Origin of the sequence: Campylobacter concisus, from assembly GCF_902460845.1 — a bacterium.
Classification (GTDB): Bacteria; Campylobacterota; Campylobacteria; order Campylobacterales; family Campylobacteraceae; genus Campylobacter_A; species Campylobacter_A concisus_X.
On record NZ_CABPVS010000006.1, the window covers coordinates 1 to 57,007 of the forward strand.

61 protein-coding genes (1 of these 61 cut by a window edge) are annotated in these 57,007 nt (G+C 38.7%); 21 read left to right on the plus strand and 40 right to left on the minus strand.

The annotated features are described in order from the left end of the window. Positions 1–177: 177 nt before the first annotated feature. The 5 genes from F3H00_RS08360 to mqnE are packed head-to-tail and all read right to left on the minus strand — an operon-like array spanning position 178 to position 4,929. Positions 178–879 carry a pilus assembly FimT family protein gene (locus tag F3H00_RS08360; RefSeq protein ID WP_148800167.1) on the minus strand — a complete coding sequence of 234 codons (702 nt, stop codon included), beginning with the start codon at positions 877–879 and terminating at the stop codon, positions 178–180. Beyond that, complete coding sequence (locus tag F3H00_RS08365; protein ID WP_148800170.1) at positions 880–2,097, minus strand: glycosyltransferase family protein; 1,218 nt, start codon at positions 2,095–2,097, stop codon at positions 880–882. 9 nt (positions 2,098–2,106) lie between these two features. Further along, positions 2,107–2,547, minus strand: coding sequence for a phosphoribosyltransferase (locus tag F3H00_RS08370; RefSeq protein ID WP_054196841.1), 441 nt, complete (start codon positions 2,545–2,547; stop codon positions 2,107–2,109). A gap of 12 nt (positions 2,548–2,559) precedes the next feature. Continuing rightward, on the minus strand, positions 2,560–3,852 hold the full coding sequence (locus F3H00_RS08375) for an NCS2 family permease (protein ID WP_148800173.1): 1,293 nt from the start codon (positions 3,850–3,852) through the stop codon (positions 2,560–2,562). Between the two features lie 12 nt (positions 3,853–3,864). Further along, positions 3,865–4,929 carry an aminofutalosine synthase MqnE gene (mqnE, locus tag F3H00_RS08380; RefSeq protein ID WP_148800176.1) on the minus strand — a complete coding sequence of 355 codons (1,065 nt, stop codon included), beginning with the start codon at positions 4,927–4,929 and terminating at the stop codon, positions 3,865–3,867. 110 nt (positions 4,930–5,039) lie between these two features. On the opposite strand from mqnE, the gene F3H00_RS08385 reads away from it, so the two are divergent. The 6 genes from F3H00_RS08385 to F3H00_RS08405 all read left to right on the plus strand — a co-directional run bounded on the left by F3H00_RS08385 (position 5,040) and on the right by F3H00_RS08405 (position 11,350). After that, positions 5,040–7,535 (plus strand): HD domain-containing protein, encoded by a 2,496-nt coding sequence (locus F3H00_RS08385; protein ID WP_149703811.1) that lies wholly within the window; start codon positions 5,040–5,042, stop codon positions 7,533–7,535. Between the two features lie 3 nt (positions 7,536–7,538). Beyond that, entirely contained in the window at positions 7,539–9,350 is a 1,812-nt protein-coding gene (glmS, locus tag F3H00_RS08390) for a glutamine--fructose-6-phosphate transaminase (isomerizing) (protein ID WP_148800182.1), read from the plus strand. A 147-nt stretch (positions 9,351–9,497) separates the two neighbouring features. After that, positions 9,498–9,677 carry a hypothetical protein gene (locus F3H00_RS10625; protein ID WP_223155272.1) on the plus strand — a complete coding sequence of 60 codons (180 nt, stop codon included), beginning with the start codon at positions 9,498–9,500 and terminating at the stop codon, positions 9,675–9,677. A 60-nt stretch (positions 9,678–9,737) separates the two neighbouring features. Then, on the plus strand, positions 9,738–10,286 hold the full coding sequence (locus F3H00_RS10630; RefSeq protein WP_508610268.1) for a CsgG/HfaB family protein: 549 nt from the start codon (positions 9,738–9,740) through the stop codon (positions 10,284–10,286). A gap of 1 nt (position 10,287) precedes the next feature. Beyond that, on the plus strand, positions 10,288–10,701 hold the full coding sequence (locus F3H00_RS08400) for a gamma-glutamyl phosphate reductase (protein ID WP_148800188.1): 414 nt from the start codon (positions 10,288–10,290) through the stop codon (positions 10,699–10,701). A gap of 451 nt (positions 10,702–11,152) precedes the next feature. Beyond that, positions 11,153–11,350, plus strand: a complete 198-nt coding sequence (locus F3H00_RS08405; RefSeq protein ID WP_148800189.1) for a hypothetical protein — start codon at positions 11,153–11,155, stop codon at positions 11,348–11,350. A gap of 373 nt (positions 11,351–11,723) precedes the next feature. On the opposite strand, the gene F3H00_RS08410 is transcribed toward F3H00_RS08405, so the two are convergent. Together F3H00_RS08410 and F3H00_RS08415 are read right to left on the minus strand one after the other, a co-directional pair. Next, positions 11,724–12,218: a type 1 glutamine amidotransferase family protein gene (locus F3H00_RS08410; protein ID WP_148800192.1), complete on the minus strand. Its 495-nt coding sequence runs from the start codon at positions 12,216–12,218 to the stop codon at positions 11,724–11,726. Positions 12,219–12,229: 11 nt separating this feature from the next. Beyond that, complete coding sequence (locus F3H00_RS08415; protein ID WP_054196847.1) at positions 12,230–13,429, minus strand: 2,3,4,5-tetrahydropyridine-2,6-carboxylate N-succinyltransferase; 1,200 nt, start codon at positions 13,427–13,429, stop codon at positions 12,230–12,232. A gap of 154 nt (positions 13,430–13,583) precedes the next feature. Here F3H00_RS08415 and F3H00_RS08420 point away from each other — a divergent pair, with 154 nt between their 5' ends. Then, positions 13,584–14,186 (plus strand): YagU family protein, encoded by a 603-nt coding sequence (locus F3H00_RS08420; protein ID WP_148800195.1) that lies wholly within the window; start codon positions 13,584–13,586, stop codon positions 14,184–14,186. 84 nt (positions 14,187–14,270) lie between these two features. Here the strand turns inward: F3H00_RS08420 and F3H00_RS08425 are convergent, their stop codons facing one another. The 6 genes from F3H00_RS08425 to thiC form a co-directional block, all read right to left on the minus strand. Continuing rightward, positions 14,271–14,723, minus strand: a complete 453-nt coding sequence (locus tag F3H00_RS08425) for a hypothetical protein (protein ID WP_148800197.1) — start codon at positions 14,721–14,723, stop codon at positions 14,271–14,273. A gap of 172 nt (positions 14,724–14,895) precedes the next feature. Further along, positions 14,896–15,585: a cytochrome-c oxidase gene (locus F3H00_RS08430; RefSeq protein ID WP_148800199.1), complete on the minus strand. Its 690-nt coding sequence runs from the start codon at positions 15,583–15,585 to the stop codon at positions 14,896–14,898. A 104-nt stretch (positions 15,586–15,689) separates the two neighbouring features. Then, positions 15,690–17,027, minus strand: coding sequence for a PFL family protein (locus F3H00_RS08435; RefSeq protein WP_148800200.1), 1,338 nt, complete (start codon positions 17,025–17,027; stop codon positions 15,690–15,692). Positions 17,028–17,036: 9 nt separating this feature from the next. Further along, complete coding sequence (locus F3H00_RS08440; protein WP_021091480.1) at positions 17,037–17,303, minus strand: ACT domain-containing protein; 267 nt, start codon at positions 17,301–17,303, stop codon at positions 17,037–17,039. Positions 17,304–17,429: 126 nt separating this feature from the next. Beyond that, complete coding sequence (locus F3H00_RS08445; protein ID WP_148800203.1) at positions 17,430–18,530, minus strand: Mrp/NBP35 family ATP-binding protein; 1,101 nt, start codon at positions 18,528–18,530, stop codon at positions 17,430–17,432. Beyond that, positions 18,520–19,821 (minus strand): phosphomethylpyrimidine synthase ThiC, encoded by a 1,302-nt coding sequence (gene thiC / locus F3H00_RS08450; protein WP_148800205.1) that lies wholly within the window; start codon positions 19,819–19,821, stop codon positions 18,520–18,522. The genes F3H00_RS08445 and thiC overlap by 11 nt, the downstream gene beginning before the upstream one ends. Before the next feature lie 147 nt (positions 19,822–19,968). Here thiC and F3H00_RS08455 point away from each other — a divergent pair, with 147 nt between their 5' ends. Genes F3H00_RS08455 through F3H00_RS08470 form a run of 4 tightly spaced genes read left to right on the plus strand, consistent with a single transcriptional unit; the run spans position 19,969 to position 23,609 of the window. Next, positions 19,969–21,087, plus strand: coding sequence for a bifunctional 2-C-methyl-D-erythritol 4-phosphate cytidylyltransferase/2-C-methyl-D-erythritol 2,4-cyclodiphosphate synthase (locus F3H00_RS08455; protein WP_148800208.1), 1,119 nt, complete (start codon positions 19,969–19,971; stop codon positions 21,085–21,087). Then, on the plus strand, positions 21,084–21,974 hold the full coding sequence (locus F3H00_RS08460) for a response regulator (RefSeq protein ID WP_072594670.1): 891 nt from the start codon (positions 21,084–21,086) through the stop codon (positions 21,972–21,974). The genes F3H00_RS08455 and F3H00_RS08460 overlap by 4 nt, the downstream gene beginning before the upstream one ends. Beyond that, entirely contained in the window at positions 21,952–23,133 is a 1,182-nt protein-coding gene (locus F3H00_RS08465; protein ID WP_103640387.1) for a sulfate adenylyltransferase, read from the plus strand. The genes F3H00_RS08460 and F3H00_RS08465 overlap by 23 nt, the downstream gene beginning before the upstream one ends. 8 nt (positions 23,134–23,141) lie before the next feature. Beyond that, positions 23,142–23,609 carry a phosphatidylglycerophosphatase A family protein gene (locus tag F3H00_RS08470; RefSeq protein WP_148800211.1) on the plus strand — a complete coding sequence of 156 codons (468 nt, stop codon included), beginning with the start codon at positions 23,142–23,144 and terminating at the stop codon, positions 23,607–23,609. A 53-nt stretch (positions 23,610–23,662) separates the two neighbouring features. Here the strand turns inward: F3H00_RS08470 and F3H00_RS08475 are convergent, their stop codons facing one another. From F3H00_RS08475 to F3H00_RS08485, 3 genes are read right to left on the minus strand one after another with little or no spacing between them, the layout of a single operon-like run. Continuing rightward, positions 23,663–24,124 carry a response regulator gene (locus tag F3H00_RS08475; RefSeq protein ID WP_084109308.1) on the minus strand — a complete coding sequence of 154 codons (462 nt, stop codon included), beginning with the start codon at positions 24,122–24,124 and terminating at the stop codon, positions 23,663–23,665. 50 nt (positions 24,125–24,174) lie between these two features. Then, entirely contained in the window at positions 24,175–25,128 is a 954-nt protein-coding gene (hemH, locus tag F3H00_RS08480) for a ferrochelatase (protein ID WP_148800213.1), read from the minus strand. After that, a complete protein-coding gene (locus tag F3H00_RS08485) occupies positions 25,128–25,997 on the minus strand; it encodes a Gfo/Idh/MocA family protein (protein ID WP_148800216.1) in 870 nt (289 codons plus the stop codon). Before F3H00_RS08485 ends, hemH begins: the two co-directional genes overlap by 1 nt. A 167-nt stretch (positions 25,998–26,164) precedes the next feature. On the opposite strand from F3H00_RS08485, the gene alaS reads away from it, so the two are divergent. The 7 genes from alaS to F3H00_RS10640 all read left to right on the plus strand — a co-directional run bounded on the left by alaS (position 26,165) and on the right by F3H00_RS10640 (position 33,148). Beyond that, positions 26,165–28,723 (plus strand): alanine--tRNA ligase, encoded by a 2,559-nt coding sequence (gene alaS / locus F3H00_RS08490; RefSeq protein WP_148800218.1) that lies wholly within the window; start codon positions 26,165–26,167, stop codon positions 28,721–28,723. After that, positions 28,720–29,220: a 3-isopropylmalate dehydratase gene (locus F3H00_RS08495; protein WP_148800220.1), complete on the plus strand. Its 501-nt coding sequence runs from the start codon at positions 28,720–28,722 to the stop codon at positions 29,218–29,220. Before alaS ends, F3H00_RS08495 begins: the two co-directional genes overlap by 4 nt. Further along, positions 29,217–29,759, plus strand: coding sequence for a septum formation inhibitor Maf (maf, locus tag F3H00_RS08500; RefSeq protein ID WP_149703812.1), 543 nt, complete (start codon positions 29,217–29,219; stop codon positions 29,757–29,759). Before F3H00_RS08495 ends, maf begins: the two co-directional genes overlap by 4 nt. After that, positions 29,756–31,684: a transglycosylase domain-containing protein gene (locus F3H00_RS08505; protein WP_148800224.1), complete on the plus strand. Its 1,929-nt coding sequence runs from the start codon at positions 29,756–29,758 to the stop codon at positions 31,682–31,684. Before maf ends, F3H00_RS08505 begins: the two co-directional genes overlap by 4 nt. 9 nt (positions 31,685–31,693) lie before the next feature. Then, complete coding sequence (locus F3H00_RS08510) at positions 31,694–31,981, plus strand: ComEA family DNA-binding protein (RefSeq protein ID WP_148800226.1); 288 nt, start codon at positions 31,694–31,696, stop codon at positions 31,979–31,981. 155 nt (positions 31,982–32,136) lie between these two features. After that, positions 32,137–32,574 (plus strand): sulfatase-like hydrolase/transferase, encoded by a 438-nt coding sequence (locus F3H00_RS10635; protein ID WP_223155688.1) that lies wholly within the window; start codon positions 32,137–32,139, stop codon positions 32,572–32,574. Further along, the gene (locus F3H00_RS10640; RefSeq protein ID WP_223155274.1) at positions 32,516–33,148 is read left to right on the plus strand and encodes a phosphoethanolamine transferase; all 633 of its coding nucleotides are present in this window, start codon (positions 32,516–32,518) and stop codon (positions 33,146–33,148) included. The genes F3H00_RS10635 and F3H00_RS10640 overlap by 59 nt, the downstream gene beginning before the upstream one ends. A 41-nt stretch (positions 33,149–33,189) precedes the next feature. Here F3H00_RS10640 and glyS read toward each other — a convergent pair whose 3' ends face one another. The 12 genes from glyS to F3H00_RS08575 all read right to left on the minus strand — a co-directional run bounded on the left by glyS (position 33,190) and on the right by F3H00_RS08575 (position 43,218). Beyond that, positions 33,190–35,208 carry a glycine--tRNA ligase subunit beta gene (glyS, locus tag F3H00_RS08520; RefSeq protein ID WP_148800228.1) on the minus strand — a complete coding sequence of 673 codons (2,019 nt, stop codon included), beginning with the start codon at positions 35,206–35,208 and terminating at the stop codon, positions 33,190–33,192. Between the two features lie 152 nt (positions 35,209–35,360). Next, complete coding sequence (locus tag F3H00_RS08525; protein WP_149703813.1) at positions 35,361–36,764, minus strand: endonuclease/exonuclease/phosphatase family protein; 1,404 nt, start codon at positions 36,762–36,764, stop codon at positions 35,361–35,363. Further along, complete coding sequence (locus F3H00_RS08530) at positions 36,761–37,240, minus strand: tRNA (cytidine(34)-2'-O)-methyltransferase (protein WP_085658320.1); 480 nt, start codon at positions 37,238–37,240, stop codon at positions 36,761–36,763. Before F3H00_RS08530 ends, F3H00_RS08525 begins: the two co-directional genes overlap by 4 nt. 73 nt (positions 37,241–37,313) lie before the next feature. After that, positions 37,314–38,501: a tRNA nucleotidyltransferase/poly(A) polymerase-related protein gene (locus tag F3H00_RS08535; RefSeq protein ID WP_148800232.1), complete on the minus strand. Its 1,188-nt coding sequence runs from the start codon at positions 38,499–38,501 to the stop codon at positions 37,314–37,316. Next, on the minus strand, positions 38,461–38,877 hold the full coding sequence (locus F3H00_RS08540; RefSeq protein WP_148800233.1) for a CiaD-like domain-containing protein: 417 nt from the start codon (positions 38,875–38,877) through the stop codon (positions 38,461–38,463). Before F3H00_RS08540 ends, F3H00_RS08535 begins: the two co-directional genes overlap by 41 nt. Further along, positions 38,874–39,119, minus strand: coding sequence for a hypothetical protein (locus F3H00_RS08545; protein WP_148800235.1), 246 nt, complete (start codon positions 39,117–39,119; stop codon positions 38,874–38,876). The genes F3H00_RS08540 and F3H00_RS08545 overlap by 4 nt, the downstream gene beginning before the upstream one ends. Beyond that, on the minus strand, positions 39,116–40,183 hold the full coding sequence (leuB, locus tag F3H00_RS08550; RefSeq protein WP_148800237.1) for a 3-isopropylmalate dehydrogenase: 1,068 nt from the start codon (positions 40,181–40,183) through the stop codon (positions 39,116–39,118). The genes F3H00_RS08545 and leuB overlap by 4 nt, the downstream gene beginning before the upstream one ends. Before the next feature lie 3 nt (positions 40,184–40,186). Beyond that, positions 40,187–40,666, minus strand: a complete 480-nt coding sequence (locus F3H00_RS08555) for a 3-isopropylmalate dehydratase small subunit (protein ID WP_148800239.1) — start codon at positions 40,664–40,666, stop codon at positions 40,187–40,189. 123 nt (positions 40,667–40,789) lie between these two features. Further along, positions 40,790–40,972 carry a YgaP family membrane protein gene (locus tag F3H00_RS08560; RefSeq protein ID WP_072594653.1) on the minus strand — a complete coding sequence of 61 codons (183 nt, stop codon included), beginning with the start codon at positions 40,970–40,972 and terminating at the stop codon, positions 40,790–40,792. A gap of 7 nt (positions 40,973–40,979) precedes the next feature. Next, on the minus strand, positions 40,980–41,141 hold the full coding sequence (locus F3H00_RS08565; RefSeq protein WP_021091464.1) for a YgaP family membrane protein: 162 nt from the start codon (positions 41,139–41,141) through the stop codon (positions 40,980–40,982). Between the two features lie 10 nt (positions 41,142–41,151). Beyond that, positions 41,152–42,489: an NAD(P)/FAD-dependent oxidoreductase gene (locus F3H00_RS08570; RefSeq protein WP_148800241.1), complete on the minus strand. Its 1,338-nt coding sequence runs from the start codon at positions 42,487–42,489 to the stop codon at positions 41,152–41,154. Positions 42,490–42,573: 84 nt separating this feature from the next. Then, complete coding sequence (locus F3H00_RS08575) at positions 42,574–43,218, minus strand: Crp/Fnr family transcriptional regulator (protein WP_148800243.1); 645 nt, start codon at positions 43,216–43,218, stop codon at positions 42,574–42,576. Between the two features lie 83 nt (positions 43,219–43,301). Here F3H00_RS08575 and F3H00_RS08580 point away from each other — a divergent pair, with 83 nt between their 5' ends. Further along, complete coding sequence (locus tag F3H00_RS08580) at positions 43,302–44,261, plus strand: SLAC1 anion channel family protein (RefSeq protein ID WP_148800245.1); 960 nt, start codon at positions 43,302–43,304, stop codon at positions 44,259–44,261. 20 nt (positions 44,262–44,281) lie between these two features. Here the strand turns inward: F3H00_RS08580 and F3H00_RS08585 are convergent, their stop codons facing one another. The 7 genes from F3H00_RS08585 to F3H00_RS08615 all read right to left on the minus strand — a co-directional run bounded on the left by F3H00_RS08585 (position 44,282) and on the right by F3H00_RS08615 (position 49,500). Then, entirely contained in the window at positions 44,282–45,133 is an 852-nt protein-coding gene (locus F3H00_RS08585) for a hypothetical protein (protein WP_148800247.1), read from the minus strand. A 182-nt stretch (positions 45,134–45,315) separates the two neighbouring features. Beyond that, positions 45,316–46,212 carry a DUF4299 family protein gene (locus F3H00_RS08590; protein ID WP_148800249.1) on the minus strand — a complete coding sequence of 299 codons (897 nt, stop codon included), beginning with the start codon at positions 46,210–46,212 and terminating at the stop codon, positions 45,316–45,318. Positions 46,213–46,231: 19 nt separating this feature from the next. After that, on the minus strand, positions 46,232–46,591 hold the full coding sequence (locus F3H00_RS08595) for a DsrE/DsrF/TusD sulfur relay family protein (protein WP_072594648.1): 360 nt from the start codon (positions 46,589–46,591) through the stop codon (positions 46,232–46,234). A 74-nt stretch (positions 46,592–46,665) separates the two neighbouring features. Then, positions 46,666–47,265: a LysE family translocator gene (locus F3H00_RS08600; RefSeq protein WP_148800264.1), complete on the minus strand. Its 600-nt coding sequence runs from the start codon at positions 47,263–47,265 to the stop codon at positions 46,666–46,668. 108 nt (positions 47,266–47,373) lie between these two features. After that, a complete protein-coding gene (locus tag F3H00_RS08605; protein WP_148800266.1) occupies positions 47,374–48,420 on the minus strand; it encodes a type II asparaginase in 1,047 nt (348 codons plus the stop codon). Between the two features lie 85 nt (positions 48,421–48,505). Continuing rightward, positions 48,506–48,841, minus strand: coding sequence for a branched-chain amino acid transporter permease (locus F3H00_RS08610; RefSeq protein WP_148800268.1), 336 nt, complete (start codon positions 48,839–48,841; stop codon positions 48,506–48,508). Continuing rightward, a complete protein-coding gene (locus tag F3H00_RS08615; protein ID WP_148800270.1) occupies positions 48,838–49,500 on the minus strand; it encodes an AzlC family ABC transporter permease in 663 nt (220 codons plus the stop codon). Before F3H00_RS08615 ends, F3H00_RS08610 begins: the two co-directional genes overlap by 4 nt. Positions 49,501–49,603: 103 nt before the next feature. On the opposite strand from F3H00_RS08615, the gene F3H00_RS08620 reads away from it, so the two are divergent. Continuing rightward, the gene (locus tag F3H00_RS08620) at positions 49,604–50,047 is read left to right on the plus strand and encodes a tetratricopeptide repeat protein (RefSeq protein WP_148800272.1); all 444 of its coding nucleotides are present in this window, start codon (positions 49,604–49,606) and stop codon (positions 50,045–50,047) included. Positions 50,048–50,246: 199 nt separating this feature from the next. Here the strand turns inward: F3H00_RS08620 and flgG are convergent, their stop codons facing one another. Then, entirely contained in the window at positions 50,247–51,035 is a 789-nt protein-coding gene (flgG, locus tag F3H00_RS08630; RefSeq protein WP_021091447.1) for a flagellar basal-body rod protein FlgG, read from the minus strand. Between the two features lie 15 nt (positions 51,036–51,050). Beyond that, on the minus strand, positions 51,051–51,860 hold the full coding sequence (locus F3H00_RS08635; RefSeq protein ID WP_148800274.1) for a flagellar hook-basal body protein: 810 nt from the start codon (positions 51,858–51,860) through the stop codon (positions 51,051–51,053). A 148-nt stretch (positions 51,861–52,008) separates the two neighbouring features. Between F3H00_RS08635 and rpoD the strand changes: the two genes are divergently transcribed. Beyond that, positions 52,009–53,865 (plus strand): RNA polymerase sigma factor RpoD, encoded by a 1,857-nt coding sequence (rpoD, locus tag F3H00_RS08640; protein WP_085658291.1) that lies wholly within the window; start codon positions 52,009–52,011, stop codon positions 53,863–53,865. A 236-nt stretch (positions 53,866–54,101) separates the two neighbouring features. On the opposite strand, the gene F3H00_RS08645 is transcribed toward rpoD, so the two are convergent. The 3 genes from F3H00_RS08645 to F3H00_RS08655 form a co-directional block, all read right to left on the minus strand. Next, the gene (locus F3H00_RS08645; protein ID WP_180379444.1) at positions 54,102–54,857 is read right to left on the minus strand and encodes a flagellin; all 756 of its coding nucleotides are present in this window, start codon (positions 54,855–54,857) and stop codon (positions 54,102–54,104) included. 84 nt (positions 54,858–54,941) lie between these two features. Further along, the gene (hisD, locus tag F3H00_RS08650; RefSeq protein WP_148800278.1) at positions 54,942–56,234 is read right to left on the minus strand and encodes a histidinol dehydrogenase; all 1,293 of its coding nucleotides are present in this window, start codon (positions 56,232–56,234) and stop codon (positions 54,942–54,944) included. Further along, positions 56,231–57,007 carry the 3' portion of a pyridoxal-phosphate dependent enzyme gene (locus tag F3H00_RS08655; RefSeq protein WP_148800280.1) on the minus strand. The gene runs 75 nt beyond the window's last position, so the window shows 777 of its 852 coding nt (coding positions 76–852); its start codon lies off the right edge, out of view — the gene reads right to left on this strand; it ends in the stop codon at positions 56,231–56,233. Before F3H00_RS08655 ends, hisD begins: the two co-directional genes overlap by 4 nt.

Consider the following 57,007-nt stretch of genomic DNA (forward strand, 5'->3'; position numbering starts at 1 on the left):
ACGATAAAAAGAAAAGGCTTTATTAACCAATGAAGTTAAAGGTGGTTTCTCGTTTCGTGAGCTGGAATTATATACGAGCAATACTTAAAGATAGTTGAAATAATTAGGGGATTTTAGAAAAAATTGTTAGGCGCTTAAAAATTTTAAAGTATGTATTTTTGTTATAGGTTTAAGGGGTTAGTTTATATATGCGTATCCACTTCTTTTTTCTATATTTATAGAGGCTACATTGTTATTTTTATCTGTTAAAATTATCTTGCAATCACCTTTCAATAGTCTTGAATAAGGTCTTTTTGCTCCTTTACTGCCAGTAACACTTACTACTCTCATAGGCCTACCTAATTCATCAAAATCAATGGTTTGCGTCTTGCCTTTTCTACAACTACCAACAAATTTAACCGATTTTATGCCATATTTTTTCTCAATATTTAAATCTGTATTAATCTTATTGCAATAAGATTGTGGAATGCCTCTCCAGCCCGCACTTAAGAATTTGTTTGATTTTTGTGTATCGATAGCAACCTCTTCTTTGGAATTTAAGTTACCACTAAATTTATTACCACTACCTCTTTTATCATAAAAAATACTATATTTCCAAGATTTAACCCCAGGCTCATCTACAGAGCACTCTTGCAAACTAGTGTCATTAATAGCTATCCCCCATCTCATTTTAAACCAAAATTTTTCATTTTCTGAATGTACAAATTTATCATCTTGTATGGCAAGGTGTTGGGCGTACCTTATATGCGTTAGCATCTGTGTAGCTGCCTCTCTGGCTCCGTTTATTTCTAGCCTTGGTATGATCATTGCCGCAAGTATGCCAACGGCAATGATTACAAAAATAAGCTCTATAACAGTAAAACCCTTGTTTTTATGCATCTACCTGCCTCTTACATCAAAATTTGCGATTACTTTTCCCATTTTTTCTATGCAAAATTTTGATTTTCCATCTAGATCGGCGCTTACTAATAAATTTTTAGACTCATCTCTTACGTCTATACCATAAAATTTAAGTCTTAATGCAAGCTTTTTATTATCGGTGTATAAATCCTTAATTTCCGCTTCTTTTAATTTAGCAGCAAGCTCTTTTACAATATCAAATTTATAGACAAAATGCTTCGTTGGATTATCTAAAAATAGGTAAAAAATTTGATTAAATACGATCATCGACCAGTTTAGGGCTAGAAAAAGCATCACTAAGGTCGTGCAAATTTTATAGCCTTTTCTAAATTTTGGCAATCTTACGCGATATGAATTAAAAAATACCCTTACCATAAGTGGCATTGCGATCACGCAAAATGGCAAAAACTGCTCAAGCTCCAGCCTTTGGCGCACTGAGACTATCATACAAAAGCAAAATGAGCAAATAGCGATAAACCATAAAAGATCCTTCTTTTCCTTAACCCAAATTCTATAAATCGTATAGACAAAAAAGATAAAAATAAATGGCGAAAAAACAGCGGCAAAGATACCAAAAGTATCGATAAAGTGCCCACTTGGCCTACCATTTGTATCAAAACCAAAAAAGTAAAGCGTGAGTAAAAATAAAATAGCACTTAGCCAAGCAAGCGGAGGCCTTCTTTTATAAAGTGAAAATATAAAAAATCCTGCGTAAAATATCAAAAAATCGCCATCTATAAAAAAAGAAAGACAAAAAAATGCTACAAATAAAATTTTATTTTTAACATGAAAAAAGTAGATACATAGGAGCGCCAGCATAATGCAAAGCCCAGCATTATTGACAATAAGAGCTGAAGCTATCGTGCCAGGAAGTAAGATAAAAAGCAATACCGCAATAAGTCTGTCAAACTCTAATTTAATGTAAAATTTGCTTACCTTATACATTAAAACGACGCTTATGACATGAAACGCGATCATCACAGATCTTAGAGCAATATCTGTTTGACCAAAAATTTGAATGCTTAAGTTTAAAACATGACTAAGAAAATTTTGTTTGTTAAAAAAAATTTCAGCTTCACTGTAACTTATGCTAAGAGAATTTGCCGTATAAAGTAAAAATATACAATCGATCAAACATATTAAAAATACGCTAAAAGCGACGTGATGTCCAACAAATTCCCTAAATTTATCTAGCAAAAATTTTCCTTAAATATGTATATCCCAAAAAAACTCAATCCAATCGTGAGCCTCTTTTACCTTAAATTCTGGCAAAAGCAGAGCTTTCTCTTTATAAAAGACGGTCGCTATTTTGATATCTAAATTTGGATAACGCTTAAGCAGTTCTCTTTTTATCTCGACCATACTCTCGCCACTGTCGATGATGTCATCGACGAGCAAAATTTTAGTGTATTTGCTAAGATCTGGTACGTTAAAGATGTTAATCGTATCAAGCTTGTTTGTATCTTCATAATGGATAGAATTTAAGGTGAATAAATTTCTATTATTAAGCGCAACAGCTAGCGAGTGGCCAAGCGTTAAACCGCCTCTTGCCACAGCTAGTATCACCTCTGGATCAAACTCATCTTTTATCTGTTTTGCCATCTTTTTAGTATCAACAGCAAATTCATCATAACTATAAAATATCATCTTTCTTCCTTATCAATGCACTAAAAATACGATAAAACTAATGAGCGCTAGCACGACTACGCCTAAATTTATATCGCTAAAATCTCTCTTTATGAGCTTAACTATGACGTATGACATAAAGCCAAATGCAAGGCCGTTTGTGATCGAATAAGTAAGCGGGATGAGCACAACTATGAAAAATGTCGCAACAGCAATGGCTGGATCTTTAAAATTTATACTAGCAAGCTCAGCAAACATAAGCACGCCAACCATCACAAGGATCGGATAGATGGCATTGCCAGGAATCGCTTTAAAAAGTGGCAACATAAATAATGTAAGTATAAATAAAAGTCCGCAAAATACAGCCGTTAGACCAGTTCTACCGCCCTCTTCTACACCGCTAGCACTCTCTACAAACGATGTGGTCGTACTTACGCCTACAAGTGAGCCAGCTGCCGTAGCAATAGCGTCAGCTTCAAGAGTTTTTTCAAGTTTTATGACGCCATCTTTTTTGTTTTCATCAAAAATTCCAGCCCTCGTGCCTACACCAGCTAGTGTGCCTATCGAGTCAAAAAGATCGGTCACAAAAAATGTGATAACAACTGGCAGCAAGGCTAGGCTAAGCGCGCCTTTTATATCAAGCTCTAAAAATATCGGAGAGATAGAGGCTGGAGTTGAGAAAATTTCTGTTGGATGAGGAGCGATACCAAGTATCCAAGCTATCACTGAAGTAGCAAGCACAGCTAGGATAAACGCGCCCTTTATCTTCCACGCCCAAAAGCAAATAACTAAAAATAGTCCTAAAACACCAAGAAGCACGTTTGGATCTTTGAAATTTCCTATACCAACCAAAACTGCGTCGCTATTTACGATAAAGCCCATTTGCTGAAACGCCACAAAGCTGATAAATGTGCCTATGCCAGCACTTATCGCTCTTCGTAGGTCAAGTGGGATGGATCTAATTATCCACATCCTAAAATTTGTAAAAGATAAGACGACAAATATCACGCCACTTAAGAAAACAACGCCAAGAGCAGTTTGCCAAGGCACTTTCATACCGATGCAAAGACCAAATGTAAAATAAGCGTTAAGCCCCATACCAACGCTCATCGCAACTGGTGTATTCGCCCAAAGACCATTTAATATCGTAGAAAAGATGGTAATTAGCGCAGTTGCAGTGATGAGTGCCTCATAAGGCATGCCAGTTTTGCTCATAATGATCGCATTTACCGGCACGATATACATCATTGCCAAAAATGTCGTAAGTCCCGCTCCAAATTCCTGCTTCACACTCGTTTTGTTTTGTGCTAAGTCAAAAAATTTCACCCCAAGCTCCTTTTAGTAAATTTTAAGTTCGTTATATAAGCTATCACGCTCAACCGGCGTAAAACCAGATGTTTTAATAAGATCACAAAATATCTTTAGTGTAACGCCGTTTGCGCTATTTGCGCCGGCTGCACTTTGGATGCTCTCTTTTTCTATCGTGCCATCAAGATCATCAGCACCAAATTCCTGAGCTATCATCGCTAAATTTAGTGTCGAAGTAGCCCAGTAAGCTTTGATATGTGGGACATTATCAAGCACAAGACGTGAGATCGCCAGAGTCTTTAAAATTTCAGCTGATCCTAGAAATTTCACATCTTTTAAGTAGTTGTTTTCTCTTTGATAAACTAGCGGTATAAATGCGTTAAAACCGCCAGTTTCATCTTGCAAGTCCCTAATCCTTAGCATGTGATCGATCCTATTTTCACGGCTTTCTATGTGACCAAAAAGCATTGTTGCGTTGCTTTGTTTGCCGTGATCATGCCACATTTTGTGGATTTTGAGCCAGTTTTCGCTACTTACTTTGCCTTTGCAAATTTTAGCCCTGACCTCTTCGTCAAAAATTTCAGCCCCACCGCCTGGCATGCTATCGACGCCGTATTCGAGCATCTTCTCTATCACTTCTTCATAGCTTAAGCCGTAATGTCTTGATAAAAAGTCGATTTCAGCTGCCGTCATCGCCTTTACGTGAAGCTCTGGATGAGCTGCCTTTATCTTTTTAAAAATTTCTAAATACCACTGCCAGCCACTTTTTGCGTTGTGAGCTGATACGATGTGTATCTCTTTTACGCCGTGGCTTACGCTCTCATCAACGATCTTTAAAATTTCTTCGTGGCTCATTAAGTATGGATTTGGATTTTTTCTGTGAGCTGAAAATGCGCAAAATTTACAGATATCAGCGCAGATATTTGTTGGATTGATATGGCGATTTACATTAAAAAAGACCTTGTTGCCATGCAGTTTTCTGCGCTTTTTATCGGCAAATTTAGCCAATGTAAAAAGATCAAGCTCATAAAGCGAAAAAGCCTCTTGTTTGCTTAATCTCTCGCCACTTTCTAGTTTTTGTAATAGATTCATTATCTTTATCGTCCTAAAGCTGAACTTAAGGCTTCATTATAGGCAAATAAAGCTTTGTTTTTGCAAAAATTATGTAACATTTGCCAAGATATTTTTAACAATGGAAACATTAAATGCTGGCTGATAAAAGTACCAAAAATAGCGATAATTATTTAAAAATCAAAGAGAAATTTCTTGATTTTAAGGCAAATTTACCAAAACATTTTCAAAAAAATCAGGGTAGAAATTTTGCAAATTTTTTAGCCAAAGAATATGATGATTTTATAAAATCTTATTTAAATGAAACTATGCGAGATTTTTTTGATGATTTTGTGCCGCAAAATGACAGCTTTGCTTTTAGTGTTTTAGCTACTGGAAAATACGCCCAAACTCTACTTAGCGCAAATAGCGAGCTTGAAATTTTACTAGTTTATAAAAATTTAAAAGGCTACAACATAAAGAATTTCTTAAAAGAATTTAGCGAAATTTTAAGTGGTTCTGGAATAAATTTTTATATAAAAAGCGTTGAAATAGATGAAATTTTTACAAATTACAAAGATGATCTCAAATTTAAAAGCGAAACATCACAAGTCCGATATATCTGTGGTTCAAAAAGCCTCTACCGTCTAGTAAAAAGCGAGATCGTAAAATTAAAAGAATTTGATAAAAAAGCCTTTTTAAACTACCATTTAAAGGCGTTTTTGCCGTTTTCTAGCATCAGCTACTTAGCCCAAGAGCCAAATTTAAAAAGTGGCTTTGGCGGGATAGATGAAATTTATCACCTAAACTGCATACTAAACTGCCTAGATAGCGACATTTCAGTTAGATCACAAGCCCTAAAAGTGATGAATGAAAAAGAGATCGCTAGCTTTAACCTAAATGTGGACTTTTTACTAAGCCTACTAACCACTTTAAATTTAACTCAAAATTCTGATACTTTTAGCGCTTCAAGCGTTGAAATCACGACAAATTTCATGCAAACAAAGTCTAAAAAGCTTCAAGATAATGAAAGCGTTATCAGCCAAAAAATGCTAAGCTCGATGAATAATGTCGCTATTTATTCGAGGTTTATCGTCGCTTCTCTTTGTAGGCCATTTTTTAAAAGCGAGCTAAATTTTGATCAGAGAAAATTTGCAAGGCTAAAAAATGGCTTTTACGAAATAAATGGCGTTATTTACGTGCCACTTCATAAAAAGCCAGCTCTCATCGAGGATCTCATAAATGAGCTTTTGGAACTAAAAGATGTGGATTATAAATTTGATATAAGCGCGATCTTTTACATCAAGCGAGCCATTATTACAAAAAGCGGCTTAGAGCGTGCTATAAGCGAGTTTAAAAAGATATTTTTAAGAAAAAATTCCTATGCCATTTTAAAATCATTGCTCGATGCGCAAATGATACAAATTTTAATAAAGCCAATGGAGCACATCAGCCAGCTAGCTCAGTACGACGGCTATCACGAATTTACAGTCGATGAGCATAGCATCTTAAGTGTAAAATTTCTTGAAAATATAAAAGATAAATTTATAAAAAATCTCTATGCCGAGCTTTGCTTAGATGGTAAAACAATGCTAAAGATCGTGACTTTAATGCACGACGTTGGCAAAGGGCTTGGTAAAGACCACGCAAATATCGGCGCAAATATCTTTAGAGCCTACGCGAACAAGCTAAATTTAAGCCAAAAAGCTATCAATATCGGCGTCATATTGATAAAATACCACACCCTAATGAGCAACGTCTCAAACAGAGAGGACATCTACTCACAGCGCGTCATCTTTACCTTTATCTCAAAGCTTGGCGACAAGCAGGTTTTAAAACTGCTTTACATCCTTAGCTACTGCGTGATAAATGCAACAAATGAGAGACTTTATAACGCCTACACAGCTAAACTTTTAAGAGAGCTTTATGAAATTTCTCTTAGTGCATTTAGCGATGAAAATTTATTAGATGAAGCGACAAGGCGCGTAAAAAAAGAGCAGTCTATAAAACGAAATAGCGAGTTTTTGGCGCTTGAACTAAGCTTGCAAGAGAAAATTTTTAAAATCACATCAAATCTTGTCTTTATAAAATATAATGCGAGTGAGATCATAAATTTAAGCAAGGTTGCAGATAGCTTAAATGCGACAGAAATTTTTATAAATAACTCTAAAAATTTAAGCATTCAGATTTATACAAAAAAGAGCCTAAATTTAAGCGCCCTGCTCTATGAATTTGCCAAATTTGACCTAGCATACATGGAAATTTTTGAGCTATTTGAGAAGAAATTTTACATCAGGCTTGACTTTAACCAAAATGTAAAAAATCATGAGCTTGAAAACACTAAAATTTTAGCCCTAAAATCTCTAAATAGCGAGGTTTTAAAAGAGCCTTTGAAACCAAACATTAACAAAGATGAGATAAACTTCGAGTTAAATCACTCAAAAGATTACGCCAAACTTAGCATCAACGCAAAAGATCAGCGTGGGCTAATGGCTTATGTGATGAGTGTTTTTGACAGGCTTCATTTTCAAGTCACGAGTGCTAGAATCCAAACGGTCAAAAATAGAACAAGAAATCTCTTTTTGATCGAGAAAAACGAGCGACTTGAGAGCAAAGGCGAAGAGATATTAAATTTATTAATAAGTGAGTAAAAAATGTGTGGAATCGTAGGATACATCGGAGATAAAGAGAAAAAAGAGGTCATTTTAAGCGGTCTAAAAGAGCTTGAGTACCGCGGATATGACAGCGCTGGTATGGCTGTGATGAGTGATGACAAGATTGATTTTTTTAAAGCGGTCGGCAAGCTTGAAAATTTAGCTCTAAAGACAAAAGACTTTACATCAGAGGGCTTTGGTGTGGCGATAGGTCACACACGCTGGGCGACGCATGGCAAACCAACTGAGATAAACGCTCACCCGCACCTTGGCGAGCACTCGTTTGTCGTTCATAACGGCATCATCGAAAACTACAAAGAGCTTAAAGATGAGCTTGAAGCAAAGGGCGTGAAATTTGTCAGCCAAACTGATACTGAGGTGATCGTGCACCTTTTTGAAGAAATTTTAAAAGAGAAAAAAGACCCATTTAAAGCTTATGAGGCGACTATCGCAAAGCTAAGAGGCGCTTATGCGACGCTACTTATCACCAAAACTGCGCCTGATAAGATATTTTTCGCAAAAGATGCCGCTCCTATGGCGATAGGAAAGAGTAATGAAAAAGAGCTATATTTTGCTTCATCAGATGCTCCACTTATCGGCAATGCAACAGAGGTGGCATATCTTGATGACAACAATTACGGCTACGTGAGCTTAGACGAGATTGCTGTTTTTAAACACGGCAAAAAGGCGAGCATAACGTTTAATGCTTTACCAAAAGATAAGAGCTATGCCCAAAAAGAGGGATATACATTTTTCATGGAGAAAGAAATTTACGAGCAAGGTGCAGTCGTATCTGAAACCATCATGGGTAGGGTTAAAAACCACAAAGTCACCCTTGAAAATTTAGACGATGAATATCTAAAAAGTATCGATGATGTCGTGCTTTGTGCGTGCGGTACGAGCTACCATGCGGCACTTGTTGCAAGCTATCTTTTTGAAAGACTTGCTAAAGTTAGAACAAAGGTCGAAGTAGCAAGTGAATTTAGATACAGAAAGCCTTATCTAAACAAAAACTCGCTCTTCATCGTCATCTCACAAAGTGGCGAGACAGCCGACACTCTTGAGGCACTTAGGATCGCAAAAGAGGCTGGGCTAAAAACGCTTGCGATTTGTAACGTCGATAACTCATCTATCGTTAGACTAGCTGATAATACGCTTCTAACTCGTGCTGGTATCGAAAAAGGTGTTGCAAGCACAAAGGCCTTTGCAACGCAGATCATCGTGCTTTGGATGCTTGTGCTTCAAATGGCGGCAGCTAAAAATTCTATTGGCAAAAAAGAGCTTGATCACGAAATCAAAACGCTTCTTCACATTCCACAAATTTTAAATATCAATAACTCTCTTCAAGAGAAGCTTCACCGCCTAAGCAAGCATTATTTACATGGTCATGGCTTCTTCTTTATTGGTAGAGATATCTTCTATCCGCTAGCACTTGAAGGTGCGTTAAAACTTAAAGAAATTTCATATCTTCACGCCGAGGGCTATCCATCAGGCGAGATGAAGCACGGCCCTATCGCGCTTGCAGATGAGAAGCTATTTACGATAGCTTTAATGCCTCAAAATTTACTTTATGAAAAGACAAAGAGTAATGTAGAAGAGCTTGCCGCAAGAGATGCCTACATCCTGGCGATAAGCCCACTTGAGTTTGAGCTAAGCGATGACTACGTAAAAACAAGCGTTCAAGATCACTATATGAGCGAATTTTTCGAGATGATGCTAGTGCTTCAGCTACTTGCACTTGAAATTTCTGTTAGACTTGGCAACAATGTCGATATGCCAAGAAATCTTGCAAAAAGCGTAACTGTCGAATAACTCGTGTGGCTGGCATCTTGCTGGCTACTTAAATTTTTATAAAAGTAGTTTTGCATTATGCTACTAAACATAAATCTTATATTAATATTTTTATAATATTTGCTTATATATAATATTAAAAAACCAACTTAAATATTAAGGATAAAAATGAAGTTAAGTTCATCTTTACTAAGCGTGGGTCTTGGAGTTTTACTTTTAAGCGGTTGTGCAACTGGCAATAGCAACGGTGTAACTGGCAGTGCTGCTGGAAGCAATAACAATAATGCTAACACAAAAATAGAAAAATGTAGTAGCACCCTTGGAACACTTGCGTTTTATGAAGACTAAAATTCTGATTGGTATTCATATTTAACACACAACTACAAGCTCACATCAACTATTCCGGTTTTGCGTCTTCTTGCGCAACAAACTGGTTGTTTTGTTATAGTTGAACGTGGCGCTATGATGGATAATATGATGCAAGAGCGTGCACTTGATAGATCAGGCGAACTACGTAGCAGTTCTGGTTTTGGCAAAGGTAAAATGGTAGCAGCTGATTATACTATTCGCCCTGAAATTTTCTTTAGTAACGAAGATACGGGCGGTGCAGGTGCTCTTGTTGAAGCACTTTTTGGTAGTGTAGCAGGTGCTATAGCTGGTGGTTTTTCAACAAAAGAGACACAAACCACATTGGTTCTTATAGAAAATCGTTCAGGTGTTCAATTAGCAGCAGCCATTGGCTCAGCTTCTAGCACTGATTTCTTTGGTATGGGCGGTAGCGCTGGTGCTTCTCTTGGCGCTGGACTTGGCGTATATTCAAGAACACCTGAGGGAAAAACACTTGTAAATGCTTTCCTTGATTCGATGAATCAATTAGTTATTGCCCTAAAAGATTACAAAGCACAAAATGTAAAAGGCGGTCTTGGCAAAGGCGGAAGCCTAAAAGTAGGAGATTAATATGAAATTTATAGCCATTTTATTTTGTTCATTGACTTTTTTGTTTGCTATGAGTTATGAAAAAAAAGTTGAAGCTAGGCTTTGTGGTCTTATAAATCAAAGAGAAATGGCTAAAATTTATGGCGACATAAGAAGTATTGATAGCTTTGATAAAAAAATAGAAAGCTATAAATTTCGCAACGGAATAGAAAAATTTGACGAGGATAGTTGCCGTGCAAATGGCTACTATCCTGTTGATCCAAACTATGCACCATATCCTCCTAGCTACCGTCCATACTATCAAAATGGATATGATAGATTTCAGCGTGGTTACCGCGGAGGCTACTATAACGATGACGACTATGATGATGGTTTTGAGCGTGGATATAGACGTGGTTATAAGGATGCTAGAAGAGACTATAGGCTAGGTAGATAACTTATCTCTAGCCTTAACCTTGGCTTAATTCTAGTAAAAACGATTTTTACAAATAACAAATCAAAAGCAATATATATATCAAATTTTACTGCTATAAATAAGTTCCATACGTTGAGCAAAAAATATAAAATACTACTTTACTTTTAGAAAATAATGCAAAACTAGTTGGCATGACAGCATCCTAATTACACAAAATTTTCTTTCTATAAAAGAATAATAGATATCCTTACAAATAAGCTAGAGCAAGATCACGAAAATAAAACAAAGTGAAATCTGCAAAAACGATCTTTTAAAGGCACAAATCAGTGCTCTAGAAGATTAGATCATCTACTCATCGGAAAGGCTCAATAGTATAAGTATTCACTCACCTATAAAAAAGATGTTAGACAAAAATTTTGACTGACTAGCTGATACTCATGCGACTAGACACAGTAGTAATCTAGTCTCGCTAATGCTTGAAGTAAATTTAAACAAAGACTATATAAACCTCGAGCGGCTACATGGCTGGCACAATACCTTGTTTGAATATATCCAAAGCAAAACTTGCAAGATAAAAAGAGCTAATTTTAGAGATAATGACATACAGATTATCTCGGACTTGCCAAAAAAGACACAAATCCACTATAAAGCCTTACCAGTAGAGGCATAGAAGATGAGATGAGAACTTTTAAAATTTTATTAATAAAAGCCTTGAAAACGCATATCTAAAAAGTTTTATTGCACATCTTTAGTTTTTTTATCCATCCTTATGATGACAGTAATGGACGCATAACAATGGCTTTGGCACACTACTTTTTAAGAGAAGATGGCGTTAAGCCATTTTCTATCTCTAGCATTATTTAAGCAAATAGAAAAAATTATTATGAAATTTTAGAGCAGATAACAAAGCTTGGAAATAATTTAAATTTTGATTTCACAGAGTGGATAATGTAGCACACCTACAAGTGGTAAATAGCGCTATAAACAAGCTATAAGCTTACTAAAAATATAAAATTTCTATCGTAATTTAAGAGTCAAAGCCATTAAAATTTATCTTTACCTAGTATCGTTGCCAGCTGCTCTTTGATTCTATCATCAAATTCACTAACGCTTATGACACCCCTACTTTCGCACATCTTAGCGTCATTAACATCACAGTAGTCACTTAGAGCGTTTTTGTATCCGCCCCTTATGCAAGCCTCTCTGTCTTCTAAAAATCCAGCCCCACCAAGGATAAGCACTCCAAGATCAAAACCTATCTTAAATTTCGCACTCGCTGAGCTTTTAACCCAGCTTAAAAATATCTCATCGTATCTTAATCCAAGTGCTCCAACGCCATCTGGCACGACTAAGACATCCACGCCATAAAGGCTTTCAGCATAAATTTCAGGATGAAGCCTGACGCCAAATTCATCGACTATCTCAGGTTTTATGGCGTAGGTTTTGATATTAAAATCCTCAAATTTATGTAAAAAATCATAAATTTTGGCAAAGCTTAGTAGATTTAGCTTGTCAAACATCAAAATGCCAACTTTCATGCTAGCTCCTTTTAATGAAGTGCCTCATTTAGCTTGATCGCCCTTTTGCTCGCACTTGCAGTGATCTGGCCTGTTTGGCTGTTTTGTCTAAAATGAAGTCCATTTAGCCCACCAAGCTCAAGCGCTTTGTAAATTTCAGCTTCAAATTTAAACTCTGGATTTAGTTTAGCTAACTTTTCGCGCTCGCTAGCTGATATATAGACCTTTGTGCCCTCAAGCACCGCTATGCCAGCATCCACGATGCAGTTATCGCCAAGAGGCACACCTGTAACTGAGTTTGCGCCAAGCAAGCAGTGTTTGCCGATGCTTACAGGGTTGCCGTTTGTGCCACTTAGCACGCCAAGTATGCTAGCTCCGCCACCTACGTCACTACCCTCGCCAACTACGACAGAGCTGCTGACTCTGCCTTCAACCATCACGCCACCAGTTGTACCTGCGTTAAAGTTGATATAGGCAGCACCTGGCATAACGACTGTGCCAGGATACACGGCAGCACCCATGCGAACCTTAGCTGAGTCTAAAATTCTCGTATTATCCGCTGGAATGATGTGGCTTAAAAATCTTGGGAATTTATCGACGCTAACGATCGCTGGATATTCGCCAAACATCTTTAGAGAAATTTCATTTTCTCTTAGCCATTCAAGCTCAATTGGCGTATTTTGGCTAGTCCATGCAACATTTGGCAACACACCAAAAGCTCCATCAAGTACGATCGTTCTAGGTGCGACTTTGCCAAGCGATATCAAGTAAAGCTTGAGATATACGGCCTCCACGCTAAGTGGTTTTGCATCATCAAACAAAAACACAAGCTTAAATTTATTCTCATTTAGTTCAAGATCATCATCAAATGCCATTTTTACGGCATGTAAATTTTGTACATTTTTATGAGAGCTTATCTCTTTTTCAAAGACGCTAAAGAGCTTGCTGGCTTTTTTCACTACTTTTGGCGTAAGATCAGCTACAAATTCAGAGCCGTTAAAATCAACCTTAACATCACATTTTTGCAAAGCATAGATATAAGCAGCAGCGCTTAAAAAGCTCTCTTTGTAATTTACAACAGCGAATGTCGCTTGTAAAATTTTATCTGTATTTTTTTGTCCACGATCGATCCTAGCGATACCAAAAGCAAGTGGATCTTTGTAGCCATCTTTTTTTCTAAATTCTTCAAAAAATTCCTTAAATTCATTTGCATCTTTAAACTCTTTAGACATCTATTCTCCTTTAAATCTTTTCTTAGTTTAGCCAAAAATGGCTAAAAATTTTATGATTTTAAGTCCATTAAAATTTTAAATATTTTTAATAATGATTAATCTTATCATAAAGTAAATTGCAATAAGATTTTGCAAATTTAAAGAAGGAGTTTAAATGTCAAATTTAGCAACAAAACCTAGATTTGCTCTAGCTGCATTGATCGGCCTTGTCGCTGGCGTTGTCTCAGCTTTTGTCAAATGGGGAGCGGAATTCCCACTTCCTCCAAGAAGTCCGATGGATATGTTTAACGCTGCTTGCGGACCAGAGAGTGTCATTAGAGTAGCCGATGCGATCGATTGCTCTAGAAATTTCTTAAATCCGCCTTATGTATTTTTAAGAGATTATTTGGGTGTAGCCGATCCAAATGCCGCCATTTACGAGTTTGCAGGGCATGCATTTAACTACGTAATGATGACGCATATATTATTTTCGATCGTTTTTGCGGTTGCTTATTGTGTTTTGGCTGAGAAATTTCCAAAGATTACAATATGGCAAGGCTTACTAGTTGGCATTATCGTAAATATCGCTGTTCACGTGATTACATTGCCTATTTTGGGGCTTACTCCACCACTTTGGACACTCCCTTGGTACGAGCATGTATCTGAATTTGTCGGCCACATGATATGGTTCTGGTCGATAGAGATCATCCGTCACGACCTAAGAGCTAGGATCACAAAAGAAAAAGATCCAAGTGATTATTGCTGCTGCAACGCATAAATGCAAATTTTTGCTGTTTTGGGCTAAAAACCTAAAACAGCAACTAAATTTATCTCACCATTTAAAAGCAAAATTTATCCGCGATTAGCACTCTTGGCTAAGCTCTAAATTTTCTAAACAAAGCGGCCTTTCACCCTCAAAGATCACCCCTATACCGTAAGGCTCGCAGATACCAAGCTCACCCTCAGCAAATCTCATCAGCCACTGCTTATCACGCGCATAAAAGGTGCATTGTGGTGAGCTAAAGGGCAGGTCGCAAACTGGCGCGTCAAGCAAGCTAAGCTCGTCCTCGCTCAAAAAGCGCCCTCGCCTAAGCTCATCTTTTAAAAAGATAAGTGCCTCTTTTACATACCGGTCAATATCACTGGCGATGCGCTCTGCTAGTAAAGTAGTCTCATCATCCATGTCTGCCCCATCTGTGCTAACAAGGCAAAACGCTACCTGATCAAAAATTTCGCTTTTTAGCCACGTCTGGGCATACCATATAAAGCCATCATCTGTTGCAACTTTTTCAAGTTCGCCAAATTTTAAAGTCATTTTTTATTCTCATTTTTGTGGTTTTGCTACTCTTACGAAAAAGAGCGAAATTTAAGCAGATTTGTAGTGAGCTAAAATTTATCATCTAAAATAGAGATAGCTTGTAAATTTGCCCTTTTAACATAAATTAAAAGCTAAATTTACAAGCAAATTTTCAAATTTATATCGCTATTTAGAAGCAAAATTTCTCATCAGTGCCATTTTGCTTGCGCATAGCTTTAAAGTTAGCAAGATTGTCTTTATCTAAAAAGTAATCTTTCTCTTTTTTATTGCGCGCTTCTAGCTTTTCTATGCCTTTTGCAAGGGCTGCTTTTCTATCTTCGTGAGGCGAGCTAAATTCTGGCGAGAACATCGCTTCATAGGCATTTTTCTTAGTCCATTCAAGCGCTTTATCAGCGATCTCTTGTTGCTTTTTGATATCGCAAAATGCATAAGGATTGACCACGTCGCCAACAAGCTTCATAAACGCCCCTATCGCGGCCACCACGTCAGTAAATTTCTCGCCCTCCATGTCTATAACGCCTCTTAGCAAGATCGCGCGATTTTTTGCCGCATAAAACCAAAATACCGCATCATCGCGAAGTCCAAGATCGTATGCGCGAGCTGAAAGAACAAAAAGAGTTATCGGAGAGACCATTTGTGGGGTGTCTTGCACGATCTTTTCAGCCTTTTTAAAGTCCTCTTCTTTGCCACTTTTTAAAAGCTCATCTATCTTGTCATAGACCTTGACGTACTCCACCTTGCCAGCATTTGCTGAGTAGTATGGCGTGACGTAGATGTCGATACTTCTTACTTTGCCATCATTTGCAAAGCCACATACCACTCCAAAAAGTAGTGCCGTAAGCTGCGATAAAATTTTCATTTTAGTTCCTTGGCTTAAAATTTTTATTATTTTAACTAAAAGCAGTTGAAAAGACTAGGATAAATTTAAGAAGAAGTCCGCAAATTTAAAGCGGACTTCGAAGATTAGTTTTTAAAACTATGAATTGGAGCTGGAATTTGTCCGCCACGAGCGATGAAGTCGGCACTTGAGGCTTTGTTTATCTTCATAACAGGTGCTCTTCCTAAAAGGCCGCCAAACTCGATCATATCGCCCTCATGGCCTAGAGGTATGATACGAACGGCCGTTGTTTTTTGATTTATAACGCCGATAGCCGCCTCATCAGCGATCATCGCAGCTATGCTCTCGCTTGGAGTATCCGCAGGTATGGCGATCATATCAAGTCCCACAGAGCATATCGCCGTCATCGCTTCAAGCTTTTCTAAATTTAGCGATCCCGCGCGTACCGCAGCTATCATACCCTCATCCTCAGAAACTGGGATAAACGCACCGCTTAAGCCACCCACTTGATTACACGCCATGACGCCACCTTTTTTTACTGCGTCATTTAGGAGAGCGAGTGCCGCAGTCGTGCCGTGCGTACCAACAACCTCAAGCCCCATCTCTTCAAGCACACGAGCTACCGAGTCGCCCACAGCAGGCGTCGGAGCAAGAGAGAGATCGACTATACCAAATTTAACCCCAAGACGCTCGCTCGCCATTTGACCAACTAACTGACCGATACGAGTAATCTTAAACGCCGTTTTTTTAACGATCTCAGCCACTACGTCAAAACTCTCGCCACGCACCTTTTCAAGTGCCCTTTTTACCACGCCTGGGCCTGAAACGCCAACATTTATCACCACATCAGCCTCGCCCACGCCGTGAAATGCCCCAGCCATGAAAGGATTGTCCTCGACTGCGTTTGCAAAGACGACAAGCTTAGCACAACCCATCCGAGATGCTGCCGCTGTCTCTTTTATAATGCGTCCCATATCACGTACCGCGCTCATATTTATGCCAGTTTTCGTTGAGCCGACATTGACACTTGCACATACTTTTGAAGTCTGGGAAAGTGCTTGCGGGATAGAATTTATCAAAATTTCATCGCCCTTTTGATATCCCTTTTGAACTAAAGCTGAAAAACCACCTATAAAATCAATACCAACCTCAATAGCCGCTCTATCAAGCGTCTTTGCGATCATCACGTAGTCTTTTGCGTCCGTTGCGGCGCCGATTATCGAGATAGGCGTCACGCTCACTCTTTTATTAACGATTGGTATGCCTAGCTCAGCAGAAATTTCGTTACCCACTTTGACTAGGTCTTTGGCTTTAGTGGTGATTTTTGCGTAAATTTTGTCGCAAGCTTTGTTTATATCAGGATCTATGCAGTCAAGCAAACTAATACCCATCGTGATCGTTCTGATGTCAAAATTTTGCTCTTCGATCATTGAGATCGTTTCGGTTACGTTTTTGATGTCCATTGTTTTTCCTTAGATTGTATGCATCGCATCAAAGATAGCAGAACTTTGGATATTTATCTTTACTTTTAGGCTCTCTCCAAGCTCGTTAAGCTCTGCTCTTAAGGCCGTAAAGTCTTTATTTTCATCACTTGAAACCACTGCCATCATCGTAAAAAACTCATCTAAAATAGTCTGTGAGATATCATCTATGTTTAGTCCTAGCTCGCTAAGCTTTGCTGAGACGCCAGCAACGATGCCGACTCTATCTTTTCCGACTACAGTTACGATCGCTTTCATGTTTTCTCCTATTAAATTTAAATGATTGCATTTTGGCTCCAAAATTTAAGCCAAGCATCAAGCAAAGCTAAATTTTGGTAGCCAAATTTAATTAAAATTTGCTCTAAATTTTATCTTTTTTAAATTTTACTTCGAGCAAGCACTCTTGCCGTCATTTACTGGTTGGATTGCTGAGTTATCAGCTCCGCCATCACTATTTATATTTTCTATCATCTCCCAAAGCCTAGCAGCTGCACTCTCGTAGCGTTTTGCAGTGACTGAGTTTGGCTCGTAAAAGCTAACTGGCTTGCCATTATCGCCACCCACGCGAACAGCTGGCTCGATAGGAATTTCAGCTAAAATTTGTGTGTTGTAAGCTTTTGCCACCTCTTCAGTCGTACCTTTACCAAAGATGTCGTACTCTTTGCCATTATCTGGGCAGATGAAACCACTCATATTTTCAATCACGCCAGCGATTGGGATGTGAAGTTTCTCAAACATATCAAGCGCACGCTTGCTATCGTCAAGTGCTACCACTTGTGGTGTTGTGACGCAGACACCTGCCGTTACCGGCACGCTTTGAGCTAGAGTTAGCTGTGCGTCGCCCGTTCCTGGAGGCATGTCGAGAAACAAGACATCAAGCTCACTCCAAAGCACGTCTTTTAGCAGCTGCTCGATCGCTTTCATGATCATTGAGCCACGCCAGATAAGGCTCATGCCCTCCTCCATCAAAACGCCCATACTCATCATCTCAACTCCGTGGCTAAGTATCGGTTTTAGCTTGTTACCAACGACTTGTGGCTGAGTATTTACTTCGCCAAGCATTCTTGGGATATTTGGTCCGTAGATGTCAGCGTCCAAAATTCCCACTTTTTTGCCTAGTTTTGCCATTGAAATGGCTAAATTTAGAGTCGTAGTTGATTTACCAACACCGCCTTTGCCTGAGCTTACCATTACGAAATTTTTAACTTGTGGCGCGATATTTTTGCCACTTTGAGTGTTACTTTTCTCCTCAGGTATCTTTGGCTGGATCAAATTTAGCACGTACTCATTTGAACCCATGACACGTTTGATGTCCATTTTTAGCTCGTTTGCCACTTCTGGGCTTGAACTAACTATCTCGACTTCGATTAAAATTTTATCGCCGATTTCTACATTTTTTACAAAGCCAAAGCTAACTATATCTTTTTCAAAACCAGGATATATAACACCTTTTAGCCTATTTAAGACTTCTTCTTTATTTAACATTTTTCTCCTTTTCTAGATCTTTTGAAATTTTATATGCACAAAATTTTGGTCCGCACATCGAACAAAAATGGGCACTCTTAAACGCCTCTTCTGGCAAGCTCTCATCATGAAGCTCTTTTGCTTTTTTTGGATCAAAGCTTAGCTCAAACTGCTTGTTCCAGTCAAATGCATATCTAGCATCGCTCATCTCGTGATCTTTTTCGATCGCTCCCGCCTTACCAAGTGCGACGTCAGCGGCGTGAGCTGCTATCTTGTGAGCTACAATGCCCTCTCTTACGTCATTTTCATTTGGCAAGCCAAGGTGCTCTTTTTGTGTCACGTAGCAAAGCATGCTAGCGCCGTGATATGCCGCCATTGTGCCGCCGATCGCTGACGTGATATGATCATATCCTGCACCGATGTCTGAGACAAGCGGTCCAAGCACGTAAAATGGGGCGTCATGGCAGAGCTCTTGTTCGATTTTCATATTATACTCAATTTGACTTAATGGCACATGACCAGGGCCCTCTATCATCACCTGCACATCTTTTTGCCACGCACGAAGTGTCAGCTCTCCAAGCACTTTTAGCTCACTAAGCTGTGCCTCATCTGTCGCGTCATAAAGGCAGCCTGGGCGAAGTCCGTCGCCAAGCGAGAGCGAGACATCGTATTTTGCGCAAATTTCTAAAATTTGATCAAAAATCTCATAAAATGGATTTTGCCTATTTAGCTTTGACATGTAGCTAGCGCTCAGGCTGCCACCGCGGCTAACTATGCCCATTTTACGCTTTTTAACAAGGGGCAAAAACTCACGCAAAAAGCCAGCGTGTATCGTAAAGTAACTAACCCCTTGCCTTGCTTGCTTCTCTAGCACGCTTAAAATTAGCTCATTTGTGATATTTGTAACCTCTTTTGCCTCTTTTAAAATTTCATACATCGGCACCGTTCCCACAGGCACGCTTGAATGCTCAATGATAGCGCTTCTAATGGCATCCAAATCGCCGTCCGTGCTTAGATCCATAACCGTATCAGCACCAAATTCTAGGCAAATTTCAAGTTTTCTAAGCTCAGTACAAATGTCGCTGCTTAAGCTTGAGTTGCCGATATTTGCATTGACCTTTGTCTTTAGCTTTCTGCCTATACCCATTGGCTTTAAATTTTTATGATTTATATTTGCTGGGATGATGATGCTACCTTTTGCCACCTCATCCATCACTAAATTTTCACTAAGCCCTTCGATCCTTGCCACATAGCTCATCTCTTGCGTTATCTCGCCGCGCCTAGCATAATACATCTGCGTCTTATCTCTCATATAAGGCCTTTTTTGATTTTTAAAAACCTCATTTTAGTCCTTTTTTGATTTAAACTAACTAAATAAGCTTTTAAAAATTTACTTTTTAAAAAGAAATTTTGAAGTTTTGAGATGTATAATTCTGTAACAATTTTCAAAGGAGTTATCTTGCTTGATATATCACTTATAATGCTTGGAGCAGGAAATTCTAGCCGTTTTGAGCTACCAGTAAAGAAGCAATGGCTTCGAATAGGAAGCGATCCACTTTGGCTATTTGCTACTAAAAATTTGAGTAACTTTTACACATTTAAAGAGATAATTGTCGTTAGTAAAGAGTGTAAATATATGTCAAAATTTGCTCCAAATTATAAATTTGTTGATGGCGGCGAAACTAGACAAGATAGCCTAAAAAACGCGCTTGAATTAGTAAATAGCGAATTTGTCTTAGTTAGTGACATTGCTCGCCCTTGCATTTCAAGCGAGCTTTTTCACAAAATTATAGAGGCAGCGAGCCAGGCTGATTGTGTGGTTCCAGCGCTAAAGATCGCAGACACTGCTTATCTTGGCGAAAATGTGGTTGATAGAGATAAGGTGAAGCTTATCCAAACACCACAACTCTCTCGTACAGCACTTCTTAAAAAAGCCCTCAGCAGCGGCGAAATTTACACAGATGATAGCTCGGCTATGAGAGCCATTGGTGCGAGCGTTTGGCAAATTTTAGGTGATGAGATGGCAAGAAAGATCACTTACAAAGAGGATCTTGCCAAAATTTCTGCTTTAAAAGAGCCCGAAAATGAAATCTTTGTGGGAAACGGCTTTGATGTGCATGAGTTTGGAAAAGGTCGTCCTTTGATTCTTTGTGGCGAGAAAATCGACTATGAGTTTGGACTAAAGGCTCACAGCGACGGCGACGTGGCACTTCATGCGCTAACTGACGCTATCTTGGGAGCTGCTGGGCTTGGCGATATAGGCGAGCTTTTTCCTGATACGGATGCTAAATTTAAAGATATTAGCTCCATTTACTTGCTTGAGGAAGCTTACAAAAGGGTGCAAAGTGTGGGCTTTGTGCTAACAAACGCTGATATTACGATAATGGCGCAAAAACCAAAAATTTCAAAACTAAAGTCAAAAATGGAGGCAAACATCGCAAAAGCTCTAAATTTAAGCCAAAGCCGTATAAATGTAAAAGCAACGACTACTGAAGGGCTTGGCTTTGTTGGCAGATGCGAAGGGATCGCTGTAATGGCAAGCGCTAGCCTTAAATTTTACAACTGGAAGCAAATATGAAAATTTTAATAGTAGAAAATGAAATTTACCTAGCTGGTTCGATGGCCAGTAAGCTAGCTGATTTTGGCTACGACTGCGAGATCGCTAAAAGCGTAAAAGAGGCATTGAAATTTGAAAATTTTGATGTAGTGTTACTTTCTACCACACTTCCGGGCCAGGATTTTTACCCTGTTATCGAAAAATTTAAAAGCTCTATCATCATCTTACTAATCGCCTATATCAATAGTGACACCGTGCTAAAACCGATCCAAGCAGGTGCGGTTGATTACATCCAAAAGCCATTTATGATAGAAGAGCTAGTTAGAAAGATAAAGCATTTTGAGGAATTTAGAAATTTCAAAAACGAGATCAAAAACTATGAAAGCTATGTAAATTACGCTTTAAAAGAGTACGAAATTTCTAGCTTTGAGGCAAAAAAGATAAAATTTCCACTGCTTTTAAAATCAAGCAAAAGCGGATACAGCGATAAATTTATATTTAGCTACGTAAAAGCTTGCAAATTACCATTTTTATTTTTAGGCAAAGCCTGTTTTTCTGAGCTTGAAAAGGCACTAGCCAAAAATGGTGATGAGCTAATCTATATGACAAATTTAGAGGAGCTAAAACAAGAAGAAAAAGAGAAAATTTTAGAAATTTGCAAAAAGAAAAAGGTCGCAATCTCAACTAGCGATTTTGCACAAAAAGCACCATTTGACGAGCTTGAGCTTTCAGGACGCGATAAAAATTTCAATATCGATGAGATCGTTACGATCGATGAATATATAAAGTACATAATCGTTAATTATCAAGATAAATTCCCTGATACAGAACTTAGCAAAAAGCTTGGAATTTCTAGAAAATCACTTTGGGAAAAGAGAAAGAAATATGACGTCAGCAAGAAAAAATAGTGAAATTTCTATAAATACCGAAGTTTTTGGTGCTTTGGAGCTAATAAAAAATAAAATTCTCTCAGATTACGACTCGCTGATGGACGATGAACAGATAAAAGAGGTGAGTAAAAAAGGCTATTTTAATGGCGAGCCGATGCCGTATTCTTTTGGATTTGCTCCATTTGGTGAGCTAAATCAAAATATTACTAGCAAGCTTACTCCTGGGCAAAGGGTAAATCTAAGTCTTGATGGTAAGATCGTTGGACACATCAATGTTGCCAAGGTCTTTAAATTTGACGAGAGCATGAGGGCTAAAAATATATTTTTAGCAAATGAAGCCAGCAATGATAAAGAGCTAAATTTAGGTAAATACGGCATTAGTGGAAAATTTGAGCTTTATGATGAAAGTATGCAAATAAGCAAAAATGCACTAAATGATCTAATAAAAGAAGATGGCGCTAAAAAGATAACGGCTGTCTTTTTAACGGCTGATCCATTTAATAGAGCTCACGAGCGCCTTGTTAGAATGACTATTGACAAGGCTGATTTAGTAATCATTTTTTTAATACGAACACGCGAAGAAAAGCACGTTGATTACGAGATTAGAAAGCAAGTGTTAGACTATTTTATACAAAATTATTTGCCAACAAAAAAGGTCTTTGTCTTTGCTCTAAAAAATACGACTCTTTTTAGCTCACATGCAAACCCAACACTTGAGTGCATCGCTGCTTCAAGATTTGGAGCAAATAAGCTAGTCATTGGACAAAATCACTCAGGAATTGGAATGTTTTTTGATCACAATGAAGCTCATACGATTCTTGACATTTATAAAAACGACCTAAGTTTAGAGGTAATCGTGCTGCCAGAGCTAGTTTATTGCAACAAATGCAAGACACTAGTTAGTACCAAAAGTTGCCCACACGGACAACATCATCAGATCAAATATCATCCAGATGTTATCAAGGAGCTGCTATTTAACGGCATTATGCCACCAGCCATTCTTGTGAGGCCAGAAATTTCTGCACTAGTTTTAAGCAAACTCTTTACAAATCGCTTCAAAGACGTGCAAAAGCTTTGTGATGATCTTTTTGTAAATTCAGGATTACTTGAAAACAAAACTGACCGCGACTTTTACGAAGAGCTTATGAAGCTTTATCAAACATCATCGATGACTTAAGGAAATTTATGCAAAAACTATTTTTAACTTTTTTTGGATTTGGACTTTTGCCAAAAGCACCTGGCACTTGGGGCTCTATAGCTGGCGCTGTGGTAGCTTATTTTGTGCTTTATTTTTTATCATCAACCACGCTTTTTCTATCTAGCATTTTGCTATTTTTGGTAAGCATTAGCGTTATAGATGATTTTGAAAAAAAGATAAATTCTCACGATGAAAGTTTTATCGTTATAGATGAAGTTGCTGGAGTTTGGCTTGCTATTGCCATTAGCGGAGCTACGATCTCTCAGCTAATACTCTCACTTGTACTTTTTAGAGTGCTTGATATTAAAAAGCCTTCGATAATAGGCAGGATCGACCGCAATGTAAAAGGTGGCCTTGGCGTAATGGGCGATGATATGGTAGCTGGCTTTTTTGCTGGAATAATTAGCGCAATAATATACGGGGCTGCCATAAAATTTGGCATAACTTTGCCGTAAAAATATAGATTTTTGGCAAAGTTATATAGGCTTAAATATCTTTTATATAAATTTTAAGCAAGCCCTAGCTCGTTTAAAACAGAACTTAAATTAACCGAGCTACTATTCTTACTATTAAGATTTTTTTGCTTCTCTAGCAGAGCTTGATTAGCAAGTGCTACATTTAGCTCTTTGCGATAATCGCTCAAAATTTTATCCATTATCTTGAGTAGCTCATTTTTTTGATCCTGTGTTTTTGCGGGATCATCTATGCCTAGAAGTTCAGTTAGCTCCTTTTTCTTTTGGGCTATTTTCTCTTCTATCTTGTTAGAATTTAGCTCACTTATAAAACCAACTGCGCCAATTTCAGTAAGCCTTTTTTTAAACTGTTCAATCTTATCTGAAATTTTTGCATCGCTTGCGATCTTATCCATAGCAAGGCTTAAAATTTCATCAAAACTATTTTTTTTATCCTTAGTTTTGCTTGAGCCTGATTGCAATAGATAATCGATTATGTCGTTATTTTGTACCTTCATATATCTCCTTTTTACTGTATTGAGATATATTTTATAAGCAAGATTTATTCCTAAAAGTTAATCTCTTTGGCTGTTTTTGCTTTTTGTAAGATAAAACTAGCAAACTCATCACTAAAATTTGGGCACCAAACAACCTTGTAGAAGCTAAAATTTAGCTCTTTTGCGATCTTTGCATACTCAATAACTAGCTCAAAAATAGTCTCAGAGTTATCAATACAAAAAGAGAGTGGATAGATAAGGGCCTTTTTACTCTTGCACTTTGCCAAAATTTCATTTAGTGAGGGCTCTAGCCATTTTACAGGGCCAAGGCGCGATTGGTAGGCTAAATTTATCTCTTTGAAGCTTAATCCGCTATCTTTTATCATTTTGCTTAGAATTTGCACATGCTCATTTATATGTTTTTCGTAGACATCGCCTTTATCGATAATTTTTTGAGGCAACGAATGAGCCGAAAAGATAAGCTCCACATCGCTTACATCTATATTATTTATAGCTTCATTTATGTGCGAGATTATGATTTTATTATAAATTTCATCATCATAAAATGGCCCGCAAAGCAAAATTTTAGCCTTTATCTCTAGCTCATCTTTTGCTTTTTTAAAATCATCTAAACTCGAAGTTATCGTAGTTTGTGAATGATGAGGATAAAGTGGCAAAAGCACTATCTCATCAAAATTTTCGTATTTTTTAAGCACATCTTTTGCAAATGGTGAAGTATAGTTCATCGCAAAATCAACTGCATCAAACTCATTTTGTAAGCTTGAAATTTTATCGCAAAGCTTAGCTGTAAGCTCGCAAATAGGTGATTTGCCACCTATTTGTTCGTAGTTATGCTTAGCCGTTTTTAGCCTACCTTTTGTGATCATAAAAGCTACAAATTTTCTTAAAAATTTATTCTTTATACCCAAAATATAAGGGTCATTAAACATATTTTTTAAAAAAATTTCTACATCAGCAAGGCTATTTGCCCCACCCATATTTAAAAGCAAAAGTGCCTTTTTCATCAAAACAACTCCTTAATTTTTATCGCATCATCAATGCTTGAAAGCTCGCTACTTTCGCCGCTTTGACAAAGATCATAAAAGGCATCATATTGGGCTTTTATTTCATTGTTTAAAGGATCGGTTTTTAAATTCATCTGACCATTTTCATTTACTCTGTGAAGTTTGTAATCAATAAGATCGCCAAAATAAACACCTTCTTTGGCATTTACTTCTATTTTAAAACGCTCTAAAGAGCCACAAAACGAATCGGTAATGCTCACCAAAATTTGATTTTTCATTTTAATGTTTATTCCAACATTGTCGCATATTTTAGTGTTTGTTTTATTTGCCTGAGTATAAAAGAAGCTGCAAATTTCACTATCTACTAAATTTTTCGCAAGGTCTATATCGCAAAGTGAAAGCTCATTTATAATATTTCCCTCGCAAAGTGGTTTAAAATGCGCAATTGAAATGCTATAAATTTCTTCTTCTTTTAAAAGTGCCTTTTTTAATGAAACGATGGTCGGATTAAAGCGCTCATCAACGCCAGTACAAACTCTTACTTTATTTACCACTGAAGCATATTTTATCTCTTTTAGCTCGCTTACACTTTTAAATATAGGCCTTGAAATCAAGATATTTTGGCAATATTTTGCACACTGACAAAAGGCCTCTACGATCTCATGTTGAGGCAGACAAAGTACGACAGCTTGCGGCTGGGCTACTTCTATAAATTTCTTAAACTCATCAAAAAACGGAGCTCTGCAAGCATCATCTCTATTTTCTTTATCAAAAACTCCACAAACTTCAAATTTGTCAGAACGCCTCAGCTCCATATAGTGCCGCTTGCCAACTAGATTGTATCCAACAATGCCAATTCTGAGTTTCACTAAAGACCTTTTAGTTATAAATTTTTAGGCTATTTTAATTGCAAATCGCTTTTAAACAAATAAATTTATAAAATATATTAAGCAAAAATTAATTTTGTATTTTTTTATAAATTTACAAACGATTTTTAGCTAAAATCGAGCAAAATTTAAAACTAACGAGGATAAAAATGCAAAATTTAGATATAAGAAAGGCATATCTTGATTTTTTTAAATCAAAAGGTCACGAAGTCGTAGCTTCAGCGCCACTCGTGCCAAACGATGCAACACTACTTTTCACAAACGCTGGCATGGTGCCGTTTAAGAGTATTTTCACAGGCGAAGTGCCACGCCCAACGCCACCTATTCGCACTAGCTGTCAGACCTGCATAAGAGCTGGTGGTAAGCACAACGACCTTGATAATGTCGGCTACACAGCGCGCCATCACACATTTTTTGAGATGCTGGGCAACTTTAGCTTTGGCGAATACTTCAAAAAAGAGGCGATCTCTTACGCTTGGGAATTTGTAACAGAAGTACTAAAACTGCCAAAAGATAAGCTTTATGTAACCGTTCACGAAAGCGACGATGAAGCATTTGAAATTTGGAGCACTCACATCGCAAAAGAGAGAATTTACCGCTTTGGCGATCACGATAACTTCTGGCAAATGGGAGATACTGGACCATGTGGCCCTTGCAGTGAAATTTTTTACGATCAAGGTGCTGAGCACTTTAATACGCCTGAGGACTACATGGGCGGCGATGGCGATAGATTTTTAGAGATCTGGAACCTTGTTTTCATGCAGTATGAAAGAAGCGCCGATGGCAAACTAAGCCCACTACCAAAGCCAAGTATTGATACTGGCATGGGACTTGAGCGCGTTACTGCTATCTTGCAAGGTAAATTTAGCAACTACGACAGCACACTTTTTATGCCACTAATTAACGAAGTAGCAAAGCTTTGTGGCAAGCCATACGTCTATGAAAGTGGCGCTAGCTACCGCGTCATAAGCGATCACATCCGCTCAGTCACATTTTTGCTAGCTCAGGGCACGACATTTGATAAAGAAGGCCGTGGCTACGTGCTTCGCCGCATCTTACGCCGTGCGATCCGTCATGGATACTTGCTAGGCATAAAAGAGCCATTTATGTATAAGCTTGTTGATAAAGTTTGCGAGCTTATGGGCGAGCACTACACCTATTTAAATGAGAAAAAAGCGGCTGTAAAAGAGCAGATCAAGCTTGAAGAAGAGAGATTTTTGGCGACAATCGCTAGTGGCTTGGAGCTATTTGAGAGCGAGCTTAAAAATACAAAAGAAATTTTTAGCGGAGAGGCTGCGTTTAAGCTTTATGATACATTTGGCTTTCCGCTTGATCTAACAGCTGATATGCTTAGAGAAAAGGGCCTAAAAGTCGATGAGGCAAGGTTTGATGAGCTTATGAGTGAGCAAAAAGCACGTGCAAAAGCTGCCTGGAAAGGCAGTGGCGACAAGAGCGCGAAGGGCGACTTTAAAGAGCTACTTGAAAAATTTGGCGAGAATAAATTTATAGGCTACGAAGAGCTTAAGAGTAAAAGTAAAATTTTAGCCCTACTTGATGAAGAATTTAAAAATGTAGATAGCCTGGACGCTGGCAAAGAGGGCTGGGTGATGTTTGACGTCACTCCATTTTATGCTCAAAGTGGCGGCCAGTGCGGTGATAGCGGTAAGATAGTAGGCAAAGCAAATGTGCTTGATACGCAAAAATTCCACGGGCTAAATTTATCTTTAGTAAAAACTAATACGGCGCTAAAGGTTGGCGACGAAGTAGAGCTTGAAGTGGGCAGCGACAGGGCAGAGACTGCGCGTCATCACAGCGCTACACACTTGCTTCACGCAGCCCTTAGAAGCGTGCTTGGCACACACATCGCTCAAGCTGGCTCAAACGTCGAGGCAGATAGACTAAGGTTTGACTTCTCACATCCAAAGGCACTTACTAGCGAAGAAATTTCAAAGATCGAAAACCTTGTAAATGAGTGGATCTTAGACGGTGCAAATGCAAAAACGCAGGTTATGAAGCTTGAAGATGCTAAAAATAGCGGAGCTATCGCACTATTTAATGAAAAATACGCTGATGATGTGAGAGTCGTTAGCTTTGGCAATGTCAGCAAAGAGCTTTGTGGTGGTACACACGTTAAAAATATAGATGAGATCGGATCATTTTTCATCACAAAAGAGAGTGGCGTAAGTGCTGGCGTTAGGCGTATAGAGGCTGTTTGCTCAAGGGCTGCGCTAAATTTAGTAAGATCATTTAGAGCTGAGCTTGATGAGCTAAAAGATGAGTTAAAGAGCACTGAGCCACTAAATGCGGTCAAAAAGCTAAAAAATGAACTAAGAGCTTTAAAAGACAAACTAAAAAATGCCAAAAATTCTCATGAGCTAGTCTATTTAGATATAGATAAAACCAAACTTTGCGTCACAAGCGTAGATGGTGGAGATATAAAAACTTTGATAGATGAGTTTAAAAATGAGCATGAAAGTGCTGCTATTTTGCTAATCCAAGCTGATGAGAGTGGCAAAATTTCTCTTGCAGCTGGAGTCAAAAATGCTCCACTAAAAGCTGGTGCTTGGGTAAAATTTGCAGCGCAAATCCTAGGTGGCAATGGCGGTGGCAAAGATGACTTTGCAACAGCCGGTGGCAAAGATGCATCGATGATAGAAGATGCGATAAAAGACTCACTTGAGTACGCAAGGCAAGCCTTAGAAAAATGAGTCATTACGATATAGCTTTTATAAAATTTGACCAAGTAGTACTATTTTTGCATGTATGTTTTGTAGCTCTTTTTGTGGGGCTACAAGCCGGTCTTGTGCTTGTTGGAAGTTACTTTATAAAAAATAAATTTGAAGACAAGGAACGCTATCACATCTTACTTCACATTATAAGACGCTTTGGCATTGCGATTTTCATACTAATCCTTTGCGTGATAGCGACAAGTATATTTATAATTTTTGGATTTTATGATGCAAATTTGACAAATCCTATGGCAAGTGCAATGGTGGCAACAAAATGCGCAATAGAACTATTTTTGCTATTAAATTTAAGTTATATATTTTATAGATACAAAAAGGCCTTAAAAGCACTAAGATCGCATGAAATGATCGAGCTAAACGAGAGTTTGATCGTTATAATTTATTACTTTACGCCACTAAATTTATTAGCTTCTCTAGCAGCTATTTATCTTGGTATAAGCTATAAGGTATTTTTATGATAACACTCGCTTCAAGCTCGCCAACAAGGGCAAATTTATTAAAAGAGGCTGGCATAAATTTCACTCAAATTTCTTTCCAGTTTGACGAGAGTAAGATAGAAAAGAACGTAAAGCCTGAAATTTATGTCCAAAATGTCGTAAAAGCTAAAAAAGAGCAATTTTTAAAAGAAAATATAGGTCTTAAAAATTTGCTCTTTGCAGATAGCTGTGTGGCGTGTGGAGATAAAATTTTAGGTAAAGCAAAGGATGAAAAAGAAGCGATTGCCATGCTAAATTTACAAAGTGGCAACGAATGCAGCGTCTATACGGCAATGATATTTTTAGGCGAATTTGAGCTTATAAACGTAAGTAGGACTACGTATAAATTTAAAAAATTTGACGAGCATGACCTTAATGAATACATAAAAAATAATGAGTGGCAAGGCAAGGCTGGAGCCATGACGATAGAAAATTTTAATAGGAAATATATCATCTCCCAACACGGCGAAACTAGCACCGCCATGGGGCTAAATTTAAAAATATTAAAGGCATTTTTATGAAATATATCTTGGCATTTATCTTTATAGTTGCCATTTCGCTTGGCGGAGCATTTTTATATTTTTATTCACAAGTTAGATTTGATGCTTACGCTATTATTGATTATAAACCAAAGCTTACAACACAAATTTTTGATAGAAACAACGAACTCATTGCAAATATCTTTGAAGAAAATAGAATTTACGTAAAGTATAACGACATCCCGCCGCGTGTCATCGAAGCGCTCGTAGCTATCGAGGACACAAGCTACTTTGAGCATGGTGGCATAAATATAGAAGCCATGGCAAGGGCTGCCATAAAAGATATTAAAGCTAGAAAGCTAGTAGAGGGAGCTTCAACACTAACACAACAGCTCATTAAAAATTTGGCTCTAAGCCGTGAGAAGAAATTTACAAGAAAGATAAAAGAAATTGTGCTTGCCATGAAGCTTGAAAGCGAGCTTAGCAAAGAAAATATCATCGAAAGATACCTAAATCACGTCTATTTTGGACATGGCTACTACGGCATAAAAACAGCAGCTGAGGGATATTTTAGAAAAGAGCTAAATGAGCTAAGCATAAAAGAGGTTGCTATGCTAGTTGGCTTGCCAAAGGCTCCAAGCACTTATGATCCTACAAAGCACCTTGACCTATCACTTAGCCGTGCAAATAGAGTACTTGAGAGAATGTATAGCATCGGCTGGCTAAACGAGGATGAGTACCGCAAGGGCGTGCTTGAAGAGCCAGCAGTCTTTGACGATACACTCACAAGAAATAAAGCTCCTTACGTAGTCGATGAGATAATAAAAGAGGCCTCAAAGAAATTTGACGATATAAAAACTGGTGGTTATAAGATACAAAGCACAGTTGATCTAAATGTTCAAAAGATCGCTCAAGAAGCTCTAGTTTATGGCTACAATGAAATTTTAAAGCGCGATAAAAAAGCAAATGCAGAAATCCTAAATGGAGCTATAGTAGTCACTCATCCACAAAGTGGTCAAATTTTGGCACTAATTGGCGGTATTGACTACACAAAAAGCAGTTATAACCGTGCCACTCAAAGCAAGCGCCAGCCAGGATCTAGCTTTAAGCCATTTATCTATCAAATAGCACTTGATAATGGCTACTCAGTCGTCTCTCAAGTGGCTGATATCGCCAGGACATTTGATATGGGAAATGGCAAAGAGTGGACACCAAAGAATTATAGTGGCGGTTTTCAAGGCTATATCACTATAAAATCAGCCATAACCCAGTCGCGTAACCTCGCAACCATAAATTTGCTAAACGATCTTGGCCTTAGCTCGGTTCGTAAACAGCTTACGGATATGGGCTTTAACGATATCCCAGAAAATTTATCTATCGCACTTGGAAGCTTTGGGATTTCACCGCTTGACTTTGCAAAATTTTACTCGATGTTTCCAAATGAGGGCGAGATGGTTGAGCCAACACTTATTAAGCATATAGAAAATAGCTTTGGGGCCTCGATGGATTATGAACCACAAAGAAAGCAAGTGCTAAAACCAGAACAAGCATTTTTGATGACGACACTTCTTCAAAATGTCGTAAATAACGGTACTGGACGCAACGCTAAAATAAATGGCATCCAAATAGCAGGCAAAACCGGCACAACAAACAATAACATCGATGCTTGGTTTTGTGGCTACTCGCCCGATATCGAAGCGATAATCTGGTACGGAAATGACGACAACAGCCCTATGAAAAAGATTGAAGGCGGTGGTAGAACAGCCGCACCTGTGTTTAAGAAATTTATGGAAGGCTACATTAAGCTTTATCCTACTTTAAGACGTGCATTTGAGCAGCCAGATGGTGTTTATAAAGGCTATTATGGTGGCAGTGACGAATACTACACAAACGACTCACCACTACCTCAAAATATACCGGCAAATGACATCATACAAGATCAAGAAAATGATGGATTATTATTCTAGGAAGATAAGATGAGGATTAAAATTTTACTTTGTTTAGTAGTCGCAAGTATTGCATATGGCGCCAATCTAAATACAGCCAGCAAAAACGAGTTAATGGGGCTTGGGCTAAGTAAAGGCCAAGCGTTAAACATTATAAAATACAGAAAAGCCCATAAATTTAAAAGCATCGATGAACTTGAAAAAGTCCAAGGTATTGGCTTTAACGATATGCAAAAAGTTAAAGAAAAACTTAGCATAAAAGAGAACGCAAAAGTCAAAAAAGCTGAAGCAAAAAACTCCAAAGGCAAGAAAAAATAATCTTATTTTTTATTTGAAATTTCTAGCCATTTACATTTGAGTCCTATTATTATGGCTTTTTATAAAATAATCCACTCTTTTTTCTATACTCTTTTTCTTATATTTGCAATTATTTTTATCTTATTTTTAGAGAACATTCGAATTTAAGAACCGCATTGCTCCCATACTATCCCATCTACTCAGCTATAAAACTAGCAAAATCGATCACACAAAAACCACTACCTTTTACCTATGTAGCAGATGATGCGGTACTAACTAATGGTAAAAAGAAAATTTTAGTTTTGATAGTTGGCGAGACGCAAAGAAGCAGAAACTACTCACTAAATGGCTACGCCAAAAACGATACGAATAAATTTACTAAACAAAAAGGTGTGGTAAGTTTTACAAATTTCTACTCATGTGGAACAGCCACAGAGACTAGTGTACCTTGCCTATTTTCAAACTTAAAGCGAGAAAATTTTAGCAACCGCGAAGCAAAAGCTCGTGAAAATTTAGTTGATATCATCAATAAGCTTGGTATAAAAACATACTTTTTTGACAACAATAGTGGCGGTTGCGAAAAAAATAGAAGTAGTGGTTTGCGACAATCTTGATCAAAACCATACTTCAGATCATCGAGTAGAAGGTTTTGACGAAGTGATATTTAATGAGGCCAAAAAGGTCATCAAAGATGCAAATTCCACCACCTTTATCGTGCTACATCTTCAAGGCTCGCATGGCCCTATCTACTACAAAGGCTACCCAAGCAAATTTAAAGAATTTACCCCAACATGCGACACCGCCGAGCTAAATAAATGCACACCAGATGAGATAGCAAATACCTACGACAACACTATTTTATATGAGGACTATCTACAAAGTGAGCTGATAAACGCCCTTGAAGCAAGAAAAGATGAATTTGAAGTCACTATGTTCTTTTTCTCAGATCACGGGGAGAGCCTAGGCGAAAATGGCATATATTTACATGGTCTGCCTTATTCCATCGCTCCAGATGAGCAAAAACACATCCCAGCCATCGTCTTTTCAAGCGATAGTGAGCTTTTAAAAAGGCTAAAAACCAGGAGAGATGAGGGCCTTTCACATGATTTTATATTTAGCTCAATTCTTGGATATTTTGGAATAAAAACTAAGGTCTATGAGCCAGAATTTGATATTTTTAGGAAGTAAATTTAAAGCCAGCCTAGGCAAAGCCTAAAGCTGGCGCAAGCTTAAAAGCTGATCTCTTTTATATCAGCTACTTTTAGTATCTCACTATAAATTTGACCGATTATTGCGACGCGGTTGTTTCGCACTTTCTCGTTTTCAACGTTTATCATAACTTTGTCAAAAAACTCATCGATCTGTGGTTTTAGAGCAAATAGCGCTTTTAGCCTTGGCTCATACGCTAGGCGCTTATCGACCGCTTTAAATGCATCATTTAGGGCTTTTTCAGCATCTATCTCAAAGAGGTTCTCATCAACCTTGCTAAATTTATCATCTTTTATAATGTTTGCAAGGCGCTTAAATGTAGAGAAATTCTCTCTAAAGCTTGGCTCGCTAGAAATTTTAGCAAGTGCTTCTATCATCTTTGTTAGCTCCAAGATATCCTTTTCGCCGCTTTTTATGCACGCTTTTACGATAGAAGCGTTTGCGTCAAAGAAGGTGTAAAGTCTATCAAGGATGAAATTTATAAGCACTTCAACGTCAAATTTCTTATAATCTTTTGCGATATCTTCTAAAATTTCTTTTACATTAAATTTCAAATTATGTGCCAAAACGATCTTTATCACGCCATTTGCTGCACGCCTTAGAGCGTATGGATCTTTGGTGCCACTTGGGATTTTGCCGATACTAAAGAGTCCCATTAAAGTATCAAGCTTATTTGAAAGCGCTACAACAGAGCTAAATACCTTGCTTGGGCACTCTGCCTCTTCACCATCTGGCAGATACTGCTCTTTTATGGCCAAAATGATGTTTTCATCCTCTTTTTTAGCCTTTGCGTAGTAAGCGCCCATGATGCCTTGAAGCTCGGTAAATTCATAAACCATCTGCGTTGTAAGATCGGCCTTGCTTAGCATTACAGCTCGTTCAAGCTTTGCTCCATACTCGCCAGCTTCTTTTTTGAGTAGCTCGTCATAGTTGCTAGCAAGCTTTTTAGCCACTTGTAGCTCTCTAAGCTCTTTTTCGTAGATACTTCCAAGCTCTTTTAGGTAAGTTATATTTTTTAGTTTTTCTGGGCCAAATTCGTGCGCTAGGTCGCTTTGCCAAAAGAACATCGCATCACTCAGCCTTGCTCTTAGCACCTTTTCATTGCCTTTGATGATGAGTGAATAGTCCTGCGTTATGGCGTTGCTAACAACCACAAAGCCATTTGCAAGCTTATCATCTTTAAAGACTGGGAAATAGCGTTGATTTTCTTTCATCGAAGTGATGATGACCTCGCTTGGCACCTCTAAAAATTCCACTTCAAATGAGCCAAGAAGCGCTGTTGGGTACTCGGTAATCGCCACGACTTCAGCTAGAAGTTCTCTATCTATCTCGATCTTTAGCCCACTTTTTTGACTGATCTTTTCAAACTCATTAAGGATTATTTTTTCTCTCTCGGCAGCTTCAAGCACAACACCACGAGCCCTTGAGCCTTCAAAATACTCTTTTATATTTGAAATTTTTATCTTGTCGTAGCTGATGCTTCTATGTGGATATGTAGAGTCACCACTTGCTACGCCAAATTTATCAAATTTAATGACCTCATCGCCAAGCAAACACAAAAACGATCTTATCGGGCGGATAAACTCGAACTCTCCGTTGCCCCAGCGCATAGACTTGCCAAAGTTAAGACTCTTTAAAAACTCCTCAACTATATCGCCCATTATCTTAGCGACTGGCTCGCCCTTTACCTCTTTTTCGTAGTAGAGCACCTCTTTGCCGTCTATCTCTTTAAATTTAAGCTCACTCTCATCTATGCCACATTTATTTGCAAAGCTAAGTGCTGCCTTTGTAAATGCTCCGTCTTTTAGTGCCACTTGCTTTGGCGCACCGATAAAGCTAGCTACGCTGTCAGGCTGAGATTGTGGAAATTTCTCATGAAAAAAGACCAAACGACGCGGTGTATAATAAAATTTAAAAGGGCTTACAAGATTATATTTTTCAAGTACAGCCTGCCATTTAGTATTGATATTTGGCAGCTCCCTTAAAAACGGTATCGCTGGAAGCTCCTCAACTCCGATTTCTAATAATAACTCTTTCATATTTCACTCTTTTTATTAAAATTTTCTCTTTTTTCTCTTACCATTTTTCTTACTCTCTCCTTCTCCTGCGACTGTAAAATGACGCCTCTTATCATAAAAATAAGAAATAAAACAAACGCCGTAATCATAAAAATATCTAAAATTTGCACTCTCTACTCCACAACGATTTGGTTTTCTCTCTTATAAATTTTAACTCTCGCGTTTTCAAAACTATACTCACCATCTTTTAGCTTTTTCTTGCTATAAACCCTGATCTTACCGTATGGTGTATGCAGGTAGCCTCTCTCAAGCCTGCCCGAAATTTTAGCAAAGACATCGCCACTTCTAGCTTCACTTAGTTGCGATGCATCTAGTAAATTTTCGCTAATATCTTTTGTGCCATGCTCATTTATGATCTCATAAGAGCTGACTTCAAGCGCATCTTTATAAATTTTCATTCGTCTTACTAAAACATCTAGCTCCTCGCCTACAATAACACTATTTTTAGGATCATAGACATAAATTCCGCGGTGATTTTTCGAGATAATAAAGCCATGCTTATCTTTTAAGATAACAACCACTTTTTCAATCACTGCTGGCACTGCCTCTGGGTGATCAAAAAGCGTATCCACATCAGCCGTCTTATAGTTTTGTTCGCTTGTTTTTTTATTGGCTTTGTTTTCATCTTTTTTAAAAATTTTACTCACAAAGCCCTTTTTTATTGGACTTGGATCAGTTGAAATTTTAAACTTTAATGCAAAGTGATCCGAGTAAAGGTCGCTCTTTGCAAAGCCTTTTTCATCGACTGCAAAGCTTGGTTTAAAGACTTCAAAACTACCACTAACATAGCTTAGATCGCCATTTTCCATAAAGCTAGGTGAAAGCAAAACATGATCGATCGCTCTTTTTTTGCCATGTACTGCGTGAGAATATCTATCTTTTGGCTCAAGCTCTTTATAAAGATCATAAAAATTTCTCGTTGCGATGATGTCATTTAGGATGGATTTTTGTCCAAAGGGCGAGTTAAAATCACCCAAAATAATTGCATTTTTCTCTTTACCAAGAGCCGTTCTTAACGTTTTTTCAGCCTTTTTTTGCATATTTATGCCATTTTTATAAGTTGGAAAGTGATTTACAAATATGCTAAATTTCTTGCCTTCCTTCTCAAAAACAACCTTTAAAATATTTCTCGTCTTTACGTTTGGAACTTTAAAAATTTCACTGCCACTTGGCTGTAACTTTGAAATAAGCCCAAGCCCAACAGGCGAGTTTTTCTCCTTTGTAAAGCTTATAAATTTATACTCGCTATCACTTACTAGAGCTTTTAAAACCTGTTCATTTTCGATCTCTTGAAGTGCGATAATGTCGGTATTTAGTGCATTTATGACTTGTCTTGTTCTTTGTAGTTTTGAATCAGCCGCCTCGCAGTCCCACTTTGATACGCCTACTTTAAAATCAAGATACTCGCTACCATCATCTTTGCAATCAAATAAATTTTGCACATTATAAGTTGCGATGCTAATTTCACTCGCAAATGCCACTAAAATGGTAAAAAACAAAGCAAAAACTACTCTCAAATCTCACTCCTAAAGTCAAATTCAGTGATATTTTGCCTGATCGCCTCATAAGCGATAATGCCAGCACTCATAGCTAAATTTAAGCTTCTGCCCTCTTTTCCCATTGGTATGGTTATGGCGTTTTTAAAATTTATATCCATAAATTCTCTTGGCAACCCAGTACTCTCGCCACCAAAAAATATAAAATCTCCTGGCTTAAACTCGGCCTCGTAGTAAAGCCTATTTGTCTTTGTGGTAGCAAAGAAAAATCTATCCTTGTGGCTTAAGTTTGCTTCTAAAAATTCTTCCAAACTATCCCAAATTTTTGGATTTAAAATTTTCCAGTAGTCAAGCCCTGCTCGTCTAACAGCCTTTTCACTCAGATCAAACACAGTGGGCTTAACGATATGCAGCTTTAAATTTGCATTAACACACATTCTGCCGATAGCTCCAGTATTTTGCGGTATCTGAGGGTGGACTAGGACTATGTTAAACATAAGCTTTCTTTGCCTTAAAAGTGTTATAAACTAGCCTATTTTAGCCAAAATGGGCTTTTAAGAGTTTTAAAGACTAATCTTTTCTAGGCTTACGCTCGCTTAGATATTTTGAAATTTCAAGCTCTTGCCTACGTTTTATCTCTTTTGCGATCTCTTCGTTTTTAAAACCAGCTGATAAAATTTCTGTCAGATCGACTTTCGCGTCAAATTTTGCCTCATAAATTCCAAGCTTCTTGGCACACTCTATTCGCTCTTTATTATAAGCTCCGAGCCATGATTTTATGGGTATATTTAGAGCTATTTGCATTAGCTCTTTATCGCTTGGCATGTCCTTAAAATAAGGCTGCTTTAAGATAGAAAAGTAGCTTTTTGGTAGACGCATTTTCTCTAAAATTTCTTTTGCATTAGACTCAAATTTGCCAAACAAAAGATACAAAAATAGCCTCTCATCATCCACAAATTCTCTAGCACTCTTAAGATCACTTAAAAACCCATCGTCCATAGAAATTTGCACGCCAAAAATTTCTTTAAAAAGTCCAAGCTCAAAAAAATAGTAAGCTCCTTTTTCTAGATGCTCTGAGCGAAAAAATTTAATAAGCTCAGTATTTATCCTATCTCTGCTTAGATGCTCCAAACTAAGGCTTTTCATAAGAGCTAGCGTCTCATCAGCTATGCTAAAATCAAGCCTAGCGCTAAACTGCACACCACGAAGCACCCTTAGTGGATCTTCTTTAAATTTTTCACTATCAATGTTCCTTAATGTCTTGTTTGCTAGATCTTGCTTCCCGCCGTAAAAGTCTAAAATTTCTCCATTAAAGATATTCATCATCATGGCATTTATCGTAAAATCTCGCCTAAGGCTCGCCATTTTGGGATCGTTAATATAGCTTACTGCAAAGTCTTTGTGTGAATTTCCAGTTTTGCTCTCGCTTCTTGGAAGCCCAATATCGTAGTTTTTGTATTTATAAATGAAGTAGCTTTTACCAACGCCGCTAGCGCCTATGCTAGCCATTAGCTCATTAAATTTAGCGGGCTTTATGTCATAAACCTCGATGTCATAATCGTAAATTTCTCGTCCCAAGAACGCATCTCTCACGCAGCCACCCACAAGATAAACACGTGAAGTAAATGGGGCAAATAGCGATCTAAAAAAGTCTAGCTCGCTATTTTTATAAATTTCATTTTTGATTTTTATCTCATTTTTTGAGCCATCTAATGGCTTATTTTGAGAGATTTTGGAGTCTATTTTCGATATTTGCAAGGGTAAATTCTAAAAATTTTGTCGTTAGATCAAGCCTTGAAGCAAGATTTTGTTCACTAGTTTGTTTAAGCCCTTCAAAAAGCACTTCTATGCGCTCAGCAAGGTTTGCTAAGAAAATTTTCTCTTCGCTCACCTCTCTATTTTTTATTGGACTTACTGGCTCCTCTTTTACCTCAAATGCTTGCTCATTTTGTAAATTTGCCTCAATTTTTAGCTCATTATTTAGCGCATTTTCATTATTCTTTATTGCCAAAAGCTCTTTTTTTAAATTCTCACGCTCAAGCTCTTCTTGCTTTTTACTTTGCAATGCTTCTATTTTCTCAAGCTCGGCACTAACCTCACTGATTGCCATTCTAGCGATATCATCAAGCTTCATAATCTTATCAACCACCTTTTAAATTCATTTATCTCTTCATCACTTTTCATCGCTATAAAAAACTCTTTCATCTGCTCGTTTTTTATCGCTCGCTCTTTACGAAGTCCGCTCAGGCGGTTTATCGCGCTAAGGGCATCTTTGTTTAACGGATCTTGCTTTAAGATATTTTTATAAATTTCAAGTGCGTCATCTTTTAGCCCCTGAGCTTCGTAGATCAGTGCTTCAGTGATTGTGTTTTTCATTTTTTGATAAATCCTGCGATAACATCGCCTATCTCGCTAGTTGAGCAAATTTCAACCGCGTTAAAAGCAGCGATATCTTTTGTTCTATATCCCTTTGCTAGTGCCTCTTTCACAGCATTTTCTATCGCATCTGCGGCTTCATTTTCACTAAATGCGTATCTTAGCATCATAGCTGCACTTAAAATCGTTGCGATTGGATTTGCTATGCCCTGCCCTGCGATATCTGGTGCTGAGCCGTGTATCGGCTCGTAAATTCCAACTTTACCACCCATACTTGCGCTTGGCAAAAGTCCTATCGAGCCACAAACCATGCTAGCCTCATCACTTAAGATGTCGCCGAATAAATTTTCAGTAAGTATGACGTCAAAATTTGCTGGCGCTCTTACTAGCTGCATCGCCGCATTATCCACATACATAAAGCTAAGCTCTACTTCAGGGTATTTTTTAGCCACTTCGCTAGTCACCTCACGCCAAAGCTGACTTGTCTCAAGCACATTTGCCTTATCGACCATGCAGACCTTTTTCTTGCGAAGCATTGCTGTTTCAAAGGCGATCTTTGCGATGCGCTCAATCTCAAATTTAGTATAAACCATCGTATTAAACGCTCTATCTTCGCCTTTTTCACGTGGCTGTCCAAAATAAAGTCCACCTGTTAGCTCACGAACCACGACAAAATCAACGCCTCTTAAAACCTCTGGCTTTAGCGTGCTAGCATCCACTAGCTCATCAAAAACAATGGCTGGACGTAAATTTGCATAAGCTTCAAGCTCTTTTCTAATCTTTAAAAGCCCACTCTCTGGCCTTAGGTGTCTTGGCAAACTATCCCACTTCTCGCCGCCGATCGCTCCAAAAAGCACAGCATCAGAGTTTAGAGCAGAACTAAGCGTTTCATCTGGCAAAGGCACGCCAAATACATCATAAGCTGCACCGCCCATAAGCTTGTAGTCGTACTCAAATTTTATCCCAAACTCAGCGCTAACGACATCTAAAATTTTTATCGCCTCATCTATAATCTCAGGGCCGATGCCATCGCCTTTTATAACACAAATTTTATATTCTCTCATTATTTAATCCAACTTTACTTTTGCGTATTCTATAAGTCCGCCGGCGTTTAAAAGCTCTTGCATAAACGGCGGTATGGGGCTAAATTTATACTTTTTGCCGCTGGTTAAATTTACGATCGCGCCGTTATCTACGTCTATTTTTAGTTCGTCGCCCTCGTTTATTTCGTCCGTTTCTTTAATTTCAAGTATCAAAAGTCCCGTATTAAAGCTATTTCTATAAAAAATTCTCGCATAACTTTTAGCTATCACCGCGCCTATACCGGCGGCTTTAAGCGCGATAGGAGCGTGCTCGCGAGAGCTGCCGCAGCCGAAATTTTCGCCCGCTACGATAATGTCGCCCTTATCTATCTTGGAGCTAAAATTAGGATCGGCGTCCTCCATTATATGTTTTGCTAAGATATTTTCGTCGGAAGTATTTAAGTATCTGGCGGCGATAATTATATCGGTATCGATATTGTCGCCGAATTTCCAAACTTTATTCATCGTTTCGCCTTTTTTAAATTTTCGAGATTTTAGCCAAAAGTAGCTAAATAATTCATCAAACGGCGAATAAAATTTACGGTCTAAGCGGCTAAATAGCGAGGCAAAGGGCGTTAAACGCCCCTTTTATTTTTTTAAATTTAAAGAACACCTGCCTAGGAATTTACACGCCGGACAAAATCCAGTAACACCTACGATAATCGGGATTAACCCGATTAACGCCCAGTAGCTCTCGTAAAAATACCAAACCGCTACCGTAAAAATCAGCCCCAGTACGACCCTAATAATTCTACTTTTCACGCTTACCATAATATTTTTACCTTTTCTTAAAAATTTTATAAAGTGGGCAGTAGCCGTAATATCCCGTTAAAAGCGGAATTAGCCCGACCGTCCATAACCAGCAATCGCAAATAAATCCAAAAATAAAAAACCAAATCGCCGCTATAATCAAACGTATAGTTTTATCTAAAACGCTCATTTTATCTCCTTTAAGCCAAAGCTTTTAGCATTCCGTTCATAACCATAGGTTTAAATCCGTAAATTTTAACCAGCCAACTCATGTAGCTCTCTCTGGTAGCGCCGAAGCACTCTAACGTCGGAGCCGTTCCCTCCCAGTCGAACTCTACCATTATGGCCTTGCCGTATTTGGTGATAAAAGGGCAAGCCGTATATCCCGTAAATTTCTCGCTAGGCTCTCGTCCTTTTATCGTATCGGCTAAATTTTTAGCTAAGATCGGATACATTTTCCTAACGCTAGCCCCCGTTTTGCCGGCCGCAAATCCGCAAATATCGCCGATACCGAATATATTTTTAAATTTTGTACTTTGTAGGCTGTATTTATCGACGGCTAAAAAATTTAGCTTGTCGCCCTCTTTAGTTAGGCCGGCGCGAGCTAAAATTTCGCTTCCTTTTTGCTTAGGCGGCAAGTGAAGCCAGTCGTATTTTACGTCGATTAGCTCGGACGCGATTTTATCTTCGCCGTTTTGCCTGTATGCCGTCCAAAACTCGAAAGTAGCGGTATTTGAGCTTTTATCGACGGCTACGATTTGGTGGCGAAGATTAAATTTTATCTTTCTTTTTATCATTATTTGAGTCATCGCCGCGGCATAAGTCGGATCGCCGAAAAGCTTGCCACCGCCGACGTAAAGATTAATGCTGCCTTTATCGCGGTTGCCGGCCAACCTCAGCCTATCTTCGCTCATGCAAGTTACTTTTTTATTAGCGCCGCTGCATTTCATCGGGGTTTTTTGATCGCAAAATACCGCTGCGCCGCCGTTTTGAGAGAATTTTTTCATCAGCTCGTTGCTTTTTACGGCGCCTTGTAGAGTGTAAACGGAGGATATGTTGCCGCTCGTATCGTTAATATCCTCTAAGCTCAGCCCCTTAACGGCTTCAAAGTCGTATTCCACGCCGCTTGCTACGATTAGATAATCATACCCCAGCTCGCTCCCGTCGTCTAAGACGAGCAGATTGGCTTCGGGCTTTATCTCCGATACGTTTTTGCGTATCCACTCGGCTCCTTGCGGGATATAATCCGCTTTTTCGTAAACGACGTCACTAGCTTCGTAAATTCCGACGGCGATTAGCGTAAAGCCCGGCTGATAGTAAAATTTCTCGTCTTTATCCACGAGAATTACCTTGGCGTTAGGCATATCTCTTCTAAGTTTAGCCGCCAACGCGATACCGCTAAGTCCCGCGCCCATTATGACGATTTTAGAATTTATATCGTCGTTTTCGCTGCCTGTTACCGAGCAACCGCTCATACTCGCAGCTAGTCCCGCAGCCCCCATTAGCTTTAAAGCGTCTCTTCTTTGCAGTCCTTTCATAAATTCTCCTTTAAAACGAGTTTATGAAATGCTACCTAAAAAAGACCGCCCTCTCCGTAACAAAGTTACCTTAAAACGAGAATTTCAAGAAACTAGCCTTATTTCGCCGCGGCTTTGCGTTATTTGCCCGCTTCTCTCAAGCTCTTTAAGCACCCTAGATACCGCTTCTCTAGCGCTTCCTAGATGATTCGCCAGCTCTTCGTGAGTTATTTTTATAAAATTTTCGTTTAGATTTTCGATGCTTTGAGATAAAAAATTCATAATCCGCGCCGAAAGCGGCAAAAACAAAGCCTGCTCCATAACGTTTATCGTTCTGGCAAACCGATCGGCTACGATTTTTAGAGTAAAATTTAAAATACTCGGATATTTTTCTTTAAGAGGTTTGTAAATTCGCGCCGGAATAACGATGATCTCGCTATCTTGCTCGATTTCGACGCTTACCTTATTTTCTAGCGAATTTATAGAACACGTATCGCACAGCACGCAACTCTCGTCTTTAGTTAGCCTAAATATCGTTATTTCCTTTGCGTTAGACGATACGAACGCCCTTAAAACGCCTTTTAGTATAAGGATGAATCCGAAGCAATCGTTTCCGGAGTAAAATATATCGCCCTTTTTTACGGTTTTTAGATATGCGTTATCAAAGATCGCATTTAGATCCTCGCTTGCTAGATCGAAATTATTCGTAAATCTCTCGCGCAAAATTTCTTTTAACTCTTCGCTTAGCATTTTGCCCTTTCGTGACTTCGTTACAAAAATTTAACCTTATTATAGGTAATATTGCATAAAAATTTAATACGAAAAGAAAAACAATGCACGACGTTAAGAAAAACGACCCGCAAAGCAAAATAAAATCGCTTCCGATTATGCTTTTTGCCGGTACTATGGGGCTTGGAGGGCTTTGCGCGGCTTATAAGAAACTAAGCGAAATATTTGATTTACCGAGCGAGATATTCTCGGCGCTTAGAGCGCTAAACTGCACGGTATTTTGCCTGCTTTCGGCGTTTTACCTCTTTAAGCTTTTAAAATTTAAAGAAGAAGTAAAGGCCGAATTTTCGCACCCTATAAGGATAAATTTTTTCGGCGGGTTTATTATTTCGCTTTTTCTTTTAGCTCTAGCCTACAAAGACGCGCCGCGACTATACTACTCGCTTTTTTACGCGGCTTTAGGCTTACAAACGATTTTTACGCTTTACGTAATTTCTTTTTGGATCGACGAAAAATTCGATATCGCGACGCTAAATCCGGCATGGTTTATCCCCGTAGTGGGCAACTTGCTAATCCCGATCATAGCCGAAAAATCTCAAGCGATCTGGTATTATTTTAGTTTGGGGCTATTTTTCTGGATTATTTTATTCGCCGTTATATTTTATAGGTTAGTTTTTTGCGATAAGTTAGCCGATAAATTCGTCCCGACGCTAGTCATTACGCTAGCGCCGCCGGCTATGGCGTTTTTGGGATACGTAAAATTAACCGAGCAATTCGACGCTTTTGCGGCAATACTGCTTAATATAAACGTATTTTTCGCAACGCTTATACTTTTTTCGTATAAAAGATTTATTAAACTCAAATTCGCCCTATCATGGTGGGCTTTTACCTTCCCGACGGCCGCTAGCTCCATAGCATTTTTAAAAGCTTACGAAATTACGCAAAGCGATTTTTACTTAGTTTTAGGAGTCGGCGCTTTTGCAGCTCTAGTCGCTTCGATTTTGATAGTCGGATTTTTAACGGTTAAATCTATAATAAACGGCGAAATTTTTTCAGAAAAATAACCTTAGCTCAAAAATTTACTTTAGTAGTATTCGTAGCTGATATCTAGCTTTTTATATAGGCCTATTTCCGTTATGTCGCCGTTTTCGTAGTATTTGTCCGCGGGCTTAAATTTGACCGAGGTTTTATGCGTCAAATTTCCCTGCTCGTCCCTCGTTATGTCTTTAAACTGCAAGATTTGCCAGATTTTTGCCTCGGAGCCGAAATAATTTACCGACGTATACTCCATCTCGTCGCCGCTTGCGGCGTAGTAATAGACCCATTTTGAGTTTGGGGCTTGCGTGATTTTTTCGTATTCGCCGTTTGGCTTGCGTTCGAAGCTTATCTCTATGCCGTGGCGCAGCTCCATATTATTTTCTATCCGCGTTAAAACGCCCTTTTCGTCGTAGACGTAGCTATCGTCCGTCACTAGCGTCCCGCCCGAATACGCCGCCCGAGCGATTATTTTGCCGTCCTTGCCGTAGGTAATTTTCTCCGTGCGGGGATAAAATTTATCCTCCACGTGCTGTTCTTTGGCCGTCGCGACTAAATTTTCGCCGTCAAATTCGTATTCGTAGAGATAAACGGCGCTATCTTGATACTTTTTGCGCACTAGCCCGTCTTTGCCGTACTCAAACAAAACCGAGCCGTTCGGTACGCCGTTTATATGCTCGGTTTCTTGCACTATATAGCCGTTTTCGTTAAACTCCGTCCACTTTACGCGCGTATTTTCTAGCGTCCCGGAGCCGTCCATTGAGTATTCGTACTCCGTAGCCGTCATGCTTTTGACCTCGCCTTTTAGCTCTCTTTTTCTCCAGTCGTTTTGCGGTAAAACGGCCGAGTTTAGATAGCAAACCGCCGATACCGCGGCGAAAATAGCCTTTAAAATTTTCATTTTTGTCCTTTTTTAAATCACGCAAAGCCTAGATTAGTTTAGGCTAAAATTTCGCCTAATTTAGCCCCAAAAGCGACAATACCGGTAAAATCCTAGCTTTTACGAGTTTAAATCCGCGCTTGAAACCGACTTAAATTTCTAAGCAAGTCTGAGGCGAATTTTCATTTCGGCAGTTTATTAACTTAAGCTTCGTTTGCCTTTTTTAAAATTTCTCTCATCTCTTCTTCGCTAAGCGGCTCAACCAGTATATTTGCGGCGTCTATGAAGCGATATTTTTCTTTTGGTAAATTTGCCATAAAGGCATTGTATTCGCATTCGCCGAGCACGTGCGCGTCCCTATCGTCTACGCCCACAACTAGCGTAAGTATCCAGCGCGAGACCTTGCGCTCTCCTAGAACTTCTTGCGCCTGCCACGACGGAGAAGGGGCGTAAGGCAAGATAGTCGGTAAATTTTCGCTAAGCGTATATGCGCCAAAAATTTCGCTGCCGTCTTTATCTTCGTATAAATTCTCTCTTGCGCTATAAGCGTCAAGATACTGCACCCGCCTCATCATCTCATCAAATTTAGCCGCAGGGCTAGCGCTTGCAAAAATTTCATCTATCATAACCGCATCAAACGCCACGTCGCGCTCCAGGCCAGAGATATAAAGCATTTGATTTTTCTCTTTTGCCTCCTTTAGAGCTTCAAGTCCCCACATTATGTCGACTTCATAATCAAATTTTAAAATTTGCTCGCTATCGTAAATTTCCTCGTTGTCACACTCTATTTTCGAGCCGGTTTTGGCTGAAATTTTAGATAAAAGCAAAAGTGCCGTCTGCCAGTCGCCAACGCCGCTTGGAGTACAGACTCGGACGATATATTTGCCGTCTTCATAGTTTAGTTCAAACCCGCGAGCGCTCTTTTGCCGCACGCCTGCGATCATCACGTTTTCGTTTAGCGAAAGCTCGCTCGGCTCGTCGTTTTGGCTATTAAAAAAGCAAAATCCCTCTATAAACTCTGAAATTTCACACTCGCTTAACTCCTTTTCATATCCGCCAAAAAGCTTCTTTTTGTTTTTTACCTTAAATGTTACGCTCATAAATTCTCTTTCGCCTACTCTAAAACGTCATCGCTTGATCGCACTGCCTAACCCACTCGGACAAGATATCCATGCTGCCTTTCACCTCAGCCTCAAAATAAGGCTCTCCCGCATGCAAACCGCACCTCGTTTGGCAGCTACCGCAAACCTTTAACATAGCGCCGCTAGCGTATAGCTCTTTCAACATCGCTACTAGATCTACGTCATAGTTTTCCGGCTTTTTGGTGCTATTTCGCGCAAGATCGACCGCGTCGTTCATTAGAAAAATTCTAACCTCTTCGCCTTTTTCTTTTAGCGTTTTAGCTAGCCTTAATGCGTTGTAAGCATTGTCGGTACCGTTGTATGGTTGATTTGTAAGTATAAATAGAAATTTTTTCATATTTTTCTCCTTTTGCCAAAAATGTAGTGCAAACCGGGCAAATTTTAGCCAAGCTATATAAAAAGAGGCTAAATTTATCTAAAAAGTAAAAGTACGCCGATCGTACAAACGATAATGGCGGTGCAAATTTCAAGTAGCCTTAGGTGCGTTTGTAAAAATTTCTTTAGCATAGCTCCGCCAAGTGCGTAGATATTTAGCGAGCAAAACTCGATAAAAACGAGCGTTGCCGTGATCGTGCACATACGAGTTAGGCTAAAGGGATCGTCTTTGTCCAAAAATGTAGGTAGCAAAGCCGAGAAAAATATCCATGCCTTTGGATTTGTGACGCAAACGATGAGGCCATTTATAAACATCTGCTTTTTGCTTGGCAAATTTGAGACGTTTGTTACGCTAAGCTCGCCCTTACCAAAAAGAAGCATCGCGCCAAGATAGAGCATATAAAGCCCTGCGATGATGTTTAATGCCTTAAATGCGTACTCAAAATGATGAAGCATCACGCCCACGCCAAGCATACAGCAAAATGCCACGAAAGCAAGCGAAAGAAGCTGCCCGGTCATCATAATAAGCGAGTGCTTATAGCCAAAGCCCATACCGATACTCATCGCATAGGTCATGTTGATGCCTGGCATTAGCGAGATAGGAGCAAGCGTGGCGAAAAAGAGTAAGAAGTCCATAAAAAGCCTTGAAATTTAGCTAACAAATATAAAAATTTAAGCTATAGATCAGATCCAGCGATCAAATTTATAGCTTAAATTTAAAAGGCGGACTAAGCCGCCTCTTTTTTAGTGAGTTAAGAAATACTCTTGAATTTTGGCTTTGTCGCTTGTTTTTGTAAGTGCAAGCATCAAAAGCACTCTAGCTTTTTGCGCGTTTAGATTATCGCTTGTTAAAAAGCCGTATTTTGCGTCGTCTACTTCGCCGTTCATGGTCGTCTCGCCACTTCCTACACGTGAGTCGCGAACTACCACTACGCCAGCTTTTGAAGCCTCGCCAAGTGCGTCAAGTACGCTAAAGTAAGGGTTGCCGTTGCCAAGACCAGCGCTGATGATGCCTTTTGCGCCGTTTTTAACAGCTATTTTTACAAAGTCAGGATTGTCATTTGCGTGAGAGTAGATGATATCAACTCTAGGAAGTTCTTTTACGCCCTCTAGGTCAAATGCTGATTTTGCCGTGTGTTTTCTGATCGGATTCATATAGTATTTTACGTTGCCATAAAAGACTGTGCCGATTTTGCCGCTGTTTGGTGATTTAAATGTATCAACGCCTGTTGTGTTGGTTTTGGTTACCTCTCTAGCAGCGTGAATTTCGTCATTCATAGTAACCACAACGCCCTTGCCTACACTATCTTTGCTAATAGCTACATTTACAGCGTTAAATAAATTTAGTGGGCCATCTGCACTTAGTGAGCCACTATTTCTCATTGCACCTACAAGCACGACTGGCTTGTCGCTTTTAACGACTAAATTTAGAAAGTACGCCGTCTCTTCCATAGTATCTGTGCCGTGAGTAACGACGATACCATCAGCTTTGCCGCTATTTAGAAGCTCGTTGATTCTATTTGCAAGCTTTAGCCAAACTTCGTTGTTCATATCCTGTGAGCCGATATTTGAAATTTGCTCACCTTTTATGGTAGCGATCTTGTTGATATCTGGCACGGCTGCGATCAGTTTATCGACCGTAACAGTTCCAGAAGTATAGCTCGCATCAAGCGATCCTGATCCACTTCCCGCTATCGTTCCACCAGTAGCTAGTATGTAGATGGTTGGCTTTGCAACCGCTAAAGTAGCACCTAAAATCATGAGTAACACCGCCTTAAAGATTAAACGCATTTTAGCTCCTTTGCATTAAAATTTGCAAAGTCATTATAATGCCATTTATTTAAAAAAATTATTAACTTATAAATTTTATATTTATTTAAAAAATTCTTATCAAAAACATATAAATTCCGGTTGAAATAACTATACTAAGAAGGGCATTTTTAAACTTTAAATGTACTAAAACAGCCGTAAAAACCGCCACTATCTCGCTTAAGCCGTATGGAAACTCGCTAAATTTCGTATCTTTTAAGCCGTAGCAGACCAAAACGACCATTATCATCATACCCATATGCTTCTCGATGGCGTCTAAATAAGGGTTTGGCTTATAGTTTCTTAATGCATAAAACGGAGTCGCCCTCGTGATAAAAGTAGCTAGGGCGCTTAAAAGCACCGCCACAAAAAGCACCATCTCGCTTGAGCTTACACTTATCAAATTTTATCCTTAAACAAAAGTAAAAATATAAAACAAAGCGTCATCGAGCCAACAAGCACAAATTTAGCTGGAAATAGGCTCACTCCAAGAACGCCAAAAAAGACCGCCGCGAAGAGCACGCGATAGTTTTTATCATTTTTAAACATCTCTATCACAATAACAATAAAAAGCGAGGTCAAACTAAACTCAAGCCCCTTTGTATCGGCCTTTATAAGATCGCCAAGTATCGCTCCAAATAGCGTTCCAGCCGCCCAGTAAGACCATGCAAGTAAATTTAGCCAAGTAAAGACAAAACTTCGCTCACTTGCATCCTTTAGCCCTAAATTTTTAAATACAGCAAAGGTCTCATCTGTTAGCAACGAGATATTTAAAAGCCTAAATTTGATCCCACTATACTCTTTTAAAAGTGAAATTCCATAAAAAGTGTGGCGCGAATTTACAAGGTAGCTCACGATAAAGACCTCAATATAGCTCGTGCCAACGCTAAAGAGCGAAAGCATCATAAACTGCGCTGCTCCGCCGTATGCTAATGTACTAAGCGCCACAGCAATAAATGCGCTCACACCCATGCTCTTTGCCAGCACGCCAAAGGCGACACCGAGCGGGAAATAGCCCATAAAAAGAGGAATAGATAGTTTAGAAACGTAGCTAAATGTCAAATTTTTACCTTCATAAAAAGCCAAAATGTTAGCAAAAATTTAAAAATAAGAGTAAAAATAGAGTTAAATTTTATAAAATGATAGAAATTTTCGGAGTTAAGATATGAAAAAAATAATTCTAATTTTATTTTGTATTCTATTTTCTTGGGGTAAAATTTTAGATACCACCAAGCTTGAAAATGAATGCGCTTTAAACAACATAGAAAGCTGCACCGATCTTATATATATCTACCTTGACAAAAATGAGCGCGATAAAATGTCAGCTATAGCAAACAAGGCCTGTGAGCTAGGCAATCCACATAGCTGTCTATTTTTAGGAAATACATATCTACAAAAAGACACTCTAGCACAAGAGAAAGAAGAAGGGCTTAGGCTTTATAATAAGGCTTGCGAACTAAAAAATGCATTTGCTTGCTATACCATTGCACTCATCTATGAAACAGGAGATACTGGTATACTGCAAGATAAAAATAGAGCAAAAAACTACTACAAAAAAGCCTGCGAGCTTGATTTGGAAGAAGCATGCAGTACACTTAAAAATTTTTAATTAAGCAAAAGATGCTTTTATTCTTGCTCTTAAAAATAGAAATTTTAGATGAGATGTGCCAAATTTTAATTTCGCCCAAATTAATGCGTCTGTTTTATCGAGTCCTTGCCTTTTGGCGTTTTGTTTAAAAAGTAAAATACCTCAAGCGTAAAAGAAAGCAGTATAAGCCCAACGATAGCTAGAGTCGCGTTCATACTACCTACCTTTTAAGCCCATTTACTATTTCAAGCATCGAATCACTCGTAGTTATCGCCTTTGAGTTTGCCTCGTATGCGCGCTGACCAGTGATAAGATCGGTCATCTCTTCAACTAGCTGAACGTTACTCATCTCGACAAATCCTTGTCTGATCGTACCAAGTCCGTCAAGTCCTGCCACGCCTACCACAACATTACCGCTAGCGCTTGTTTCTAGGTAGTTGTTGTCGCCCATTGAGTGAAGGCCAGCCGGGTTTATGAAATTTGCTAGCTCGATCTGACCTATCTGAGCCATCTCTCTCTCACCTGCTTGAAGCACTGACACGGTGCCATCTGTGCCGATAGAAATTTGTGTTGCATTTGCAGGCACGGTGATCTGAGGGATAAGCTGATAGCCATCGCTATTTACAATAGTGCCGTTTGCATCAAGCTTAAATGCGCCATTTCTAGTATAGGCTGTCGTGCCATCAGGGAGTTGAATCTGAAAAAATCCATTGCCCGCTATTACCATATCTAGGTTGTTGCTGGTCTCTTTGAAATAGCCCTGAGAGAAAATTTTATTTATCGCCGTTGGGCGCACACCAAGACCCACTTCGATGCCTGTTGGGCTTGTGGTAGTCTGGCTTGTTGCCGTACCTGCATACTCCATGACTTGATACATAAGATCAGCAAATTCAGCCCTATTTTTCTTGTATCCATAAGTATTTACGTTTGCGATGTTGTGTGAGGTTACGTCTATCTGCGTCTGCTGAGCTATCATACCAGTGGCCGCAGTGTAAAGTGATCTCATCATAGTTTTATCCTTTTATTAAGCTTTTAGGGCTAGTTTTTGAACAGCATCTTGGTTAAGGTCGGTCATGTGGCTTGTCATAACCTTTTGATACATATCAACTAAGCGCTGGGTTTCTATTAGACCCACCATTTCTAAAACTGGATTTACGTTTGACATCTGAGCATATCCTTGCATCACGCTATCAGCCTCGTCAAGCTCTGTGATGTCGTCAAAATTTCTACTCTCAAAGAGATTATCTCCAACCTTTTTAAGATCTCTTATTTCCCTTGGTTGAGCAATAAAAAATTTAGAAAATTGATTATTATTTGAGTATAAATTTCCATTTTTATCGGCAGTTAGCACCTCGCCTTGTGGCACTTGGATACCTCTTTGGCCAGGATTTTGTGCCTCGTAGCCACTTGGTAAAACCTTATAGCCCTCTTTTGTGACGATATAACCATCACCATCAAGGCTAAAAGAGCCATTTTTGCTAAGTTTTACGCCATTTGGGGTATCGACTAAGAAAAATGCGTCATCTCTTTTTATCGCAAAGTCAAGCGTGTTTGAGCTGTATTTAAAGCCACCAGCACTAAAGTCAGTATACTCTTCGCTAACTTGTGGCACGCGGTTAAGAGTTCTATTTAAAAATTTAGCTCCATCTTTTGTGTGATTTTTAAGCGGAAGCTCATCTTGTGTCTCTTTAAAAATTCTCGCAAAATCTCCGATAACTACGTCATTTCTCTTATAGCCAATCGTATTTACATTTGCAAGATTATTTGAGATAACGTTTAATCTATTAAACTGCGTTACCATGCCAGCAGTGGCTTGATAATAACCATTTTGCATGCAATTTCCTAGTCAAAATTTGATTTTTATAGCTACTAAGCAATCATCGTTCCAACTTTGTTTTTATACACATTTACAAAATTTGGGTATAATCCACTTTCTTTTAAACAACACTTAAATCACAATTAGACGATTCGAAAGGAAATTTATGAGCGCCGCAAAAGACTCTTTTTCTCAGATAGAAGAGCTTTTCGCTGAAAATGCAAAAGGCTTTTTGACATACGAAAAATTAGTAAAATTATTAGACAAAGCTCCGACTGCTACGATAGTAAAAAAGATAGAACAACTAGCAAAAACAAATAAAGTCCAGCTCATCACATCTGCTGAGGCTGCAAAGCTTAGAAATTTAGCCGATGCTAAAAAGCGCCAAGAAAACGCTCAAAAAAGTGATCAAGATATCGACGAAGATCTCGATCTTTCAGGCGAAAGTGACCTTTTAGAGTGGTCAAGATCTGATAGTCCTGTAAGGATGTATCTAAGAGAGATGGGGCAGATCGCGCTTCTTACAAAAGATGAAGAGGTAGAGATCAGCAAAAGAATCGAGCTTGGCGAAGATATCATTATCGATGCATTTTGTTCTGTGCCATTTTTGATCGATTTCATACTTGACTATAAAGAGCCACTTATCAACAGAGAACGCCGTGTAAAAGAGCTTTTTAAGAGCTTTGAGGACGAGAGTGAAAACGAAGAAAATGAAGATAGCGAAGACGATATAGACGAGGAAGATGAAGAAAACGAAGAGAACGAAACTCCTAAAAAATCAGCCAAAAACGATAAACGCGCTGAAAAAGTTATAGAGAGTTTCAAGGCCCTCGAAAAGGCAAAAAAAGAGTGGCTAAAGACTGCAAACAAACAAGATAAAGTTGAGAGCGATGACACAGCTTCAAAGATGACTCTTGCATTTAAAAAGAAAATTTTAAAAGAGAAGCTAATGGATCTTGGCCCAACAAGCAAGTTAATTAGCGAGATCGTAAAATCAATGGAGACAGCGCTAAAAAGTGATGACGAATTTGACAGAGAGCTAAAACGCTTGGAGTATCGCTTACCGATGTTTAGCGACGAGCTTAAGAAAAATCACAAAAGCATACTAAAAGATATTATCAAGCTTAGTAAAGAAGAGATCGCAGCTCGTGTGCCAGAAGCTACAATGGTCTCAACTTATGTCGAGATCAAAAAGCTATTTACGACAAAAGAGGCAAGCAAGCAAGGCTTTGATCTTGAACCAACAAGGCTAAAAGAAATTTTAGAGCAGATCAAACGCGGAAAGAAAATTTCTGACGAGGCAAAAGCTAGAATGGCTAAGTCAAACCTCCGTCTAGTTGTAAGTATCGCTAAACGCTATACAAACAGGGGCTTGCCATTTTTAGATCTCATCCAAGAGGGCAACATCGGCCTTATGAAAGCGGTTGATAAATTTGAATACAGAAAAGGTTATAAATTTTCAACCTACGCCACATGGTGGATCCGCCAGGCTATCTCGCGTGCGATCGCCGATCAGGCAAGGACGATTAGGATACCTATCCACATGATAGAGACGATAAATCGTATCAACAAAATAAACCGCAAATACCTCCAAGAAGAAGGTAAAGAGCCTGATGTAAGCGTTATCGCAAAAGAGGTTGGGCTAAGTGTTGATAAGGTAAAGCAAGTCATCAAAATAACAAAAGAGCCTATCAGTCTTGAAGCTCCGATCGCAAACGAAGAGGACGGAAAATTTGGAGATTTTGTCGAGGATAAAAGCTCACTTTCTCCAATTGAGCAAATTTTAAAAAGTGACCTCAGAGAGCAGATAGATGATGTGCTTTCACAGCTAAATGAGCGTGAAAAAGCGGTTATTTCGATGAGATTTGGCTTGCTTGAAGATGAGAGCGACCGCACACTTGAAGAGATCGGTAAGGCACTAAACGTCACTCGTGAGCGTGTCCGCCAGATAGAAAGCTCAGCTATCAAAAAACTAAAACACCCAAAAGTTGGTAGAAAACTTAAAAACTACATTGAGGGCTAAAAGCCCTTTTCTTTTGGATATTTTCCTTAAGACTTTCTCTTTAGCTTTATAAAATTTAAAATTTTTTTTTAGCAACAAATTTCACTAACAATCTACATTGATTTTATTATTGAAAGGCTGGATTCAGCCCTCATTTAGCCATTAGATCGGCACAAAATAAAAATACAAAAAACTTAATATTTTTTAAAGAATAAAGTTAGATAAAAAGAATTTACCGGCGCAAGACCGGTAAAAATTTATTCAGCTAGAAGTTTATCTAGTTTTGCGGCCAAACTCGTAGTGTCATGGGCTTTAGCTAAGCTCGCAGCATGAAGTTTTAAATTTGCTTGTAAATTTTCTTCCAAGCTCTTTGCGATGTCGCTACTATCAAGATTTTCTACGCTATTAGCATTTGCCACACTTCTTGCGGCTAGAGCATTTATGCCTCTAAATACAGCATTTTGTGTTGATCCGATCTCTGAACGAAGTGAATTTATATTTTTTAAAATTTCACCTGTATTTGAGCCGTCATCTTTTACATTTAAAAGAGCATTTGTGCCCAAATTTATATTTTTTGTGCTCTCACCTGTAAAAAATCCAAGCTCAGCATCAAATACGTTTTTGCCGTTAAATTTAGCCTCTTTTACGCTATCATTCATAGCATTTCTTAGTGCGTTGATTTCGCCCTTTATGCCTTTTTGTTCATTTGCTGAGAGAGTAGGATTTGTAAGCTTACTTGAAAGCTCGCCTATTCTATCCGTACTTTTACTTAAATTTAAAAGCGTTGAATCAGCGATTTGAAGCATACCGATCATATCGTTTGCATTTGCCAAACCTTCGTTCAAGACATTTGTTTGTGAAAGCAAACTCTCTGCGATTTGTAAATTTGCACCTGAAGCTTTGATCTCGCTGTTTGCAGAGATAGCATTTAGCGCTTTCTTTTCGCTATTTTTTGCTTGATCTAAATAATAGTTTCCTGAAGCCTGGTTTGCAGTATAAGTTCCTAACTTCATAACAACTCCTTTTTAATAATTCGCTATGGATTCTACTATAAATTCTATAAAAAGTTGCAAAATCTTTATAAAATCTATTTTTCTTTACTCTTCTAGCCTCACTGCGACTGATTTTTTATGAGCAGTTAGTCCTTCAGCTTCAGCTAGCTGCATACATGATTTGCCAAGATGCATGATACCTTTTCTACTCACCGAAATGATTGAACTTCGCTTCATAAAATTTTCAACTCCAAGTGGTGAGTAAAATCTCGCACTTCCGCCAGTTGGCAATGTGTGATTTGGTCCAGCGATGTAATCTCCCATTGCTTCAGGTGTAAAGTGTCCAAAAAATATAGCGCCCGCATGAGTCACATCATCAATATAACTTAAAGCATCATTTGTAGCGATCTCTAGGTGCTCAACAGCAAGCTCATTCATGAGAGCAAAACACTCTTTTATATCTTTTGCCACTATTATTGCAGCTTTATTTCTTATGCTTGCACTTGCGATTGGCTCACGTTTTAGTGTCTTTAGCTCATCTTCGATGTGTCTTTGTACTGCCCTTGCGAAAGCTTCTACTGGCGTTATCAAAAAGGCACTTGCGATCTCGTCATGCTCAGCTTGAGAGAGCATATCAATAGCTATGTGGCGAGGATCGGCACTATCATCAGCGATGACGCCTATCTCGCTTGGGCCAGCGATCATATCGATATTTACATCACCATAAACTAGCTTTTTAGCAGTCGCTACGTAGATATTGCCAGGTCCTGTGATGACATCAACTTTTGGCACCGTTTCGGTTCCATATGCCATCGCTGCGATCGCACTTGCGCCGCCTACTTTAAAGGCTGTCTTTATGCCACAAAGGTGCATTGCCGCAAGAAGTAAGGTATTTACCTTGCCATTTGGCGCTGGAGTGCACACTACGATCTCTTTTACTCCAGCTACGATCGCTGGGATCGCATTCATAAGAAGCGAGCTAGGATAAGCCGCTTTGCCACCTGGGATATAAAGGCCTGCACGGTCAACCGCTGTGTATTTTGCACCTAGTAAGATGTCGTGTTCATCTTTATATGTCCAGTCACTTGGCCTTGTACGCTCATGATAGCTTTTTATCCTATCGTGAGCTAAATTTAAAGCTACTCTTAAAGCATTATCTAGCGAATTATAGGCAGCCTCCATCTCTTTAACGTCGATTATTATGTCGTTTTTACTTGTAACGCTAAATTTATCAAATTTAGCTATCTGCGCAAAAAGTGCACTATCGCCATCTTTTCTTATCTCATCTATTATGCCCGCAACCACTGGCATTACAGCGCTCATATCATTATCACTTCGTTTAACAAGCTGTAAAAATTTACTCTCAAAATCAGTATCGCTGCTGTGTAAAAACTTCATCTATTATCCTTTATTTTTAGCTTTCTCTCATATCTTTGCTTTTGTGTAATGTTACCTAAAATTCCGCCCTGATGGATATATAAAATTTCACTCCCAAGCCTATCTAAATTTGCAAAAAGCGTGATAAAGCCAACAGGGTCGTATACTAGGTCAAATTCCACGCCACTTTTGCAAACCTCTAGCCAAATTTCATAAAGCTCTGGGTATAAATTTCCAAAATGATACTTCTTTGGGGGATTTAAAATTTGCACCTTGCTATTTTTGTCTAGCTCATAAATTTGCTTTTTTAGATAGTCACTATCCCCTACACAAGGAGAAGTATAAACGCTAAGATCAGTGTACTTTGCCAGGTAGCAAGCACTAGTACCTGTACCAGAAGGCAAAAATATATCAGGCTTTATACCACTTTTTTTGCTCCACTCATTTATCTCATTTGCCTGCGTGATAAAGCCAAGCTCAGCCTCACTCTGCGCCACGCCCTCGTTTATAAAAAGTGCATTTTTGCTCTTTGCTAGCTCTTTAGCAAATTTCTCACGCTCATCTTTTATAAAAATTTCCATGCCATTTTCAAGTGCAAATTTGAAATTTCCAACTGGATCTTGCTCTAAATTTGAGCTTAGATGAGAGACGACGTAGTAAAATTTAAGCCCCTTTAGCTTAGCAAAAAGACTTAGGCTATACATCGCATTTGACTGGCTTGAACCGTGAGATACGATGGCCTGAGTGCCACCAAGATTAGCCTTTAGAAAATACTCTAGTTTTCTTGCTTTGTT

What these genes read in the sequence shown, in the direction of transcription:
- F3H00_RS08360 (WP_148800167.1), bottom strand. Translation starts at nt 879, where the DNA reads ATGCATAAAAACAAGGGTTTTACTGTTATAGAGCTTATTTTTGTAATC.
- F3H00_RS08370 (WP_054196841.1), bottom strand. Translation starts at nt 2,547, where the DNA reads ATGATATTTTATAGTTATGATGAATTTGCTGTTGATACTAAAAAGATG.
- F3H00_RS08385 (WP_149703811.1), top strand. Translation starts at nt 5,040, where the DNA reads ATGCTGGCTGATAAAAGTACCAAAAATAGCGATAATTATTTAAAAATC.
- glmS (WP_148800182.1), top strand. Translation starts at nt 7,539, where the DNA reads ATGTGTGGAATCGTAGGATACATCGGAGATAAAGAGAAAAAAGAGGTC.
- F3H00_RS10625 (WP_223155272.1), top strand. Translation starts at nt 9,498, where the DNA reads ATGAAGTTAAGTTCATCTTTACTAAGCGTGGGTCTTGGAGTTTTACTT.
- F3H00_RS08400 (WP_148800188.1), top strand. Translation starts at nt 10,288, where the DNA reads ATGAAATTTATAGCCATTTTATTTTGTTCATTGACTTTTTTGTTTGCT.
- F3H00_RS08405 (WP_148800189.1), top strand. Translation starts at nt 11,153, where the DNA reads ATGCTTGAAGTAAATTTAAACAAAGACTATATAAACCTCGAGCGGCTA.
- F3H00_RS08410 (WP_148800192.1), bottom strand. Translation starts at nt 12,218, where the DNA reads ATGAAAGTTGGCATTTTGATGTTTGACAAGCTAAATCTACTAAGCTTT.
- F3H00_RS08415 (WP_054196847.1), bottom strand. Translation starts at nt 13,429, where the DNA reads ATGTCTAAAGAGTTTAAAGATGCAAATGAATTTAAGGAATTTTTTGAA.
- F3H00_RS08420 (WP_148800195.1), top strand. Translation starts at nt 13,584, where the DNA reads ATGTCAAATTTAGCAACAAAACCTAGATTTGCTCTAGCTGCATTGATC.
- F3H00_RS08425 (WP_148800197.1), bottom strand. Translation starts at nt 14,723, where the DNA reads ATGACTTTAAAATTTGGCGAACTTGAAAAAGTTGCAACAGATGATGGC.
- F3H00_RS08430 (WP_148800199.1), bottom strand. Translation starts at nt 15,585, where the DNA reads ATGAAAATTTTATCGCAGCTTACGGCACTACTTTTTGGAGTGGTATGT.
- F3H00_RS08435 (WP_148800200.1), bottom strand. Translation starts at nt 17,027, where the DNA reads ATGGACATCAAAAACGTAACCGAAACGATCTCAATGATCGAAGAGCAA.
- F3H00_RS08440 (WP_021091480.1), bottom strand. Translation starts at nt 17,303, where the DNA reads ATGAAAGCGATCGTAACTGTAGTCGGAAAAGATAGAGTCGGCATCGTT.
- F3H00_RS08445 (WP_148800203.1), bottom strand. Translation starts at nt 18,530, where the DNA reads ATGTTAAATAAAGAAGAAGTCTTAAATAGGCTAAAAGGTGTTATATAT.
- thiC (WP_148800205.1), bottom strand. Translation starts at nt 19,821, where the DNA reads ATGAGAGATAAGACGCAGATGTATTATGCTAGGCGCGGCGAGATAACG.
- F3H00_RS08460 (WP_072594670.1), top strand. Translation starts at nt 21,084, where the DNA reads ATGAAAATTTTAATAGTAGAAAATGAAATTTACCTAGCTGGTTCGATG.
- F3H00_RS08465 (WP_103640387.1), top strand. Translation starts at nt 21,952, where the DNA reads ATGACGTCAGCAAGAAAAAATAGTGAAATTTCTATAAATACCGAAGTT.
- F3H00_RS08470 (WP_148800211.1), top strand. Translation starts at nt 23,142, where the DNA reads ATGCAAAAACTATTTTTAACTTTTTTTGGATTTGGACTTTTGCCAAAA.
- F3H00_RS08475 (WP_084109308.1), bottom strand. Translation starts at nt 24,124, where the DNA reads ATGAAGGTACAAAATAACGACATAATCGATTATCTATTGCAATCAGGC.
- hemH (WP_148800213.1), bottom strand. Translation starts at nt 25,128, where the DNA reads ATGAAAAAGGCACTTTTGCTTTTAAATATGGGTGGGGCAAATAGCCTT.
- alaS (WP_148800218.1), top strand. Translation starts at nt 26,165, where the DNA reads ATGCAAAATTTAGATATAAGAAAGGCATATCTTGATTTTTTTAAATCA.
- F3H00_RS08495 (WP_148800220.1), top strand. Translation starts at nt 28,720, where the DNA reads ATGAGTCATTACGATATAGCTTTTATAAAATTTGACCAAGTAGTACTA.
- maf (WP_149703812.1), top strand. Translation starts at nt 29,217, where the DNA reads ATGATAACACTCGCTTCAAGCTCGCCAACAAGGGCAAATTTATTAAAA.
- F3H00_RS08505 (WP_148800224.1), top strand. Translation starts at nt 29,756, where the DNA reads ATGAAATATATCTTGGCATTTATCTTTATAGTTGCCATTTCGCTTGGC.
- F3H00_RS08510 (WP_148800226.1), top strand. Translation starts at nt 31,694, where the DNA reads ATGAGGATTAAAATTTTACTTTGTTTAGTAGTCGCAAGTATTGCATAT.
- glyS (WP_148800228.1), bottom strand. Translation starts at nt 35,208, where the DNA reads ATGAAAGAGTTATTATTAGAAATCGGAGTTGAGGAGCTTCCAGCGATA.
- F3H00_RS08530 (WP_085658320.1), bottom strand. Translation starts at nt 37,240, where the DNA reads ATGTTTAACATAGTCCTAGTCCACCCTCAGATACCGCAAAATACTGGA.
- F3H00_RS08540 (WP_148800233.1), bottom strand. Translation starts at nt 38,877, where the DNA reads ATGAAGCTTGATGATATCGCTAGAATGGCAATCAGTGAGGTTAGTGCC.
- F3H00_RS08545 (WP_148800235.1), bottom strand. Translation starts at nt 39,119, where the DNA reads ATGAAAAACACAATCACTGAAGCACTGATCTACGAAGCTCAGGGGCTA.
- leuB (WP_148800237.1), bottom strand. Translation starts at nt 40,183, where the DNA reads ATGAGAGAATATAAAATTTGTGTTATAAAAGGCGATGGCATCGGCCCT.
- F3H00_RS08555 (WP_148800239.1), bottom strand. Translation starts at nt 40,666, where the DNA reads ATGAATAAAGTTTGGAAATTCGGCGACAATATCGATACCGATATAATT.
- F3H00_RS08560 (WP_072594653.1), bottom strand. Translation starts at nt 40,972, where the DNA reads ATGGTAAGCGTGAAAAGTAGAATTATTAGGGTCGTACTGGGGCTGATT.
- F3H00_RS08565 (WP_021091464.1), bottom strand. Translation starts at nt 41,141, where the DNA reads ATGAGCGTTTTAGATAAAACTATACGTTTGATTATAGCGGCGATTTGG.
- F3H00_RS08570 (WP_148800241.1), bottom strand. Translation starts at nt 42,489, where the DNA reads ATGAAAGGACTGCAAAGAAGAGACGCTTTAAAGCTAATGGGGGCTGCG.
- F3H00_RS08575 (WP_148800243.1), bottom strand. Translation starts at nt 43,218, where the DNA reads ATGCTAAGCGAAGAGTTAAAAGAAATTTTGCGCGAGAGATTTACGAAT.
- F3H00_RS08580 (WP_148800245.1), top strand. Translation starts at nt 43,302, where the DNA reads ATGCACGACGTTAAGAAAAACGACCCGCAAAGCAAAATAAAATCGCTT.
- F3H00_RS08585 (WP_148800247.1), bottom strand. Translation starts at nt 45,133, where the DNA reads ATGAAAATTTTAAAGGCTATTTTCGCCGCGGTATCGGCGGTTTGCTAT.
- F3H00_RS08590 (WP_148800249.1), bottom strand. Translation starts at nt 46,212, where the DNA reads ATGAGCGTAACATTTAAGGTAAAAAACAAAAAGAAGCTTTTTGGCGGA.
- F3H00_RS08595 (WP_072594648.1), bottom strand. Translation starts at nt 46,591, where the DNA reads ATGAAAAAATTTCTATTTATACTTACAAATCAACCATACAACGGTACC.
- F3H00_RS08600 (WP_148800264.1), bottom strand. Translation starts at nt 47,265, where the DNA reads ATGGACTTCTTACTCTTTTTCGCCACGCTTGCTCCTATCTCGCTAATG.
- F3H00_RS08605 (WP_148800266.1), bottom strand. Translation starts at nt 48,420, where the DNA reads ATGCGTTTAATCTTTAAGGCGGTGTTACTCATGATTTTAGGTGCTACT.
- F3H00_RS08620 (WP_148800272.1), top strand. Translation starts at nt 49,604, where the DNA reads ATGAAAAAAATAATTCTAATTTTATTTTGTATTCTATTTTCTTGGGGT.
- flgG (WP_021091447.1), bottom strand. Translation starts at nt 51,035, where the DNA reads ATGATGAGATCACTTTACACTGCGGCCACTGGTATGATAGCTCAGCAG.
- F3H00_RS08635 (WP_148800274.1), bottom strand. Translation starts at nt 51,860, where the DNA reads ATGCAAAATGGTTATTATCAAGCCACTGCTGGCATGGTAACGCAGTTT.
- rpoD (WP_085658291.1), top strand. Translation starts at nt 52,009, where the DNA reads ATGAGCGCCGCAAAAGACTCTTTTTCTCAGATAGAAGAGCTTTTCGCT.
- F3H00_RS08645 (WP_180379444.1), bottom strand. Translation starts at nt 54,857, where the DNA reads ATGAAGTTAGGAACTTATACTGCAAACCAGGCTTCAGGAAACTATTAT.
- hisD (WP_148800278.1), bottom strand. Translation starts at nt 56,234, where the DNA reads ATGAAGTTTTTACACAGCAGCGATACTGATTTTGAGAGTAAATTTTTA.